The 53,685-nt window shown below is 70.1% G+C and carries 47 protein-coding genes, 1 tRNA gene and 1 riboswitch; of the genes, 29 read left to right on the top strand and 19 right to left on the bottom strand.

Annotated elements, in window-relative coordinates; translation table 11 throughout:
* Nucleotides 1–19: 19 nt before the first annotated feature.
* On the top strand, nucleotides 20–976 hold the full coding sequence (locus tag ACWGST_RS10525; RefSeq protein WP_452046613.1) for a carbohydrate ABC transporter permease: 957 nt from the start codon (nucleotides 20–22) through the stop codon (nucleotides 974–976).
* A complete protein-coding gene (locus tag ACWGST_RS10530) occupies nucleotides 973–1,881 on the top strand; it encodes a carbohydrate ABC transporter permease (RefSeq protein ID WP_452046614.1) in 909 nt (302 codons plus the stop codon). Before ACWGST_RS10525 ends, ACWGST_RS10530 begins: the two co-directional genes overlap by 4 nt.
* 65 nt (nucleotides 1,882–1,946) lie before the next feature.
* On the opposite strand, the gene ACWGST_RS10535 is transcribed toward ACWGST_RS10530, so the two are convergent.
* A complete protein-coding gene (locus ACWGST_RS10535; RefSeq protein ID WP_452046615.1) occupies nucleotides 1,947–3,680 on the bottom strand; it encodes a glycoside hydrolase family 35 protein in 1,734 nt (577 codons plus the stop codon).
* Between the two features lie 169 nt (nucleotides 3,681–3,849).
* Here ACWGST_RS10535 and ACWGST_RS10540 point away from each other — a divergent pair, with 169 nt between their 5' ends.
* From ACWGST_RS10540 to ACWGST_RS10570, 7 genes are all read left to right on the top strand, one after another.
* Complete coding sequence (locus ACWGST_RS10540) at nucleotides 3,850–4,872, top strand: LacI family DNA-binding transcriptional regulator (protein WP_452046616.1); 1,023 nt, start codon at nucleotides 3,850–3,852, stop codon at nucleotides 4,870–4,872.
* A 122-nt stretch (nucleotides 4,873–4,994) separates the two neighbouring features.
* Nucleotides 4,995–5,075: riboswitch (ZMP/ZTP riboswitch) on the top strand.
* Nucleotides 5,076–5,143: 68 nt separating this feature from the next.
* Nucleotides 5,144–6,418 (top strand): serine hydroxymethyltransferase, encoded by a 1,275-nt coding sequence (gene glyA / locus ACWGST_RS10545; RefSeq protein ID WP_452046617.1) that lies wholly within the window; start codon nucleotides 5,144–5,146, stop codon nucleotides 6,416–6,418.
* A 122-nt stretch (nucleotides 6,419–6,540) separates the two neighbouring features.
* Nucleotides 6,541–7,425, top strand: coding sequence for a bifunctional methylenetetrahydrofolate dehydrogenase/methenyltetrahydrofolate cyclohydrolase (locus ACWGST_RS10550; RefSeq protein ID WP_452046618.1), 885 nt, complete (start codon nucleotides 6,541–6,543; stop codon nucleotides 7,423–7,425).
* A 71-nt stretch (nucleotides 7,426–7,496) separates the two neighbouring features.
* Nucleotides 7,497–8,795 carry a cytidylyltransferase domain-containing protein gene (locus ACWGST_RS10555; RefSeq protein WP_452046619.1) on the top strand — a complete coding sequence of 433 codons (1,299 nt, stop codon included), beginning with the start codon at nucleotides 7,497–7,499 and terminating at the stop codon, nucleotides 8,793–8,795.
* An 11-nt stretch (nucleotides 8,796–8,806) separates the two neighbouring features.
* Complete coding sequence (locus ACWGST_RS10560) at nucleotides 8,807–9,682, top strand: N-acetylneuraminate synthase family protein (protein ID WP_452046620.1); 876 nt, start codon at nucleotides 8,807–8,809, stop codon at nucleotides 9,680–9,682.
* Nucleotides 9,679–11,070 carry a DUF6716 putative glycosyltransferase gene (locus ACWGST_RS10565; RefSeq protein WP_452046621.1) on the top strand — a complete coding sequence of 464 codons (1,392 nt, stop codon included), beginning with the start codon at nucleotides 9,679–9,681 and terminating at the stop codon, nucleotides 11,068–11,070. Before ACWGST_RS10560 ends, ACWGST_RS10565 begins: the two co-directional genes overlap by 4 nt.
* Before the next feature lie 205 nt (nucleotides 11,071–11,275).
* Nucleotides 11,276–12,358 carry a type I restriction endonuclease gene (locus tag ACWGST_RS10570; RefSeq protein ID WP_452046622.1) on the top strand — a complete coding sequence of 361 codons (1,083 nt, stop codon included), beginning with the start codon at nucleotides 11,276–11,278 and terminating at the stop codon, nucleotides 12,356–12,358.
* A gap of 54 nt (nucleotides 12,359–12,412) precedes the next feature.
* Here ACWGST_RS10570 and ACWGST_RS10575 read toward each other — a convergent pair whose 3' ends face one another.
* Both ACWGST_RS10575 and ACWGST_RS10580 read right to left on the bottom strand, forming a co-directional pair.
* A complete protein-coding gene (locus ACWGST_RS10575; protein ID WP_452046623.1) occupies nucleotides 12,413–12,943 on the bottom strand; it encodes a gamma carbonic anhydrase family protein in 531 nt (176 codons plus the stop codon).
* A gap of 10 nt (nucleotides 12,944–12,953) precedes the next feature.
* Complete coding sequence (locus tag ACWGST_RS10580; protein ID WP_452046624.1) at nucleotides 12,954–14,252, bottom strand: APC family permease; 1,299 nt, start codon at nucleotides 14,250–14,252, stop codon at nucleotides 12,954–12,956.
* A 109-nt stretch (nucleotides 14,253–14,361) separates the two neighbouring features.
* On the opposite strand from ACWGST_RS10580, the gene ACWGST_RS10585 reads away from it, so the two are divergent.
* Nucleotides 14,362–14,853 (top strand): YbaK/EbsC family protein, encoded by a 492-nt coding sequence (locus ACWGST_RS10585; protein ID WP_452046625.1) that lies wholly within the window; start codon nucleotides 14,362–14,364, stop codon nucleotides 14,851–14,853.
* A gap of 51 nt (nucleotides 14,854–14,904) precedes the next feature.
* Here ACWGST_RS10585 and galK read toward each other — a convergent pair whose 3' ends face one another.
* Together galK and galT are read right to left on the bottom strand one after the other, a co-directional pair.
* Nucleotides 14,905–16,074 carry a galactokinase gene (galK, locus tag ACWGST_RS10590; RefSeq protein ID WP_452046626.1) on the bottom strand — a complete coding sequence of 390 codons (1,170 nt, stop codon included), beginning with the start codon at nucleotides 16,072–16,074 and terminating at the stop codon, nucleotides 14,905–14,907.
* Nucleotides 16,071–17,177, bottom strand: a complete 1,107-nt coding sequence (galT, locus tag ACWGST_RS10595; protein WP_452046658.1) for a galactose-1-phosphate uridylyltransferase — start codon at nucleotides 17,175–17,177, stop codon at nucleotides 16,071–16,073. Before galT ends, galK begins: the two co-directional genes overlap by 4 nt.
* 141 nt (nucleotides 17,178–17,318) lie before the next feature.
* Here galT and ACWGST_RS10600 point away from each other — a divergent pair, with 141 nt between their 5' ends.
* Together ACWGST_RS10600 and ACWGST_RS10605 are read left to right on the top strand one after the other, a co-directional pair.
* Complete coding sequence (locus ACWGST_RS10600; protein WP_452046627.1) at nucleotides 17,319–18,191, top strand: DeoR/GlpR family DNA-binding transcription regulator; 873 nt, start codon at nucleotides 17,319–17,321, stop codon at nucleotides 18,189–18,191.
* A complete protein-coding gene (locus ACWGST_RS10605; RefSeq protein WP_452046628.1) occupies nucleotides 18,188–19,120 on the top strand; it encodes an aldose 1-epimerase family protein in 933 nt (310 codons plus the stop codon). Before ACWGST_RS10600 ends, ACWGST_RS10605 begins: the two co-directional genes overlap by 4 nt.
* Nucleotides 19,121–19,138: 18 nt before the next feature.
* On the opposite strand, the gene ACWGST_RS10610 is transcribed toward ACWGST_RS10605, so the two are convergent.
* Together ACWGST_RS10610 and ACWGST_RS10615 are read right to left on the bottom strand one after the other, a co-directional pair.
* Nucleotides 19,139–20,317 carry a MarP family serine protease gene (locus tag ACWGST_RS10610; protein ID WP_452046629.1) on the bottom strand — a complete coding sequence of 393 codons (1,179 nt, stop codon included), beginning with the start codon at nucleotides 20,315–20,317 and terminating at the stop codon, nucleotides 19,139–19,141.
* A 155-nt stretch (nucleotides 20,318–20,472) separates the two neighbouring features.
* Complete coding sequence (locus tag ACWGST_RS10615; protein ID WP_452046630.1) at nucleotides 20,473–21,141, bottom strand: fasciclin domain-containing protein; 669 nt, start codon at nucleotides 21,139–21,141, stop codon at nucleotides 20,473–20,475.
* Between the two features lie 154 nt (nucleotides 21,142–21,295).
* On the opposite strand from ACWGST_RS10615, the gene ACWGST_RS10620 reads away from it, so the two are divergent.
* The 5 genes from ACWGST_RS10620 (at nucleotide 21,296) to ACWGST_RS10640 (ending at nucleotide 25,998) form a co-directional block, all read left to right on the top strand.
* Entirely contained in the window at nucleotides 21,296–23,008 is a 1,713-nt protein-coding gene (locus ACWGST_RS10620; protein ID WP_452046631.1) for a cytochrome c biogenesis protein CcdA, read from the top strand.
* 65 nt (nucleotides 23,009–23,073) lie between these two features.
* Entirely contained in the window at nucleotides 23,074–23,670 is a 597-nt protein-coding gene (gene sigK / locus ACWGST_RS10625; RefSeq protein WP_452046659.1) for an ECF RNA polymerase sigma factor SigK, read from the top strand.
* On the top strand, nucleotides 23,667–24,485 hold the full coding sequence (locus ACWGST_RS10630) for an anti-sigma factor (protein WP_452046632.1): 819 nt from the start codon (nucleotides 23,667–23,669) through the stop codon (nucleotides 24,483–24,485). Before sigK ends, ACWGST_RS10630 begins: the two co-directional genes overlap by 4 nt.
* Nucleotides 24,486–24,584: 99 nt before the next feature.
* Nucleotides 24,585–25,634 (top strand): LLM class F420-dependent oxidoreductase, encoded by a 1,050-nt coding sequence (locus ACWGST_RS10635; RefSeq protein ID WP_452046633.1) that lies wholly within the window; start codon nucleotides 24,585–24,587, stop codon nucleotides 25,632–25,634.
* Nucleotides 25,635–25,815: 181 nt separating this feature from the next.
* A complete protein-coding gene (locus ACWGST_RS10640; RefSeq protein WP_452046634.1) occupies nucleotides 25,816–25,998 on the top strand; it encodes a YegP family protein in 183 nt (60 codons plus the stop codon).
* Between the two features lie 81 nt (nucleotides 25,999–26,079).
* On the opposite strand, the gene ACWGST_RS10645 is transcribed toward ACWGST_RS10640, so the two are convergent.
* Nucleotides 26,080–27,261 (bottom strand): hypothetical protein, encoded by a 1,182-nt coding sequence (locus tag ACWGST_RS10645; protein ID WP_452046635.1) that lies wholly within the window; start codon nucleotides 27,259–27,261, stop codon nucleotides 26,080–26,082.
* 145 nt (nucleotides 27,262–27,406) lie between these two features.
* Between ACWGST_RS10645 and ACWGST_RS10650 the strand changes: the two genes are divergently transcribed.
* Nucleotides 27,407–28,780, top strand: coding sequence for a histidine kinase (locus ACWGST_RS10650; protein WP_452046636.1), 1,374 nt, complete (start codon nucleotides 27,407–27,409; stop codon nucleotides 28,778–28,780).
* Complete coding sequence (locus ACWGST_RS10655; RefSeq protein ID WP_452046637.1) at nucleotides 28,773–29,438, top strand: response regulator; 666 nt, start codon at nucleotides 28,773–28,775, stop codon at nucleotides 29,436–29,438. The genes ACWGST_RS10650 and ACWGST_RS10655 overlap by 8 nt, the downstream gene beginning before the upstream one ends.
* 88 nt (nucleotides 29,439–29,526) lie before the next feature.
* Here ACWGST_RS10655 and ACWGST_RS10660 read toward each other — a convergent pair.
* Nucleotides 29,527–29,598, bottom strand: a tRNA-Lys gene (locus tag ACWGST_RS10660).
* Between the two features lie 6 nt (nucleotides 29,599–29,604).
* On the opposite strand from ACWGST_RS10660, the gene ACWGST_RS10665 reads away from it, so the two are divergent.
* From ACWGST_RS10665 to ACWGST_RS10675, 3 genes are all read left to right on the top strand, one after another.
* Entirely contained in the window at nucleotides 29,605–30,075 is a 471-nt protein-coding gene (locus ACWGST_RS10665) for a hypothetical protein (RefSeq protein WP_452046638.1), read from the top strand.
* A gap of 91 nt (nucleotides 30,076–30,166) precedes the next feature.
* The gene (locus ACWGST_RS10670) at nucleotides 30,167–30,805 is read left to right on the top strand and encodes a DNA-directed RNA polymerase subunit beta (protein WP_452046639.1); all 639 of its coding nucleotides are present in this window, start codon (nucleotides 30,167–30,169) and stop codon (nucleotides 30,803–30,805) included.
* Nucleotides 30,806–31,062: 257 nt separating this feature from the next.
* Entirely contained in the window at nucleotides 31,063–31,950 is an 888-nt protein-coding gene (locus ACWGST_RS10675) for an aminodeoxychorismate lyase (RefSeq protein ID WP_452046640.1), read from the top strand.
* Nucleotides 31,951–31,968: 18 nt separating this feature from the next.
* On the opposite strand, the gene pstB is transcribed toward ACWGST_RS10675, so the two are convergent.
* From pstB to ACWGST_RS10710, 7 genes are all read right to left on the bottom strand, one after another.
* Nucleotides 31,969–32,748, bottom strand: a complete 780-nt coding sequence (gene pstB, locus ACWGST_RS10680) for a phosphate ABC transporter ATP-binding protein PstB (protein ID WP_452046641.1) — start codon at nucleotides 32,746–32,748, stop codon at nucleotides 31,969–31,971.
* A 23-nt stretch (nucleotides 32,749–32,771) separates the two neighbouring features.
* Nucleotides 32,772–33,866, bottom strand: coding sequence for a phosphate ABC transporter permease PstA (pstA, locus tag ACWGST_RS10685; protein ID WP_452046642.1), 1,095 nt, complete (start codon nucleotides 33,864–33,866; stop codon nucleotides 32,772–32,774).
* Nucleotides 33,866–34,822 (bottom strand): phosphate ABC transporter permease subunit PstC, encoded by a 957-nt coding sequence (pstC, locus tag ACWGST_RS10690; RefSeq protein WP_452046643.1) that lies wholly within the window; start codon nucleotides 34,820–34,822, stop codon nucleotides 33,866–33,868. The genes pstA and pstC overlap by 1 nt, the downstream gene beginning before the upstream one ends.
* Before the next feature lie 126 nt (nucleotides 34,823–34,948).
* A complete protein-coding gene (locus ACWGST_RS10695; RefSeq protein WP_452046644.1) occupies nucleotides 34,949–36,040 on the bottom strand; it encodes a phosphate ABC transporter substrate-binding protein PstS in 1,092 nt (363 codons plus the stop codon).
* A 265-nt stretch (nucleotides 36,041–36,305) separates the two neighbouring features.
* Entirely contained in the window at nucleotides 36,306–37,241 is a 936-nt protein-coding gene (locus ACWGST_RS10700; RefSeq protein WP_452046645.1) for an NUDIX hydrolase, read from the bottom strand.
* A complete protein-coding gene (locus tag ACWGST_RS10705; protein ID WP_452046646.1) occupies nucleotides 37,238–39,433 on the bottom strand; it encodes an RNA degradosome polyphosphate kinase in 2,196 nt (731 codons plus the stop codon). Before ACWGST_RS10705 ends, ACWGST_RS10700 begins: the two co-directional genes overlap by 4 nt.
* A 45-nt stretch (nucleotides 39,434–39,478) precedes the next feature.
* Nucleotides 39,479–40,165, bottom strand: coding sequence for a response regulator transcription factor (locus ACWGST_RS10710; RefSeq protein WP_452046647.1), 687 nt, complete (start codon nucleotides 40,163–40,165; stop codon nucleotides 39,479–39,481).
* Nucleotides 40,166–40,263: 98 nt separating this feature from the next.
* Between ACWGST_RS10710 and ACWGST_RS10715 the strand changes: the two genes are divergently transcribed.
* From ACWGST_RS10715 to ygfZ, 3 genes are all read left to right on the top strand, one after another.
* Nucleotides 40,264–40,575, top strand: coding sequence for a hypothetical protein (locus tag ACWGST_RS10715; protein ID WP_452046648.1), 312 nt, complete (start codon nucleotides 40,264–40,266; stop codon nucleotides 40,573–40,575).
* A 155-nt stretch (nucleotides 40,576–40,730) separates the two neighbouring features.
* The gene (locus ACWGST_RS10720; RefSeq protein ID WP_452046649.1) at nucleotides 40,731–41,339 is read left to right on the top strand and encodes an FABP family protein; all 609 of its coding nucleotides are present in this window, start codon (nucleotides 40,731–40,733) and stop codon (nucleotides 41,337–41,339) included.
* A complete protein-coding gene (gene ygfZ, locus ACWGST_RS10725) occupies nucleotides 41,339–42,499 on the top strand; it encodes a CAF17-like 4Fe-4S cluster assembly/insertion protein YgfZ (RefSeq protein ID WP_452046650.1) in 1,161 nt (386 codons plus the stop codon). The genes ACWGST_RS10720 and ygfZ overlap by 1 nt, the downstream gene beginning before the upstream one ends.
* 108 nt (nucleotides 42,500–42,607) lie before the next feature.
* On the opposite strand, the gene ACWGST_RS10730 is transcribed toward ygfZ, so the two are convergent.
* The gene (locus tag ACWGST_RS10730; protein WP_452046651.1) at nucleotides 42,608–48,640 is read right to left on the bottom strand and encodes a ThuA domain-containing protein; all 6,033 of its coding nucleotides are present in this window, start codon (nucleotides 48,638–48,640) and stop codon (nucleotides 42,608–42,610) included.
* A gap of 274 nt (nucleotides 48,641–48,914) precedes the next feature.
* On the opposite strand from ACWGST_RS10730, the gene ACWGST_RS10735 reads away from it, so the two are divergent.
* On the top strand, nucleotides 48,915–49,661 hold the full coding sequence (locus ACWGST_RS10735; protein ID WP_452046652.1) for a phosphoglyceromutase: 747 nt from the start codon (nucleotides 48,915–48,917) through the stop codon (nucleotides 49,659–49,661).
* 88 nt (nucleotides 49,662–49,749) lie between these two features.
* On the opposite strand, the gene phoU is transcribed toward ACWGST_RS10735, so the two are convergent.
* Entirely contained in the window at nucleotides 49,750–50,409 is a 660-nt protein-coding gene (phoU, locus tag ACWGST_RS10740) for a phosphate signaling complex protein PhoU (protein ID WP_452046653.1), read from the bottom strand.
* Nucleotides 50,410–50,613: 204 nt separating this feature from the next.
* Between phoU and ACWGST_RS10745 the strand changes: the two genes are divergently transcribed.
* On the top strand, nucleotides 50,614–51,810 hold the full coding sequence (locus ACWGST_RS10745) for a sensor histidine kinase (RefSeq protein ID WP_452046654.1): 1,197 nt from the start codon (nucleotides 50,614–50,616) through the stop codon (nucleotides 51,808–51,810).
* Nucleotides 51,807–52,487 (top strand): response regulator, encoded by a 681-nt coding sequence (locus ACWGST_RS10750; RefSeq protein WP_452046655.1) that lies wholly within the window; start codon nucleotides 51,807–51,809, stop codon nucleotides 52,485–52,487. The genes ACWGST_RS10745 and ACWGST_RS10750 overlap by 4 nt, the downstream gene beginning before the upstream one ends.
* A gap of 62 nt (nucleotides 52,488–52,549) precedes the next feature.
* Here ACWGST_RS10750 and ACWGST_RS10755 read toward each other — a convergent pair whose 3' ends face one another.
* Entirely contained in the window at nucleotides 52,550–53,032 is a 483-nt protein-coding gene (locus tag ACWGST_RS10755) for a hypothetical protein (RefSeq protein WP_452046656.1), read from the bottom strand.
* Nucleotides 53,033–53,189: 157 nt separating this feature from the next.
* Here ACWGST_RS10755 and ACWGST_RS10760 point away from each other — a divergent pair, with 157 nt between their 5' ends.
* Nucleotides 53,190–53,672 carry a CarD family transcriptional regulator gene (locus tag ACWGST_RS10760; protein ID WP_452046657.1) on the top strand — a complete coding sequence of 161 codons (483 nt, stop codon included), beginning with the start codon at nucleotides 53,190–53,192 and terminating at the stop codon, nucleotides 53,670–53,672.
* Nucleotides 53,673–53,685 lie beyond the last annotated feature (13 nt).

A 53,685-nucleotide genomic window follows, 5' to 3' on the forward strand; every position in this document is an offset into this window, starting at 1 on the left:
AACGGAGAGACCGACAACAATGACCGCATCCACCACGTCCCCGGCCGAGAGCGGGGGGACGACGACGAAGCGCAACCGGGGCGCTCGCCATCAGGCGCTGACCGGATGGATGTTCATGGCGCCGTTCTCCGTGCTGTTCATCGTCGTCTTCCTCGTGCCGATCATCGTGTCCGTGCGCTCGTCGATGTTCGCGGAGGTGCCGGGGGGCGACGGTCTCTACGGCGGCGGCGAACTCGTCGACACCTTCGTCGGCTTCGACAACTTCGCGACCGCGATCGGCAGCGAGACCTTCTGGGCGGGCATGGGACGAGTGCTGCTGTACGCCCTCTTCCAGATCCCCGTGATGACGATCGCCGCGCTCGGACTCGCTCTGCTGCTCGACACCTTCATCGTGCGCCGGCCCGGCTTCTTCCGGCTCGCGTTCTTCCTGCCGTTCGCGATCCCCGGCGTCATCGCCGCGATGATCTGGCTCTACCTCTACACCCCCGAGGTCTCGCCGTTCATGTCCTTCCTCCCCGAGGGGACGAACTTCATGGCGCCGGGCACGATCCTCGCGTCCATGGCGAACATGACCACGTGGACCTACACCGGCTACAACATGCTCATCTTCCTCGCCGCGCTGCAGACCATCCCGAGGGACCTGTACGAGGCTGCCCGACTCGACGGTGCCACGAGCTGGCAGATCGCGACGCGCATCAAGATCCCACTCGTGCGCGGCGCGGCGCTCCTCGCGGTGCTGCTGTCGATCATCGGCACCATCCAGCTGTTCAACGAACCGGTGATCATGGAGAGCGCGAATCCCTGGATGGGCAAGGCCTACACCCCGATGATGCTGACGTACAACTCGATGATGGGCGCGGTCTCGCCGTCGGGTACCGGTATGGCCTCGGCCTACTCATTGCTGATGGCGGTCGTCGCGGGAGTGCTCGCGATCGTCTACGCGCTGCTGCAGCGCCGGAAGGGAGACTCGGCATGACGAGCGCCACCGTGATCGAGACGTCGAAGCGCCGCGCGCGCAGGGCCACCGCCGAGCTCCCGCCGAAGTCGGAGCTGCCGGGCCCCCTGGCCCGCGTCGCGGGCATCGCGGTGCTCGTCGTGGCGACGATCTACTTCATCGCACCCGTGCTGTGGGTCATGATCGCTTCGACGAAGAGCAACCGCGACCTCACCTCGTCATTCGGGTTCTGGTTCGCCGAGTGGAACCTGCCGGCGAACTACGACAGCCTCATGACGTGGACTCAGGGCCTGTTCTGGCAATGGGTCGGCAACTCGATCTTCTACTCGGTCAGCGCGGGAGTCATCGGCACGCTCTTCGCCGTGATGGCGGGGTACGCGGTCGCCAAGTTCGTGTTCCCCGGCAAGACGATCGCGGTCGGGCTCATCATGGCGGGCCTCCTCCTTCCCGTGGCGCTCCTGACCGTGCCGCTCTACCTCGAGTTCCACGCGCTCGGTCTCGTGAACACCCCGTGGGCGATCATCATCCCGTCGGCGGTCTCGCCGTTCGGCGTGTTCCTCGGCATCGTCTACGCGCAGGACGCGGTGCCGACGGAGCTCCTCGAGGCCGCGCGCATCGACGGCGCCGGCGAGCTCCGCATCTTCTTCACGATCGTGATGCGGCTCCTGGCGCCCGCGATGGTGACGATCTTCCTGTTCATCTTCGTGGCGACCTGGAACAACTTCCTGTTGCCGTTGATGATGGTCTCCTCGGCGGAGCTGAAGCCGGTGACGCTCGGCCTCTTCGGCATGATGAGCTACTTCGCCCCGGCGAAGGGCGCGGTCATGCTCGGCGCCCTGCTCGGCGTCATTCCGCTCATCATCCTGTTCTTCAGCCTGCAGCGCTTCTGGCGCTCGGGCCTGGCCGCCGGTGCGGTCAAGGGCTAGCCCCGCGACATCCGACCACGAAGTAGGGCCCGCGGCACGCCGCGGGCCCTACTCGTCTCGCTCGCTCAGGAGCCGATGAACTCCTCGACCGGGCCGAGCTCGGGCGCGTCGCGCACCTCGACCGTGCTGCCGAGCTGCTCGAGGTCGAGCACGCGCACCGTGTTGCGTCCGGCGCGCCACAGCGGCGCGGGGGCGTACAGGGTCACCTGCGGGCCGACGCTCCAGTAGCGGCCGAGCAGGAACCCGTTCAGCCAGACGAACCCCTTGACCCCGCCCGGGAACGCGAGCCAGGCATCGGCGGGCTCGGCGATGTCGAGCTGTGCGACGGCGAACCCGTCGGAACCAGGGGCACCGGCGGGCTGAGGGGTACCCATCGGGATGACGCGGTGCGTCCAGCCGTGCACGTAGCGTGGGCCGAGCAGCACACCGTCGAGGATGCCCTTGTGCTCGCCGATCTTCGGGCCGTAGTTGATGCGGCCGACGTTCTCGACGATGAGCGTGATGGCGACCGGTCGGCCCGAGACCGGGAGCACCGTGCTCGTCTCGCCGTCGCGCTCGAGCGTTGCGACGCGGGCGCCGTCGACGAAGACGGTCGCGCGGTCGTGCAGGCCGCGAACGGCCAGCACGTTCTCACCCGCCTCGACGGTCGCGGTCGCCTCGTATGCGACGAGCCCCTCGGCGACGCCGATCTCCTCGAAGGTCGCGGGGGCCGGTCGCGGGGCGCTCGCCGCGAGGGCTGCGACCGATCCGATGAGGGATGCCTCGGGCACGAGTGTCGTCGTCTGCGGCGGCTGGAAGCGTGGCGCAGCGGGCAGCTCGGGCAGCGGTCCGTCGTGGAAGGGCGCGAAGGACGCGCGGAGCGCCTCGAACTTCGCACCCACACGACCGTCTTCGGCGATGGGCGCGTCGGAGTCGTAGCTCGTGGCGGTCGGCTGGATCACGCCGTCCCAGTTGGCGCCGTTCCACAGGCCGAAGTTCGTGCCGCCGTGCGCCATGTAGAGGCTGACGGAGCCGCCGGCGGCGAGGAGCTCGTCGACGGTGCCGACCATGCTCTCGGCGCTGCGGACGTGATGCCGTTCGCCCCAATGGTCGAACCATCCGCCCCACAGCTCGCTGCAGAGGAGCGGCGTGTTCGGGGGCAGCAGGTCCACGGCCGTCGGCACGCCGGTGCCGAAGGTGAAGCTCGGCATTGCGCCCTCGACCGAGCCGTGCTCGTGCATGCCCGCGGTGATGCCGTCGGCGGTCGTGAGGAGCTCGACGATGCCGGCGCTGCGGAGCAGGTCGCGCTGATGGAGGAGATGTTCCATGTCGGAACCGAACGATCCGTACTCGTTCTCGACCTGCACCGCGACGATCGGGCCGCCATGCACGGCCTGCAGCGGCGCCAGGCGGGGGAGGAGCTCGGCGTACCAGCGCTCGACCGCGGCACGGTAGACGGGGTCGCTGGTGCGCACGGTCCGCGTGCGGCCGGTCAGCCAGCTCGGGAGACCGCCGTTCGACCACTCCGCACAGATGTACGGGCTCGGACGCACGTATGCATCGAGACCGATCTCGCCCGCGAGGCGGATGAACCGCTCGACGTCGCGCCATCCCTCGAACAACGGCTCGCCCTCGATCTCCTCGTGGAAGTTCCAGGCGATGTAGGTGTCGACGGTGTTCGCCCCCATCGCCGCGAGGCGACGGAGTCGGTCCTCCCACTGCTCGGGGTGTACGCGGAAGTAGTGCACGGCTCCAGCGAGCATGCGGTGCGGGCGACCGTTGCGGAGCAACACGCTGTCGCGGTATGTGAGCGCAGCCATCGAATCAACGTCGGCTCGAGTGTCGGTCGCGGTCATCACGCGGCCTCCCTTGAATTGCGGGCATTATTACCCGGTCTCAGAAAATGTTTGCGTTCACATTATCGCGCAAACTCGGCGCCACGGAGCCCCATTCCGCCGCAGTGGAGTGAACGCTCACTACGATGGGTTCATGCCACGTCGTTCAGCAGCGGAGCGCGCGCCGAATCAGGTCGATGTCGCGCGCGTCGCCGGTGTGTCGACCCAGACGGTGTCCCGAGTGCTCGCTGGCCATCCGAACGTTCGTCCCGAGACGGCGCATCGCGTCATGGCCGCGGTCGACGCCGTCGGATACCGGCTGCACGCTGCGGCGGCCTCGCTCGCCTCCGGTCGCACCCGCATGCTCGGCGTCATCCTCGTCTCCACCGCCCGTTACTCGACGAGCGCCATCCTCCTCGGCGTCGAATCGGTCGCCGCCGAAGAGGGATACGCGGTGACGACGGCGAGTGTGGCCCAGCACTCCGCTCCGGCGAGCTTCCTCGAGGCGTTCGATCGCCTCGAGGGCCAGGGCGCCGAGGGCATCGTGATCCTCGCGCCGGTCGGCTTCCTGGCCGAGGCCCTGGGCTCGCGCACCGAGCGCACTCCCACCGTGGGGCATCGTCAGGCCGACGGCGTCGGCGCCGACGCGCTCGTCGATCAGCGGGCGATCGCCAGAGCCGCCACCGAACACTTGCTCGAACTCGGGCATCGCACCGTCTGGCATGTCTCGGGCGATGAGTTCTGGCAGGAGTCCAACGCGCGCCGCGAAGAGTGGGAGCGAGTGCTCCGCGAGCACGGCGTCACGCCGCCGCCGGTGATCCCGGCCGATTGGTCGCCCGAGTCGGGCTACCGCGCAGGGCGCACGATCGCCGCGATTCCCGATGTCACCGCGGTGTTCGTGTCGAGCGATGAGATGGCCTTCGGCGTCATCCGTGCCCTGCACGAGGCCGGACGCACGGTGCCCGATGACGTCTCGGTCGTGAGCGTCGACGACATCGCGCTCGCGGCGTATGCGGCGCCAGCCCTCACGACGGTGCGCCAGCCCTTCGAGGACGTGGGCCGGGCGACCGCCAAGCGCGTGATCGAGATGATCGAGCAGCGCGAGCCCGTCGCGACCGAGCCGCTCCGCCCCGAGCTCGTCGTTCGCGCCTCGACCGCGCCGCCGCGCGACGCGTAGCCGCCCCCATCTCTCCCGAGCGCGGCACGGCGAGCGGATGCCGGTGAGCTCGGACCACGTGGCACGTTTCACCGCCGAGCTGCAGTGCCGTCGTGGGCGCTCCGTCGCATCCGTTGCTAAGCTTCGAGGGTCGCGACTGGCGTTGAGATGGATACCATCGGGGAGCGACTGGCACGGATCGACCGCACGCCTGGGCCGGTACGCACACCTCGGCGCTGGCGCGTGCGAGGCAGCACCCCCCTGCAGTCCGTCCGTCATGAAGGAGCCAGTCTTGGCCGAGTCCGTTTTCAATGCACCGCTTTCCGAAGTCGACCCTGAGATCGCCGAAGTCCTCGAGCTCGAACTCGGTCGCCAGCGCGACTACCTCGAGATGATCGCGAGCGAGAACTTCGTTCCCGTCTCGGTGCTGCAGTCGCAGGGCAGTGTGCTGACCAACAAGTACGCCGAGGGCTACCCCGGCCGCCGTTACTACGGCGGCTGCGAGTACGTCGACGTCGCCGAGTCGCTCGCGATCGAGCGGGCGAAGTCGCTCTTCGGCGCCGAGTACGCCAACGTGCAGCCCCACTCGGGCGCCACCGCCAACGCCGCGGTGCTCTCCGCGATCGCCACGCCCGGCGACACGATCCTCGGCCTCGAGCTCGCGCACGGCGGCCACCTCACGCACGGCATGAAGCTGAACTTCTCGGGCAAGCTCTACAACGCCGTCTCGTACGGCGTCGACCCCGAGACGTTCCTCGTCGACATGAACGTCGTGCGCGACAAGGCCCTCGAGCACAAGCCGCAGGTCATCATCGCGGGCTGGAGCGCGTACCCCCGCCAGCTCGACTTCGCCGCGTTCCGCGCGATCGCCGACGAGGTCGGCGCGAAGCTCTGGGTCGACATGGCGCACTTCGCCGGCCTCGTCGCCGCGGGCCTGCACCCGAACCCCGTGCCGTTCGCCGACGTCGTCTCGTCGACCGTGCACAAGACGATCGGCGGCCCGCGCTCGGGCTTCATCGTCGCTCGCGACATGGAGCTCGCGAAGAAGCTCAACTCCAACGTGTTCCCGGGCCAGCAGGGCGGACCGCTCATGCACGTGATCGCGGCGAAGGCCACGGCGTTCAAGATCGCGGCCTCCGAAGAGTTCAAGAACCGCCAGGAGCGCACGATTCGCGGCGCGCAGATCCTCGCGGCCCGGCTCACGTCCGACGACTCGCGCGCCGCGGGCATCGACGTGCTGACGGGCGGCACCGACGTGCACCTCGTGCTCGCCGACCTGCGCAACTCGAAGATCGACGGCCAGCAGGCCGAAGACCTCCTGCACGAGGCGCTCATCACCGTGAACCGCAACGCGGTGCCGTTCGACCCGCGCCCGCCGATGGTGACCTCGGGCCTGCGCATCGGCACGCCCGCGCTCGCGACCCGCGGCTTCGGCGACGCCGAATTCACCGAGGTCGCCGACATCATCGCGCTGGCACTCCAGGGCGAAGCGGATGTCGCGGCGCTCCGCTCCCGCGTCGAAGCCCTCACGGCGGCGTTCCCGCTCTACCCGGGCCTCGCCCAGTAGTCACGAAGCACCACCGAGGACGCAATGCAGGAAGATCCGGGCCGACACCCGGCGCGCGAGCAGCTCAGCCCGGCGTGTCGGCCCATTCCTCCTGCATTGCGCTCGGAAGGCAGGAGAGAACCATGACCGCGATCACGTTGGACGGGGTCGCCACGGCGGCAGCCGTCAAGTCCGAGCTCGCCTCGCGCATCCAACTGCTGAAGGCGCACGGCGTGGTGCCGGGGCTCGGCACGCTCCTCGTGGGCGACGACCCGGGTTCTCGGTCGTACGTCGCGGGCAAGCACCGCGACTGCGCCGAAGTGGGCATCGAGTCGATCCGCATCGACCTGCCCGCCTCGGCCACCACGGCCGACGTGCGCGCGGCGATCAGGGATCTCAACGCGGCATCCGACGTCACCGGCTACATCGTGCAGCTGCCGCTGCCGGCGGGCCACGACGAGAACGCGATGCTCGAGCTCATCGACCCCGACAAGGACGCCGACGGCCTGCACCCGACGAACCTCGGTCGGCTCGTGCTCGGCATCGAGGGCGAGCTGCAGTCGCCGCTGCCGTGCACGCCGGCGGGCATCGTCGAGATGCTGCGCCGCTACGACGTGCCGATCCGCGGGCGTCACGTCACGGTGATCGGTCGCGGCCTCACCGTCGGCCGCCCGCTCGGGCTGCTGTTCACCCGCAAGGGGCTCGACGCGACGGTGACGCTCACGCACTCGCGCACCGAAGATCTCGCTGCCGAGGTGCGCCGCGCCGACATCGTCGTGGCCGCCGTGGGCGTGCCGCACCTCGTGCAGGCCGACTGGATCAAGCCCGGCGCCGCCGTGCTCGACGTCGGCATCACGCGCGTGCAAGATGAAGACACGGGCAAGGGCAGGCTCACCGGCGATGTCGACCCCGGTGTCGCGGAGGTCGCCGGGCACCTGTCGCCGAACCCCGGCGGTGTCGGCCCCATGACCCGCGCGATGCTGCTCGCCAACGTCGTCAAGGCCGCGGAGCAGCGCCTGCACGGGTAGTCGACCTGCCGGTCGCCCGGCGTTCACCACGCGTGCACCGGGCGGTCGCATTGCGCGCGTAGCTTCGCGCCATGGCCAGGGTCGAAACCGTCGCAGAATTCCGAGCATCGGATGCCGCGGCCGCACGTGCGACCGCGATCATTCCGGCTCGGGGCGGGTCGGTGGGCCTGCCCGGCAAGAATCTCGCCCGGGTCGGCGGGGTGGCCCTCATCGCCAGGGCGGTTCGCGCCGCGCTCGCCGCCGAGCGCATCGACCGCGTCGTCGTCTCGACCGACGACCACGGGATCGCGGAGGCCGCGCGCGCTGCAGGGGCTGAGATCGTCGAGCGGCCGTCTGAGCTCTCGGGGCCGACGGCATCGAGCGAGTCGGCGCTGCTGCACGCCCTCGACGCGCTCGAACCGCTCGGTGCGCTCGACCGCGCGGCCGGGCAGAGTGAAGCCCTGCCGATCACGGTGTTCATCCAGGCGACCTCGCCGTTCATCGACCCGGCCGATCTCGACGCCGCGATCGCTCGCGTCGCCGCGGGCGAGCGCGATGTCGTCTTCTCGGCTGCGCCGACCCACGTGTTCCTCTGGCGCGACGAGGCCTCGGGCTCCGCCGTCGGGGTGAACCACTCGTCGACCGGCAGGCTCCGTCGTCAGGACAGAGCGCCCGAGCACCTCGAGACCGGTGCGTTCTACGTCGTCGACACCGAGGGGTTCCGGTCGGCCGGGCACCGCTTCTTCGGGCGTATCGGCATCCAGCCGGTCGACGCCGACCACGCCATCGAGATCGACGACCTCGCCGACCTCGAGCGGGCGAGAGCACTCGCGCCCCGCATCGATCGCGCGCTCGCGGCATCCGCTCGGCTGCAGATCGACGTCGACGCCCTCGTGACCGACTTCGACGGCGTGCACACCGACGACACCGTCATGGTCGACCAGCTCGGGCGCGAGTCGGTGCGGGTGAGCCGCAGCGACGGCGCCGGCATCGCGCGGCTCCGCGCGGCCGGCATTCCGGTGCTGGTCCTGTCGGCCGAGCAGAACCCGGTCGTCGGGCGACGCGCCGAGAAGCTCGGCGTCGAGTGCGCACAGGGGGTGGCGGAGAAGGGCGCGGTGCTGCGCGAGTGGGCCGAACGCCGAGGCATCCGTCTCGATCGCATCGCCTACCTCGGCAACGACCGCGGCGACCTGCCCGCCCTCGAGCTCGTCGGCTGGCCCGTCGCCGTGCCGGATGCCGCGCCCGAGGCGCTCGCCGCAGCGCGCCACGTGCTCTCCCGCACGGGCGGCCGCGGAGCCGTGCGCGAACTGGCCGAACTGATCCTCGCCGCGCGCGACTCCGCCGTGGCACCCGCGAACCCCGATCCCGCGCCATCGCGCGATCCTGAATGAGGGAGCACCACATGTCCGTGCGCATCGGCCGATCGGTCGTCGGCAGCGAATACCCGGTCTACGTCATCGGTGAGATCGGCCTGAACCACAACGGCGACGTCGAGATCGCCAAGCGTCTCATCGACGTCGCGGTCGAGGCGGGTGCCCAGGCCGTGAAATTCCAGAAGCGCACCCCCGAGATCGCAACCCCCGAGCACATGCGCGACGTGCCGCGGGAGACGCCGTGGGGCACGATGACGTATCTCGACTACCGGCGGCGCGTGGAGTTCGGCGAGCCCGAGTACCTCGAGATCGCCACCTACGCGCTGCGCGCCGGCATCGACTGGTTCGCGTCCCCGTGGGACGTGCCGTCGGTCGAGTTCCTCGAGGGGCTCGACGTCGTCGCGCACAAGGTCGCGTCGGCGTCGGTCACCGACCTGGAACTGCTCGACGCGATCGCCCGCACGGGCAAGCCCGTGATCCTCTCGACGGGCATGTCGACCCTCGACGAGATCGACCGTGCGGTCGAGGTGCTCGGCACCGATCGCCTCGTCATCATGCACGCGACCTCGAGCTACCCGATGCCGGCCGAGGAGGCGAACCTCCGCACGATCGGCACCCTCCGCAGTCGCTACCCGGGCGTGCCGATCGGCTACTCCGGGCACGAGCGCGGCCTGCAGATCTCGCTCGCCGCGGTGACCCTCGGTGCCGTGGCCGTCGAGCGGCACATCACACTCGACCGGGCGATGTGGGGCTCCGACCAGGCCGCCTCGCTCGAGCCGACGGGCTTCGAGCACCTCGTGCGCGACATCCGCGTGATCGGCGAGGCGATGGGCGACGGTGTGAAGCGCGTGTTCCCGGGCGAAGAGGCGCCGCGGGCGAAGCTGCGGCGGGTTCCCGCGCTGTGAGTCGCGCCCCTCACGCGGGCGGCGCAGGCCCCGAGGGTGGCGCAGGCGGCGCGCTCGCCGACGATGCCGCCGGCGGGCAAGTTGCCAACGGTCGACGGCTCCTCGTGATCGCCGATTCCGACTCCTACGTGAAATGGGGCGCGGCGTTCGCCTCCCGGCTGCCCGACGGGTGGAGTGCAGAGCTCGTCGTGCTGCAGACCCCCGTGCACCCGAGTGCGCGGCAGCTGCGCGCGGCGCTCGCGGGCAGCGCGTTCACGGTCGAGACGGTGCCCACGATCGGTTTCGGCGAGCTGCCCGTGCATCTCGCCCGCAGCCGCCCCGACGCCGTGCTCCTCGCGCTCCGCGGCCCGCTCGTACGAGTCGTCGCGCCCATCGTCGCGGGTGGGCCGGGCCGCCCGGTGCTCGTGAGCGGGTTTCCCGGACTCACGATTCCGGCCGAACGCAAGGCGATCGTCTACCGCGAGCAGGTCGACCTCATCGTGCTGCACAGCCGGCGCGAGATCCGTGCGTTCCGCGCCAATGCCGTCGAGCTCGGCGTCGCGGTCGAGTTCGGTCTCGCGACCCTCGCCTTCTTGCCCGACGGTCGGGCAGCGGATGCCGCGGCGCCCGAACCGCGCTCCGACCTCGTCTTCGCGGCGCAGGCCAAGGTTCCCGCCGACCGCGAGGATCGCGTTCGGCTGCTCGGCTGGCTCGCCGACGCCGCTCGCCGGCACCCCTCGCGGCGGGTCGTCGTCAAGGTGCGGGCGAGGCGCGGTGAGGCGCAGACGCACGCCGAGGCCTTCGACTACGCCGAGCTGCTCGACGACCCCGACGTGCGCCGGACGCTCGGCGGCTCGCTGCCGCCGAATCTCGTCGTCGAAGACGGCCCGATGGCCGATCACCTCGCACTGGCCGCCGGGCTCGTGACGGTCAGTTCGACGGCGGCGCTCGAAGCCGTGGCTGCCGAATTGCCGACCCTGCTGATCGACGAGTTCGGCGTGACGCCGAAGCTCATCAACACGGTCTTCGAGGGCAGCGGGCTGTTCGGCGGGGCCGATGCCCTCGCCCGCTGGGAACTCAGGCAGCCCGCCGAGGGCTGGCTCGCCGACAACTACTTCCACGGTCGCGAGCACGACGACTGGGGCGAGCACCTCGAGTCGCTCCTCGATCGCCGGGCCGCCCGCGCGCTCGCGCCGCGTGTGCGGGTGCACAACCTCTCGGGCGGCGCGCTGCGCCGTGCCTTCGAGCGAAAGCGCATGCTCGGCGAACACGACCGCTCGATCACGGGGGCCGCCGCGATGATCGTGGCGATCCCGGCCCGATGGATCGTGCGCCGCGTTCGCCGCGTGCGTGCACGCCTGCGTGGAGCAGGGCGAGTCGCTCCGGGTACCGCGATCGTCGATGTCTGATCGACTTTCGGCGCGCCCTGCGTCCGTCGTGCTCCAACCCATCTGTGCCGTGAGCTGCGAAGCCGCAGCGCAGCCGTCACCAAGTTCGGCTCGGGCCGGAGCCTGACGTGACCCGAAATGGGGGTAGAGCACGGTCGGCATGGTTCGGTCCCCGTCGGGGACGACCCCGATAAGGTGCCACAGACTCCGATCTGAAAGGCAAAGAATGGACTTTGCAGATTCCCTAACTGCTCTGGCGCAGAAGGTCCAGAATCAACGCGACGCGATTCTCACCGAGGAGGCGACCAAGAACGCCTTCGTCATGCCGTTCATCTCGAATGTGCTGGGCTATGACGTGTTCGACCCGCTCGAGGTCGTGCCTGAGTACACGGCCGATGTGGGCATCAAGAGAGGCGAGAAGATCGACTACGCGGTCATGCGTGACGGCGAAGTTCAGCTGCTCATCGAGTGCAAGAGTTCTACTGCCTCGTTGAAGTTCGAGCACACGTCGCAGCTCTTCCGATACTTTGGCGTCACCAACGCACGCATCGCCGTGCTCACCAATGGGCAGGTCTACCACTTCTTCACTGATCTCGATGCCCCCAACAGAATGGATGAGAAGCCGTTCCTCGTGTTGGATCTGCTGGACATCGACGAGATGCTCATTCCAGAGCTCAAGAAGCTCACCAAGGATGCCTTCGACCTGGAGTCGGTCATCAATGCTGCGGGGGAACTCAAGTACATCGGCCAGCTGAAGCGTGCAATCGCCGAGCAGTTCCGTACCCCGGGCGAGGACTGGGCGAAGTTCTTCATTTCGAAGGTCTACGACGGTTCGATCACTCAGCGCGTGCGAGAGCAATTCGCGCCGCTGGTGGCGAAGGCATCCGCGCAGTTCCTGAACGACCAGGTCAACGATCGGCTGAAGGCCGCACTCCAAGGTGGTGGGTATTCTGCAGACGGTGCGACGACTCTGACGAGCGAGGAAGTCGTCCACGACGATCTTGACCGCGACACCGAGATTGAGACAACCCTCGAAGAGCTGGAGGCCTACCAGATCGTGAAGGCGATCGCCTGTAGCGAGGTCAAGCCGCAACGGGTGTCGCAACGAGACTCGAAGTCGTACTTCGCGATTCTGCTCGACGATAACAACCGCAAACCCATCGCCCGTCTCCACTTCAACTCACGGAAGCAGAAATACCTCGGCTTGATGGACGCCGACAAGGTCGAGACGCGGCACCCGATCGATGGCGCAGAGGACATCTACCAATTCGCCGAACAGATCCGTGAAGCTGTGGCGCGCTACCGGTAGCGCCTATCCAGGTTCGTAGACCACGGCGCAGGGAAATCGGGGTCGTGAAACCGCTCAGCGCCCCGAGTGCTCCTGGACGTGCGTCAGGTACGAGGCGGCGTTGCGCTGGATGCCCGCCCGCTCGTCGTCGCTGAGCTCGCGTCGCACCTTCGCGGGAACCCCCGCGACGAGCGAGCCCGGCGGCACGACCGTGCCCTCGAGCACGACGGCGCCCGCGGCGACGAGTGAGCCCGCCCCGATGACGGCGCCGTTCAGCACGGTCGCGCTCATGCCGATGAGGCTGTGGTCTTCGATCGTGCAGCCGTGCAGCACGGCGCCGTGCCCGACCGAGACGCCGCTGCCGACGGTGAGCGGGTAGCCCGCGTCGACGTGGCACACGACGGTGTCTTGCAGGTTCGAGTCTTCGCCGATGCTGATCGGCTCGGCCTCTGCGCGCAGCACCGCGTTGTACCAGACGCTCGAGCGGGCGGCGAGGCGCACATCGCCGACGATGACGGCTCCGGCGGCGACGAACGCCGTCTCGTCGAGCACGGGTGCGGCGATGCCGGCGAGGGTCACGATGCGGGCCGAGGGATCTGCAGACATGCGGCCAAGCCTACGCGCGCCCGGGCCGCCCGGGCCGACGGCGCCGGGCGCGCACCGCCCGGGACACCAGCCGATACGCCGCCCCGATCGCGAGCACCGCGACCCCTGCTCCGATCGACACGGGCGGAAGGGTCGCGACGAGCACGAGGCATCCGACCGCCCCTGCTGCCGAGAGCGCTCGTGGAACGCGACGTTCCGGCCGAGGCTGTGTGATCGCCGCGAGGTTCGCCACGAGGTAGTAGAGCAGCACGCCGAACGACGAGAAGCCGATCGCGCCGCGCAGATCGACGGTTGCGACGAGCACGACGACGGCGAGGGCGACGGCGATCTCGGCGACGTGCGGCACCCGGAACCGCGGATGCACCCGGGCGAGCGGGCGCGGCAGTTCGTCGTCGCGCGCCATCGCGAGGGCCGTGCGTCCGATGCCCGCCAACAGCGCGAGCAGCGCGCCGAGCGCCGCGACGGCGGCGCCGACGCGCACGACGGGGGCGGCCCACAGCCAGCCTGCGGCATCGACGACGTCGACGAGCGGGGCGATGGATGTCGCGAGCCCATCCGGCCCGAGGGCGCCGAGTGCCGCCGCGCCGACGGCGGCGTACACGAGCACCGCGATGCCGAGGGCGATGCCGATCGCGCGGGGGATCGTGCGCGAGGGGTCGCGCACCTCTTCGCCGAGCGTCGCGATGCGGGCGTAGCCGGCGAACGCGAAGAACAGCAGCCCGGCCGACTGCAGCACGCCGAGCCAGCCCGGGTCGAGCAACCCGGCGTCGACGGGCGCCGGCGCCGCAGCACCGGCCGACGCGTCGAACCACGCCGTCGCCCCGGCCGCCACGACGAGCGCGAGCACGGCGAGCACGCCGATCACGATGACCGTCGCCACTCGGGCGGTGCGCGTGATGCCGCGCAGGTTCACGACGGCGATCGCGACGACGGCGACGACGGCGAGCGGCCGTTGCCAGTCGGGCGGGGCGAGGTAGGCGGCGAACGTCATCGCCATGGCGGCGCAGCTCGCGGTCTTGCCGATGACGAAGCTCCACCCTGCGAGAAAGCCGGGCCAGTCGCCGAGGCGCTCGCGGCCGTATCGGTAGGCGCCGCCCGACTCGGGGTACCGGGAGGCGAGCTGCGCCGTCGAACTCGCGTTCGCGAAGGCGACGAACGCCGCGATCGCGAGTCCGATCATGAGGCCGGCCCCTGCCGCCTGCGCTGCCGGCGCGAACACCGCGAAGACGCCCGCGCCGACCATCGCGGCGAGGCCGATCGCGACCGCCTGGCGCAGCCCGAGGCTGCGGGCGAGGGAGGGCTGGTGCACGCTCGCACACTATTGCATTCCGGTGACGGCGTGCCCCTCGTACCGCCCGGCGCCGTCGCCGAAGTCGATGTCGGTCATCCCGGCTGCGCCGCTCGCTAGGATCTACGGCATGTCATCGCCCACGCACCCCGCCGTCGACCGTGTCACCGAGGCCCTCGCCGGGCACGGCCTCAGCCCTGAGATCGTCTGGTTCGACGATGCCGTCACGACCGCCCCGCTGGCTGCCGAAGCGCTCGGCGTCGAGGTCGCCCAGATCGCGAACTCCCTCGTGTTCACGATCGACGACGAGCCGATCCTGGTGCTCACCTCGGGTTCGCACCGGGTCGACACCGAGTGGCTCGGGCAGCAGCTCGGCGGCGTCATCCGCCGTGCCTCGAAAGAGATGGTGAAGGATGCGACCGGTCAGGTGATCGGCGGCGTGGCACCGCTGGGCCACCCTTCGCAGGTGCGCACGATCGTCGACGTGCAGCTCGCCGACTACCCCGTCGTGTGGGCGGCCGCCGGCCATGCGAAGTCGGTGTTCCCGACCTCGTTCGACGAGCTCGTGCGCATCACGGGCGGCACGCCGAGCGCGGTCGAGCCGGGCACGGCCGTCGCGTAGCGATCAGCAAGCGCCGAGCCCCCGCCCCAGGCGCAGCGCTCACCGCCCGTTTCAGGTGTCGCGCCGTGCCCCCGCGTCGGCCTGCACGGTGAAGATCGTCGGCTCGAGGTAGCCGCGCTCGGCGAACGCCGCGAGCACCTCGCGGGTCACGACGGGCACGAGCGCGTCGACCATGAGCGCGATCGCCGCCCCGCCGAAGCCGCCGCCCGTCATGCGCGCGCCGATCGCACCGGTCGCCTGCGCGGTCTCGACGGCGAGGTCGAGCTGGGGCACAGAGATCTCGAAGTCGTCGCGCATCGAGACGTGCGAGGCGTCGAGGAACGGCCCGATCGCGCCGGGCCCGTGCTCGCGCAGGGTTCGCACGGTGTCGAGCACGCGCTGGTTCTCGGTGACCACGTGCCGCACGCGGCGAAAGGTCTCGTCATCGAGCAGCGAGGCGGCGCGATCGAGATCGTCGACGCGGATGTCGCGGAGCGACTCGACGCCGAGCGCCGCTGCGCCGGCCTCGCACGAGGCACGGCGCGCCGCATACCCGCCGGTCGAGTGGGCATGCTCGACGCGAGTGTCGATGACGAGCACCGAGAGTCCGTCGGCGCGGAAGCCGAGCGGGATCACCTCGGCGTCGAGGCTGCGGCAATCGAGGAAGACACCGGCGTCGGCTTCGCCGAGCAGCGACGCCGACTGATCCATGATGCCCGTCGGGGCGCCGACGGCGCGGTTCTCGGCGAGGCGGCCGACCTTCGCGAGCGTCGGCCGGTCGAGACCGAGGCCCCAGTGCTCGTCGAGGGCGAGGGCGACGGCGCACTCGATCGCGGCCGACGACGAGAGACCCGCACCGATCGGCACCTCGGAGGCGACGTAGAGGTCGACGCCCCGCACGTGCGCGAGGTCGGTGCCGAACTGGCCGAGCGCCCAGGCGACGCCGAGCGGGTAGGCGGCCCAGTCGCTCACGGCGTCGGGCGTGAGCTCGTCGAGGTGGATCGTCACGGCCTCGGGCGAGAAGGCCGAGGCGACGCGGATGACGCGGTCGTCACGATCCCCGAGGGCGACGGCGGTGCGGCGGTCGATGGCGAACGGGAACACGAAGCCGTCGTTGTAGTCGGTGTGCTCGCCGATGAGGTTGACCCGCCCCGGCGCCGACCAGACGCCCGCGGGGCGCCGGCCGTACCATTCCGCGAAGCCGTGCTCGGCAGTCGCGGTCACCCGTGTCGTCGCATTCATACTGCAGCCCTTCCGATCGCGGCGCGCAGCGCCTCTGCCTGGGATTCGGGGGTGACATCGCCGATCCATGCTCCCATCGCCGCCTCCGAACCGGCGAGGAACTTCAGCTTGTCGGCGGCCCGTCGCGGGCTCGTGAGCTGCAGCATGAGCCGAACGTCACCCCGACGCTCGTGCACGGGCGCCTGGTGCCACGCCGCGATGTAGGGCGTGGGGGTGTCGTAGAGCAGGTCGACGCCGCGCAGCAGCCGCAGGTAGAGCGAGGCGAGTTCGTCGCGCTCGTCGAGCGTCGTCTCGGCGAGGTCGGGCACGTGACGGTGGGGGAGCAGGTGCACCTCGATCGGCCACCTCGCGGCGAACGGCACGAACGCCGTCCAGTGCTCGCCGGCGAGCACGACGCGGGGGCCGCCGCGCTCGCGTTCGAGCAGATCGGCGAAGAGCGTCGGCCCGTAGTCGTCGATCGAAGCGAGGAGGCGCTCGGTGCGGGGCGTCACGTAGGGGTACGAGTAGATCTGGCCGTGCGGGTGGCCGAGGGTCACGCCGATCGCCTCGCCGCGGTTCTCGAACGGGAACACCTGCTGCACGCCCGGCAGCGCCGAGAGGGCCGCGGTGCGCTGCGCCCACGCCTCGATCACGGTGCGGGCGCGCGAGAGCGTCTGCGTGCCGAACGACCCCTCGTGCTCGGGGCTGAAGCAGACGACCTCGCAGCGGCCGATCGAGGGCAGGGTGCGCTCGAGGCCGACCCGGCGGAGCGATGCGAGGGCGTCGGAGCCGGAGGCATCCGCTTCGCCCAGTGCGGGGCCGAACGACGGCGAGCGGTTCTCGAAGACCGCCACGTCGTAGACGCTCGGGATCTCGGACGGGTTGCCGGGGCGCTGCGGGGCGAGCGGGTCGAGGTCGGCCGGCGGCAGGAACACGCGGTTCTGGCGTGCGGCGGCGATCGAGATCCACTCGCCGGTGAGGGCGTCCTGGCGCATCCAGGCGTTCGTCGGCCGTGGGTCGAGCACTCGCTCGTCGGCCGCTCGCTCGGCCGGCAGGGTGGAGTCGGCATCATCGAAGTAGATGAGCTCGCGGCCGTCGGCCAGCAGCGTCGAGGTCACGGTGATGCGAGGGTCGACAGGGGCAGCGGATGCCGCGCCGGCGACGTCGTTCGTGTCGGTCACGCGCCACACCCTACGCTTCTTTCGTTTCGCAAACAAACCGGTTTCGTATTGCAAAGTCGGCCACGAGGGCGGATGATTCGGGGTATGACCATCGACCCCGGGGCCGCGACGGCCGCGACGGCCGTGGGGGCTGCAGGGGCGCCCCTCGATGCCCCGCGACGGCGTGAACTCGCGCTCGCCCTCGTCGCCGAACGCGGCTTCGTGCGCGTCGCCGAGCTCTCGCGGGCGTTCGGGGTCACGACCGTCACGGCGCGAGCCGACCTCGACGCACTCGAACGGCAGGGCGGCATCCGGCGGGTGCACGGCGGCGCGGTGCCGCTCTCGTCGCCGCTCGCGGCGGAGCGCCCCGAACGCGAACCGAGCTTCGAAGAGGCGCTCGAGGCATCCGTCGAACCGAAACGGCTGATCGGCGAGGCCGCGGCCGCGCTCGTGCGAAGCGGCCAGAGCATCATCCTCGACGTCGGCACCACGACCCTGCAGATCGCGCGTGCGCTGCGGGCCCGCACCGACCTCGACGACCTCGTCGTGTTCACGAACGGCCTCTCGATCGCGCTCGAGCTCGAACCCGAGATCCCGCGGTTCACGGTCGTCGTCACAGGCGGCACGCTGCGGCCGAAGCAGCACTCGCTCGTGCACCCCCTCGCCGGCTCGATGCTCGACGAGGTGCACGTCGACCTCGCCTTCATCGGCTGCAACGGGGTCGACGCCGTGCACGGCGTCACGAACGCGAACCTGCCCGAGGCCTCGGTCAAGGCGCTCATGATGCGAGCGGCGGCCCGATCGATCGTCGTCGCCGACGCGGCCAAGCTGGGCGAGGTGCATCTCGGGCGAATCGCCCCGGTCGACGCATTCGACGCACTCGTGACGGATGTCGCTGCGCCGTCGCCGATCGTCGCCGAACTGCTCGACGCGGGGCTCGCAGTGCACCTTGCGCGAGACTCTAGAGTGGATCCATGACCCTTCCCACGGGCGAGCAGTTCGCCCTCGAGACGTCGACGTCGAGCGGCGAGATCCGCGCCACGATCACCGCCGTCGCAGCCGGCATCCGCACCCTCAGCATCAACGGCATCGACCTCGTGCCGCCGTTCGCCGAAGACCAGACGCCGCCCATGGGGGCCGGCATCGTGCTCGTCCCGTGGCCCAACCGCATCCGTGACGGCCGTTGGAGCCACGACGGCGTCGACCACCAGCTGGCGATCTCGGAGCCCGCGAAGAACAACGCCATCCACGGGCTGCTGCGCAACACCGAATACCGCGAGATCGCCCGCGAACGCGACTCGGTGACCCTCTCGGCCAACGTCTACCCGCAGCTCGGCTACCCGTACCTGCTCGGCACGGCCGTGCACTACGAACTCGTCTCGGACGGGCTGAAGGTCACGCACTACGTCGAGAACCTCGGCGCCGACCCGGCCCCCGTCGCGATCGGCACGCACCCCTACCTGAAGATCGGCGGCGTGCCGACGGCCGACCTCGAACTGCGCCTCGACGCCGCAAGCCACATCGAGGTCGACGAGCGGCTGCTGCCGACCGGCGAGGTGCCCGTCGACGGCACCGAATGGGACTTCCGCGAGGGGCGCCGCGTCGGCGACGTCTCGCTCGACGACGCCTTCGGCGAGATCGCGAGCGAAGACGGCCAGGTGCTGCACACCCTCACCGCTCCCGACGGGCGCAGCGTCTCGATCTGGGCAGACTCGGGCTTCGAGTACGTGCAGGTCTACACCTCGCGCCGTTTCCCCGGCGAAGACGGCGACGTCGCGATCGCGATAGAGCCCATGACGGCGCCGGCCGAGGCCTTCAACTCGGGCCGCGGTCTGCGCTGGCTCGACCCGGGCGAAGAGTGGCAGATCTCGTGGGGCATCCGCTTCGAGGGCTTCGCGGCGGAGTAGCGCGACGATCGGTCGTGCTCAGGGCGCCACGCACGAGCCCGAGCCGACGCTCGCGTCGAGCCCCGGCGCGGCATCCGCGAGCGGTGCGAGCGTCGCGACGGGAATCGCGAAGCCGACGTTGTCGACCGACTCCGACTTCGCGAAGACCACCGCGGCGACCTCGCCGTCGCCCGTGAGCACGGGGCCGCCCGAGTTGCCGTGGTCGACGTCGGCGGCGAGCGTGACGATGTCGCGCGTCGAGGTGCTGCCGCCCGACTGGATCGTCAGTGGCCCGCTCGCCATGACGTTCGCGGGGCGCAGTTCGAGCGGACCGCCGAAGGGGTACCCGGCCACGGCGACCTCTTGCCCGATGGCGGGCGTCGCGAGCGCGAGCGGCGGGGTCGCGAGCCCGTCGACGGCGATGAGCGCGAGGTCGTTCGCCTCGTCGAAGGCGACGACGCGGCCGGGCGTCGCCGGTTGGCCGGGCGCCTCGACGATCGGTTCGGTGACTCCCGCGACGACGTGCGCGTTGGTCACGATGCGGTCGGGCGCGACGACGAAGCCGCTGCCCGAGAGGGTCGAGCCGCACTGGAAGGCACTGCCGGTGACCCGAACGACGGATGCCGCGGCGCGCGCGAGCTCGGCATCGTCGACGTCGAACGTCGGCAGAGCGGGGCTCTCGGTCGGGCCGCCGAGCACATCGACGAGCCACGGCAGCCCCTCGCCGAGGGTGGCCGTGCGGATCTGGGCGAGCAGCGTGCGGGTGGGCGCCGGGGTGACGGCGTCGAGTCCCTGCAGCACGCGCGAGCCGGCGATCGCGGGCGAGACCACGGGCACGCCCATCGCCGAGACGCCCGAGGCGACGAGGGCCACGACGAACGCCGTGACGAGCAGGTTGCCCACGGCTCCGAGCGTGCGGTCGAGCACGCCGAGCTTGACCGCCCGCGCACCGCGGCGCAGCGCACGACCGATCACCGCGCCGAGCCAGGTGCCGGCGCCGAGCAGCACGAGAGCCGCCGCGATCGCCGCTGGCGCCCGCCACTCGGGCCACGGCACGAGGCCGGCGACCCACGGCATCACGAAGAACGCGGCGACGCCCGCCGCCACGAGGCCCACGAGCCCCGCGGCGGTGCGCAGCAGCCCGGCGCGCCAGCCGTTCACGACCGCCCCGATGAAGACGAGCACGAGGGCGACGTCGAGCACGATGCTCCAGACCACGGGGCTCCTTTCGAGGCCGGGGGAACTCCAGCCTGCGGCATCCGTCTTCGAGAGTGCTGAAGGCGCGCAGACCGTGACGCGGGGAACGCTGCGATGCAGACCGAGAACGGCCCCGTCGTCGGGTCGACGGAGCCGTTCGGTCGTGCGCGGCGCTCCTACATCGTCGGCATCAGCACCGAGTCGATGAGATAGACCGTCGCGTTCGCGGTGTGCACGCCGCCGCAGACGACCGCGGCGTCGTTGACCTTCAGTTCGTCGCCGGAGCCCGTCACCTCGACCGTGCCGCCCTCGACGGTCGTCTGCGTTCCGACGACCTCGTCGGGCGAGAGCTGACCGGGCACCACGTGGTACGTGAGGATCTTCGAGAGGGTCGCCGAATCGGTCTTCAGCGATTCGATCGTCGCGGCGTCGATCTTGGCGAAGGCATCGTCGACCGGCGCGAAGACGGTGAACTCATCGCCGTTCAGCGTGCCGACGAGGTCGACCTCGGGGTTCAGCTGGCCGGAAACCGCGGCGACGAGCGTTGTCAGCAGCGGGTTGTTCGAGGCGGCGACGGCGACGGGGTCGGTGGACATCCCGACGACGGAACCCGGGCCTTCCGGCACGGCGTCGGCGTAGGCGGCGCAGCCCGGGCCGACGAGATCGGCAGCGGGGTCAGCCGTCATGGCCTCTTCGCTCGGCTGACTCTCCTCCGACGACATCGCCGGCTCGTCGCTTTCGGCGGCGCTGCCGCCCATGCTGCAGCCGGCGAGCCCGAGCGCGGCGACAGCCGTGATCGAGAACGCGGCGAGGGCGGTGCGGGTGCTGCGGTTCGTGGAACGCATCGGTCGACTCCTTCGTGATTGGCGACCGCGGAGCGGGTCGTTGCGAGGGGTTCGGCACCCGCGGCAGATCGGATTGGTCGGCCATGCCGCTGCCCCGACCAATCGGATCCGGCCTCCGCGCCGAACCACCGGCGACCCGAGAAAGCAGGACCCCGTGATCACCCTCGCCCTCATCGGCCTCCTCGGAGGCCTCATCACCGGCATCTCGCCCTGCATCCTCCCGGTGCTGCCGGTCATCTTCCTCTCGGGCGGGGCGCAAAGCGCGAGAGGCACGGCGGATGCCCCGGCGGCCGGTCGCTGGCGGCCGTACCTCGTCATCGCGGGGCTCGTGGTGAGCTTCAGCGTCTTCACGCTCGTCGGTTCGCTCCTGCTCGCCCTGCTCGGGCTGCCGCAGGACGTCCTGCGCTGGGCGGGCATCGTCGTGCTGGTGCTCATCGGCATCGGCCTCATCGTGCCTCGCTTCGAAGAGCTGCTCGAGAAGCCGTTCTCGTGGATCCCGAGGAAGGACGTCGGCACCGAGCAGGGAGGGTTCCCGCTCGGCCTCGCCCTCGGCGCCGTCTACGTGCCGTGCGCGGGGCCGGTGCTCGCGGCGATCACAGTCGCGGGGTCGACCGGCCGCATCGGGGTCGAGACCGTCGTGCTGACCGTGTCGTTCGCCGTGGGCGCCGCGTTTCCGCTCCTCGTCTTCGCCCTCGCAGGGCGACGGGTCGCCGAACGGGTCAGGACCTTCCGCACGCATCAGCGCGGCATCCGCATCACGGGCGGCGTCGTGATGCTCGCGCTCGCCACAGGGCTGGTCTTCAATCTTCCCCAACTGCTGCAGCGGCTCGTGCCCGACTACACGAGCGCGTTCCAGCAGGAGCTCGCCGATTCCGAGGAGGTCACGCGTGCGCTCGACCTCGGCGGACTCGTGAACGACGAGAACGACGAGCTCGACCAGTGCACGAACGGTGCCGCCGACCTCGAGTCGTGCGGCACCGCACCGTCGATCAGGGGCATCGACCAGTGGTTCAACACCGACGGCGGGGCGGCGGTCGACCTCGCCGAGCTCCGCGGCCGAGTCGTGCTCGTCGACTTCTGGGCGTACTCGTGCATCAACTGCCAGCGCTCCATCCCGCACGTCGTCGCCTGGGACGGCGCCTACCGCGACGCCGGACTCTCCGTCGTCGGCATCCACTCGCCCGAGTACGCCTTCGAGAAGGAGCCGCGCAACGTCGCGGCGGGCATCGCCGGCTTCGGCATCGACTACCCCGTCGGCCTCGACAACTCGCTCGCGACGTGGACGAACTATCGCAACCGCTACTGGCCGGCGCACTACCTGATCGACGCCGACGGGGTCGTGCGCCACATCTCCTTCGGCGAGGGCAACTACGCCGCGACCGAGGGCCTCATCCGCGAACTGCTGCAGGACGCCGACGCCGACGTCGTGCTGCCGCCCGTCACCGAGCAGGCCGACGACACCCCCGAGGCCGGTTCCACGACGCCCGAGAGCTTCCTCGGCACGACGAAGCAAGTGAACTTCGCCGGCGGCGAGCCGTATCGCCGGGCGACGACGGACTTCGTCTTCCCGAAGCGACTCGCTGCCGACTCATTCGCCCTCGACGGCGCGTGGGCGCTCGACACGCAGTCGATCGCCCCGTCGACGGGCGACGCGCGCGTGCGGCTCGACTACACCGCGCGCGAGGTGCGGATGGTGCTCGGCGGCGAGGGCACGATCGTCGTCGACGACAGCGGGCAGCGACGCGAGATCGCCGTGAGCGGCGTGCCGAGGTCGTACGAGCTCGTGAAGACGGATGCCGCGGCATCCGGAATCATCACCGTCACCGTGAGCCCCGGTGTCGACGCCTACTCCTTCACATTCGGATGAACCATGTCGTCGCACCGCAGCGCGCGGTCGTCGTGGCCCGCACGGCGACCGGCACCCGATCTGGCATGCTGGGGCGCGTGGCCGACCGCGACAGTGATCTCACTGCGCCGGTGCCCGATCCGACCGCGGAACAACTGCTCACGCGCGTCGGCACGGGCGACCGGGACGCCTTCGGCGCGCTCTACGACCAGACGTCGGCGCGGGTCTTCGGCCTCGTGCGCCGGCTCGTGGTCGACCCGGCGCAGGCCGAGGAGGTGACGCAGGACGTGTACCTCGAGATCTGGCAGACCGCCCCGAGATTCGACGCGGCCCGCGGCAGCGCCCTCGCCTGGATGTTCACCCTCGCGCATCGACGTGCGGTCGACCGCATCCGGGCGTCCCAGGCGGCGCGCGATCGCGACCTCCGCATCGGCGTGCGCGACCTCGACGTGCCTGTCGACACGGTCGCCGAAGCGGTCGAGATCAGGGTGGAGCACGAACGGGTGGTCGACGCGCTCGATGCACTCAGCGAACTGCAACGCGAGTGTGTTTCGCTGGCCTACTACGGCGGGCTCACGCAGACTGAGATCGCCGACCGCCTCGAGGTGCCGCTCGGCACGGTCAAGACCCGATTGCGAGACGGGATGATCAGATTGCGAACCGCATTGGGGGTGACGACATGAGCGAGTCGAACGAGCCGCGTGACGAGCACGACGGAATTCGCGACGAGTCCGCGCCCGACGAGCTCGACGCGCTCCGCGACGCCGTCGCCGCGTACGCGCTCGACGCGGTCGACGCCGACGAGCGGGAGGCCGTCGAGCGTGCGCTCGCCGACGACCCCGAGTTGCGGGGCGACGCCGACGGATTCGCCGAGACGGCGGCCCTGCTCGCCGGCGCGGCCGCGCCCATCGAACCGCCGCCCGACCTGAAGTCCCGGATCATGGCGCAGCTCGACGGCCTGCCGCAGCAGCTTCCGGACGCTCCGGTGCCCGCGGCGCCCGCTCCACCGCGCGAACCCGGCCCGGCCGAGCGCGCTGCGAAGCGTCGCTGGTTCCAGCGTCCGGGGGCGATCATCGCGGCGGCTGCGGCATCCGTCGTGCTCATCGCCGGGGCGATCATCGGAATCGGATGGGCCGGACCCAATGGCTGGGGCGCGCAGCGCGAGATGGCGGCGATCGCCGAGGCGCCCGACGTGGAGTCGTCGACGCACGAACTCGAGGGCGGCGGCGCCGTCACGCTCTACTGGTCGGCCGAGCAGGGCCGCTCCGGAGTCGTCGTCGAGGGGCTGCCCGATGTCGGCGCCGACTCGACCTACGAGCTCTGGTACATCGACGACGCGGGCGCGCAGTCGGCGGGCACCTTCGACGTGCAGGGCGACGAGACCTGGCGTGTGCTCGACGGCGACTTCGCACCGGGTGTCGCCGTCGGCGTCACCGTCGAGCCCGCGGGCGGTTCGCCGCAACCCACGACCGAACCGATCGTCGTCATCCCCACGTAGTCGACCTGCGACAACGGATGCCGCAGCGCCCGGGCCTCTCGGTTAGGGTCTGAATGCCCGCACGCTTCGGCCGGGCCCAGCACACGATGAGGAGTCCGGATGCGCGTCGGCATGTTCCTGAATTACGCAGGCGGGTTCCGCGAGGTCGCGGGCGAGGTCGTCGAGCTCGAACAAGCCGGCGTCGACCTCATCGCCGTGCCCGAGGCGTACTCGTTCGACGCCGTGAGCCAGCTCGGCTTCCTCGCGGCCCGCACGTCGACCATCACGCTGGCCTCCGGCATCCTGCAGCTCTACACGCGCACGCCGACGCTCACGGCGATGACGGCCGCGGGCCTCGACTACGTCTCGGACGGCCGGTTCGAGCTCGGCATCGGGGCATCCGGCCCGCAGGTCATCGAGGGCTTCCACGGCGTGCCCTACGACGCGCCGCTCGGCCGTACGCGCGAACTCGTCGACATCTGCCGCATGGTCTGGCGCCGCGAACCGGTCGTGCACGACGGTCGCCGCTACAGGATCCCGCTGCCCGCGGGGGAGGGCACGGGGCTCGGCAAGCCGCTGAAGCTCATCAACCACCCCGTGCGCGAGCGCATCCCGATCACGATCGCCTCGCTCGGCCAGAAGTCGGTCGAGCAGACGGCCGAGATCGCCGACGGCTGGCTGCCCATGTTCTTCCACCCCGAGCGGGCGGCCGGCGTGTGGGGCGACGCGCTCGCCGCTGGTGCCGCCAAGCGCGCCCCCGAGCTCGCCCCGCTCGACGTCTTCGCGAGCCCGGCACTCGCGATCACCGAAGACCCGCAGCTCGAGGCGCTCGCGCTCGCCGCAACGAAGCCGCAACTCGCCCTGTACGTCGGCGGCATGGGTGCGCGCGGCAAGAACTTCTACAACGACCTCATCGCGAGCTACGGCTTCGAGGCCGACGCCGCGCGCATCCAAGACCTCTACCTCGAGGGACGCAAAGACGAGGCGGTCGCCGCGGTGCCCGACGAACTCGTGCGGGCCATCTCGCTCATCGGGCCGGCCGGCCGCGTCGCCGAGCGCGTTGCCGCCTTCGCAGAGGCCGGCGTCACGACGCTCGCGGTCACGCCGCTCGGCCGAAGCTCGGCCGAGCGCGTCGCGCTCATGAGCGGGCTGCGCGCGATCGTCGGCTGAACGCCGGCCATGCGGCATCCGCTCGGCCGACTCGACGAGCAGCGGGCGAGCGGATGCCGCGTGGCCGAACTTCACTCCGCGAACTCGCGCCAGACTCTGGCGCCGGGCCGACGACGGGTCTAGCGTGGGGAATGTGCTCGCGATGACGCGGACGCAAGGGGACACCTGGGGAGGAGCCGTCATGGCGGGAACGTTCGAACTCTACGAGGACGCGGGCGGGCAGTACAGGTTCCGGCTGAAGGCCGGCAACGGCCAGACGATCGCCGCCTCCGAGGCCTACACGACGAAGGCAGCCGCGAAGAACGGCATCGAGTCGGTGCGCACCAATGCTCCCGACGCCGACCTCGTCGACCTGACCGAGTAGTTCGAGCGTCCGCCGAGACGGTGCCCGGCAACGCCGGCACCATCGGCTTTCGTTCGCGCCTTCGGCTCGTCGTCGCAACGGTCATCGAACCCGGTCTTCTGCGGGCGTCTGGTGCGAGCGCCAGGCGGTGTACGCCCAGACGGCGAGTGCCAGCATCGGACCCCAGTACCAGAGCGGCAGCACGAGCGAGACGAGCAGCCCGTTCATCGGTGCGCTCGGGTCGCCGACGGTCGTCACGAGCGTGGGACCGGCGGCGATGCAGAGCACTCCGGCCGCGGTGAAGCCCGGCACCGCGGCTGCGAGCACCGGTACCGGGCGCCCGCCGATGAACGGCATCCAGCTCGGGAACACGCGGCCCCACGGCAGGATCAGCCCGAGGGTCAGGATGCTCGCGGCGATCGCACCCGATCCGAGCATGAGGCCGGTTGCGAGCATCGCCGGCGGGAGGTCGACCGCCTCGGGCGCGAAGAGCGGCCACGGCGTGAGCCAGCTCGCGCGAGCGATCGCGTAGGGCAGCGGCCCGAGGGCCGCGAGAATCGTGAGCATCCGGCGATGACGAACGAGCCCGTTCTCGAACCGGCGACCGGCCGGAGTGCCGCGCAGGGCGACGATCGCCAATGCGATCCAGCAGGCGGTCGCGGCCACCGAGACGACGGCCACGAGCAGGTCGGGAAGATCGGCAGCGAGGGCGCCGCCGAATCCCACGACGAATTCCGCGACGCCGTCGAGGGTGAGACCGGCGAGCGAGACGGATGCCGCGGCCAGCACGATGAGCCCGGCGAGCAGGGCGATGCCGAGCCGAGGCGCCCGCACGAGCATCACGGCGATGCAGACGACGCCGGCGACGACCGACGCCAGTCCGAAGAGATACCCCGCGTATGCGATGACCGACATGCTGCCGAGCGCGAAGCCGAGTGCGACGGCGATGGCCGCGGCTCCGATGCCGATCAGGCGCGGGCGGGCGGTGACCGACCCGTCGGGCAGCAGCGCGAGGGTCAGCAGCATCCCGCATGCTCCCGCTGCGACGGCGATCGCGGCGACCGAGGTCGCGCCGAACAGCGCGCCGGCGAGGCTCAGCGTGTCGGCGGCGGCGAACGGGTTCAGCGCCGGCGCGAACAGCCAGACCAGCCCGAGACCGGCGATCCCGGCCGAGCCGATGAGGGCGAGCACGGCGAGGGCACGGGTCGTGCGTGCCGTGCTCGACGAGTCGTGCGGCCGGGTGGGGTCCGTTCCGGTGGCGGCGGTTCGTGCGGTGTCGGTCATGGTCGGCTTCTCCTCGGTGCGAACGGTGTGAGCGAGCGACGCGATCGGTGCGGCTCCCGGCCGATGCTCGCAGTGCCCGCGAACCGCCGCCTCACCCGATCGGGTGACCCGATTGCGGCGGGCCGCCGATAGCGTGGGTCGCGATATGGATGCCGCGTCCGCCCCTGCAACCCCTCCTCCGCCCGGTGCGCTGGGTGCGCCTGCCGCGCCTGCCGCGCCGACGCTCGCGGACTGGGCGTGGGCGGCGGCCGGCACTGCGGCCCTGCTGCCGCTGACGATCGTCGAGCTCTCTCGCCGAGTGGTCACCCCGCAGGGTGTCGCCTGGGCCGTCGTCGTCGTGGCCCTCTTCCTCGTGCTGCACACCACGGTCGCGCTGCGCCGCCGGGCCCCGCGAGGGGCGCTCATCGCGGCATCCGTCGTCATGCTGGCTCTCACGCTCGCGAGCCTGCCGGGCGCCCCGACCGTCGCCGTGCTGCTGCCCAGCAGCCTTGTCTACCTGGTGCTCGTCTTCACGGCCGCCGCGAGCGACGACCGCTGGGCCGACGGCCTCGCCCTCGTCTTCGGCACCGCGGGCGCCGCGATGATGACCGCCGTCGCGATCGCACACGGTTCGATGACGCGCGCCGCGGTGCAACCCGAACCCGGGGTGCTGATCGCGCTCGCGGGGTTCCTCGTCGCCTCGATCGGCGCCGCATGGGCGCTCGGCCGCTATCGGCGCGAGTCGCGCCGCAAGCGCGCCGCGCAGGAACTCGGGCGGGCGCAGGCCGCCGAACTCGCCGTGCAGCGCGAGCGCGAGGTGATCGCCGACGAGCGTCGCCGCATCGGGCGAGAGCTGCACGACGTCATCTCGCACTCGCTCGCGGTCATGGTCGCCCAGGCCGAGGCGGCGCGCGTGCTCCAGAGCCGCGCCGAGGGCGCGGTCGATCCGCGGGCGCGCGTCGCGGTCGAACAGGTCGTCGCCACCGGGCGCGCCGCGATGAACGACATGCGGGGGCTGCTCACGGTGCTCGCCGAGCCCGAGCCCGAGCCCGAGCCCGCGCCCGCGCTCGAATCCGAGCCGCACCGCGGCGTCGCGCCCGACCCGGCAGCGCTCACGCCGAGCCCTGGACTCGCCGACCTCGCCGAGCTCGCCCAGCGCGCTTCGGGCCCGGATCGCTCGGTCGACATCGACTCGACGGGAGTGTCCGGCATCGTCAGCCCGGGCACCGAGCTGACGGCGTACCGCGTGGCGCAGGAGTCGCTCACGAACACGCTGAAGCACTCGCGCCCCCCGACGCGCAGCGAGGTGCGACTCGACTGGACGCCCGATGCGCTCGTGCTGACCGTCACCGACGACGGCACCCCATCGGCCGACCGCCACCCTGGCGTGGGGCGCGGCCTGCGCGGTATGCGCGATCGCGTCGAGCAGATCGGCGGCCGGTTCGAGAGCGGGCCTCGCGACGACGCCGACGGCTGGCAGACCCGCGCGGTCCTTCCGCTCGAGCCGTGCCAGACCTCGGACGGGGCACGAGATGGCTGACGCGTCCGCGCACATCCGGGTGGCCGTCGCCGACGACCAGGAGCTCATCCGATCGGCCGTCGCAGTCATGATCGAAGCGCAACCCGACCTCGAACTCGTGGCCGAGGCATCCGACGGCGCCGAACTGCTGTCTGCGGTGCGGGCGCATCGCCTCGATGTCGTGCTGATGGACATCAGGATGCCGCGGCTCGACGGCATCGAGGCGACGCGCCTCATGACGCTCGAGCACCCGCGCACCAGGGTGCTCGTGTTGACGACCTACGACCTCGACGAGTACGTGTTCGCGGCGGTGCGCGCCGGGGCCAGCGGCTTTCTCACGAAGGACGCGTCGAGTGAGGAACTGGCCGCCGCGATCCGCGCCGTGCACCGTGGCGACGCCGTGCTGGCCCCCCGCGCGACGGCGAGCATCGTCGACTTCGTCGCGCGCGCGCCGCAGCCGCGGGACGCGGAATCGATGCTCGCACCGCTCACGGCCCGTGAACGCGAGGTGCTGGGCGAACTGCTGACCGGCGCCGCCAACGATGCGATCGCCGAGCGGCTCTACATGACCGTCAACACCGTGAAGACCCACGTGGCGTCGATCCTCGCGAAGCTCGGGCTGCCGGACCGCGTGCACGTCGTCATCTGGGCGTACGAGCAAGGGCTCGTGTCGTGGTGACGGCGGAGGATCGTCAGTGGTCGAAGATAGCTTCGAATCATGAGGTCATCATGATTGGCGAAGACGTATGCAAATTCGATTGCTGTCGTGCCCCCGGGGAATTCCGACATCCCGACCCGCGGATTAAAAGTCCGCTGCTCTGCCTCTGAGCTACGGGGGCTGATTCATGACGCAGAAGCGTTGCTATTGCTGCAAGCAGTCTAGGGCACTCGAAGAATTCAATCGACTTCGCTCCTCCAGAGACGGGCACACGCCGCTCTGCAAGGAGTGCAATCGGCTGAAGGCTCGCGAGTACTATGCCCGCAATCGCGAGGCCCATGTGCGCGTCATCATGGCACGCAAGGTCGTTCAGCGGCAGCTGGCCATCGACGCAGTCGGCGCATACTTGCTCGCCCACCCGTGTGTCGACTGCGGAGAGCGTGATGTACGCGTGCTCGACTTCGACCATCGCGACGGCAGCAGCAAGTCCGCGGAAGTGATGCGACTGGCGCAGAACGGCTACTCGGTCGCGCGCGTGATGGTGGAGATCGCAGAGTGCGACGTGCGCTGCCGCAACTGCCACGCGAAGGTCACCTACGAGCGAATGGGCGACAACTGGCGCTCTGCGCTCATGCGTCGCGCTGTTGACGAGGTCTGACCGGCGTCGGCATCCCAGAGGCATGGCGCCCCTTCGGCATCAGGCACGTGGTTCGGACGGCTCCCGGCGAAGGCGGGTAGTCTGTGCGGCGATGGCTTCCGACTTCTCCCGCCCCACCAAGTTTCCGCCGCGCATGTTCGAGGCGTTCCAGGGCGCCGAAGACCCCGCGCACCTGAGCCGGGTCGCCCACGACACCGCCGCGGCGCTGCTCTCGCGGGTGCAGGCCGACCCCGACCCCGAGGTCGTCGCCCGCCTCGTCGCCTTCACCGACGAGCACGGCATCGACGCGATCGCCGAGCTCTGGTCGCGGGCCTCGGCGAGGAGCCTGCCGGGCGCGCTCTGGCGCGTGTACCTGTTGCGCGCGCTCATCCGCCAAGATCCGCGCAGTATGAGCCTCGCGTTCCAGCGCGGGTCGGAGGTGTCGCACACGATCGACCAGGTCGTCGCCGGCGCCGCGGCGCCCGCCGGCCCCGACGAGGTGCTCGAGCTCGCCGACCGCATTCTGCACGGGCTGTTCACGGGCGACTTCGCCGTCGCCCTCGAACGGGCCGCGGCGTTCGCGCGCGTCGCGGCGGTCGGCTCGGCGAGCCTCGCCGACGATGCCGACGCCGTCGACTCGGTGCACCCCGATCGCCCGGCCAAGCTCACGACCCGCGCGTACCGGCTCGCCGAACTCGCCGAGGAACTCGCCTCGTGCGCGCGCCTCTGGCGACGCGACGCACTCGACTGAGCGGCGGCGGCCCCGGCCTCGACCGCGGCCGCGACGCCCGCCGTGACCCCGCGCGCTCGCCCCGCGGGAATGAACGCCCGCCCGGTGTCGTTTAGACTTGACGTGGCCGGCCGCAGTAACCCCGGGCTCCAATATTCGCCGCTCCGAGCGGCCTCGCGCCGAGAGGCGTTCTGCGGCCGGCCATTTCTCATCTCATTCCCGAGCGAGTGGATGCCTCGGCGCGGCGTGAGCACGCGGCATCCGCGTAGCATCGAAGCATGCCTGCGACCGTGACCCTGCTCATCGAACCCGCCCCCGCCGACGCGCAGGGCCTCGACCTCGCATCGACGCTGCGCGAAGTCGACGCCGCCGCCCCGGCGCTGCGCGTCGGCGAGCTGTCGACCCAGCGCGGCGACGGCGTCTTCGAGACCATCGGCGTCGTCGACGGCCATGCGCAGGAGACCGGCCCCCACCTCGAGCGGCTGCGCAACTCGGCGCTCATCTGCGAACTGCCCGAACCCAACCTGGCGCAGTGGCGGGCGGCGATCGACCGGGCCGTCGCGGCGCTGCCCGATCGGGGCGAATGGGCGCTCAAGCTCGTGCTGAGCCGCGGCGTCGAGCACGGCCCCGCCCCGACCGCGTGGCTGCACGCCTCGCCCGCGGCCGACTTCAGCGCGGTGCGCGAGCGCGGCGTCACGGCCGTCACGCTCGACCGCGGGTACGCGCACGACGCCGCGGCGCGCGCGCCGTGGCTGCTGCTCGGCGCGAAGACCCTCAGCTACGCCACGAACATGGCGGCCCTGCGCGAGGCGCACCGCCGCGGCGCCGACGACACGATCTTCGTCTCTTCAGACGGCTACGTCATGGAGGGGCCGACGTCGAGCGTCATCCTTCGGCACGGCGAGGTGTTCTCGACGCCCGCGCCGTCGGGAGCGATCCTGCACGGCACGACGCAGCAGAGCCTCTTCGAGCACCTCGCCGCGACCGGCCGCGCGACCGAGTACCGCGACATCCCGACCGCCGAGCTCGGCACGGCCGACGCCATCTGGCTCGTGTCGAGCGTGCGCCTGGCCGTCGGGGTGACCCGCCTCGACGGGGCATCCGTCGCCTACGACCGCGACGCCACGCGCGCGTTCAACCAGTACCTGCTGAGCCCGCGCGACTGACGCGAGGCCGTGTGCGGGTTACCCGAAGCGGCCCGACACGTAGTCTTCGGTCGCCTGCACCGACGGGTTCGAGAAGATCGTCGTGGTGTCGTCGTATTCGATGAGGTTGCCGGGCTTGCCCGTGCCCGCGATGTTGAAGAACGCGGTCCTGTCGCTGACGCGCGACGCCTGCTGCATGTTGTGCGTCACGATCACGATCGTGTACTTCTGCTTCAGCTCTTCGATGAGGTCTTCGATCGCGAGGGTCGAGATCGGGTCGAGCGCCGAGCACGGCTCGTCCATGAGGATCACCTCGGGGGAGACGGCGATCGCGCGCGCGATGCAGAGGCGCTGCTGCTGGCCGCCCGAGAGGCCGGAGCCGGGGCGGTCGAGACGGTCTTTCACCTCGTTCCAGAGGTTCGCGCCGCGCAGCGACTTCTCGACGAGTTCTTCGGCGTCGGGCTTCGAGATGCGCTTGTTGTTGAGCTTCACGCCCGCGAGCACGTTCTCTTTGATCGACATCGTCGGAAACGGGTTCGGCCGCTGGAAGACCATGCCGACCTGGCGGCGCACGAGCACCGGGTCGACGTCGGGGTCGTAGAGGTTGTTGCCGTCGATGAGCACCTCGCCCTCGACGCGGGCGCCGGGGATGACCTCGTGCATGCGGTTCAGCGTGCGGAGGAAGGTCGACTTGCCGCAGCCCGACGGGCCGATGAACGCGGTCACGCTGCGGGGCTCGATCGCGAGGTTCACACCCTCGACGGCGAGGAACTTCGAGTAGTAGACGTTGAGGTCGCGGACCTCGATGCGCTTGGACACGGGCTTCCTAACTGGGGGTCGGCTCAGCGGCCGAACTTCGGGGCGAAGAATCGGGCCACGAGCCTCGCGAGGAGGTTCAGCAGCATGACGATGACGATGAGGGTGAGTGCGGCGGCCCACGCGCGGTCGAGGTAGGCCTGGGGCGGGTTGCCCTGGTTCGCGTACTGCGTGTACACGAACACGGGCAGCGACTGCATGCGGTCGGCGAAGAGGTTGTAGTTCATGCTCGCGGTGAAGCCGGCGGCGATGAGCAGGGGCGCCGTCTCACCGATGACGCGGGCGACCGAGAGCATGATGCCCGTCGTGATCCCCGCGATCGAGGTCGGCAGCACGACCTTGACGATCGTCAGCCACTTCGGCACACCGAGCGCGAAGGCCGCCTCGCGGAGCTCGTTCGGCACGAGCCGCAGCATCTCCTCGCTCGAGCGCACGACCACGGGGATCATGAGGAGCGACAGCGCGACCGCGCCCGCGATGCCGGTGCGGGTGCCCGGGCCGAGGAAGATCGCGAACAGCGAGTATGCGAAGAGGCCGGCGACGATCGACGGGATGCCGGTCATGACGTCGACGAGGAAGGTGATGCCGCGCGCGAGCCGGCCGCGCCCGTATTCGACGAGGTAGATCGAGGTCATCAGTCCGATCGGGATCGAGATGACCGCCGCCGCGCCCGTCATCAGCAGGGTGCCGATGATCGCGTGCAGGGCGCCGCCGCCCTCGCCGGTGACGTTGCGCATCGACATCGAGAAGAAGTCGGCGTCGAATCGTGCCGCGCCGAGGCTCACGACCGTGATCGCGAGCGAGACGAGCGGGATCATCGCGAGCACGAAGGCGCCCGTGACGAGCGCCGTGACGAGGCGGTCCATCGCGCGGCGCCGGCCCTCGACGAGGGTCGAGAACAACCAGATCGCGGGAATGTAGAGCAGCGCGCCGACGAAGAGCGATCCGCCCCAGTCGAAGCCCGCGCCCGAACCGATCGCGACGACGCCGAAGACCGCGGCGGCGACGGCGATCGCCGCGACGAGAATGACCCAGGGCGCCGACGTCGGCAGGCGGCCGGCGGTGAGCGAGTTGGCGATGGGGGCGGATGTCTCGGGCGCCCGAGTGGTCTGGAGGGTCATCAGTTGGCTCCCGAGAATTCCTTGCGGCGACTGACGATCCAGCGCGCGAAGGCGTTGACCGCGAAGGTCACGACGAAGAGGATGAGGCCCGTGGCGATCAGCACGTTGACGTTCAGTCCGTATGCCTCGGGGAAGCTGAGCGCGATGTTCGCCGCGATCGTGTTGGGGTTGACCGAGGTCAGCAGCTGGAACGAGATCACCGGCGAGGCCGAGAGCACCATCGCGACGGCCATCGTCTCGCCGAGCGCGCGGCCGAGACCGAGCACCGACGCCGAGACGATGCCCGAGCGGCCGAACGGCAGCACGGCCGTGCGGATCATCTCCCAGCGGGTGGCGCCGAGGGCCAGCGCCGCCTCTTCGTGCAGCACCGGCGTCTGCAGGAAGATCTCGCGGCAGATGGCGGTCATGATCGGCAGCACCATGACGGCCAGCACGAGGGCCGCCGTCAGGATCGTGCGACCCGTGGCCGACGGCGTGCCGCTGAAGAGCGGGATCCAGCCGAGGTTCTCGTTGAGCCAGCCGTAGGCGCCCACGAGCGCCGGGGCGAACACGCCGATGCCCCAGAGGCCGAAGACGACCGAGGGCACCGCGGCGAGCAGGTCGACGATGTAGCCGAGCACCGACGCGAGCCGGCGCGGCGCGTAGTGCGAGATGAAGAGCGCGATGCCGATCGAGATCGGCAGGGCGACGACGAGTGCGAGCGCGGCGGCCCAGATCGTGCCGAAGACGAGCGGACCGACGTAGTCCCAGAAGTTCGTCTTGAGAATCGAGGCGTCTTCGCTCGTGGCGACCACCGCGGGGATGCTCTGCACGATGAGGAAGACCGCCACCGCTGCGAGGGTGACGAGGATCATCGTTCCGGCGAACACCGCTGAGCGCGAGAAGACGAGGTCGCCGATGCGGAGCTTCGCCCTGATCGGGGCCGGGGCCGGTGCTGGTGCCGGTGCGGTCGTCATCTGGTGGGATCCTCGGGTTCGTGTCGGGTTCGTGTCGGGGGTTCGGAGGTGTCGGGGGGGTGGTTGTTCTCGAAACGCGTTCATGCCCGACCCCGACCGAAATCGACGGGGTCGGGCACGAAGCTGCTACTGGATCGAGTCGATCGCAGCCGTGATCTTCTCGCGGAGCGTGTCCGAGATCGGCGCCGAGCCGGCGTCGGCCGCCGCGACGTCCTGGCCCTCAGGGCTCGCGATGTAGCCGAGGTAGCCCTTGACGAGGTCGACGTTCGCCGGGTCCTCGTACTGGCCGCACGCGATGAGGTAGCTCACGAGCACGATCGGGTAGACGCCGGCCTCTTCCGAGGTGCGGTCGATTTCGATGGCGAGGTCGCCCTCGGCGCGGCCCTCGGCGAACGGCGAGTGGTCGACGATCGCAGCGGCGGCCTCGGGGGAGTACGGCACGAACTCGTCGCCGACCTTGATCGAGACGGTGCCGAGGTCACCGGCGCGCGAGGCGTCGGCGTAGCCGATGGTGCCGTTGCCGTTGCTCACGGCGTCGACGAGGCCCGAGGTGCCCTGAGCGGCTTCGCCACCCTCGAACGGCCAGACGCCGTCGGCTTCCCAGCTCCAGACATCAGCAGCAGCGGCGCCGAGGTACTCGGTGAAGTTCTCGGTGGTGCCCGAGTCGTCCGAGCGGTGCACGGGCGTGATGGCGAGATCGGGGAGCGTCGCGTCGGGGTTCGTCGCGGCGATCGCCGGGTCGTTCCAGTTCGTGATCGTGCCGGCGAAGATGCCCGCGACCGTCGCCGCGTCGAGGTCGAGCGAGTCGACGCCCTCGAGGTTGAAGATCACGGCGATGGGCGAGATGTAGAGCGGGAGCTCGACGATGCTCGAGTCGGGGGCGCACTTCTTGAAGCCGCCCGCGGCGAGCTCCTCGTCTTTGAACGCACGGTCGGAGCCGGCGAAGTCGCTGGCGCCCTCGAGGAAGGTCTCGCGACCGGCACCCGAGCCGGACGGGTCGTAGTCGACGGTGACGTCGGGGTTCGCGGTCTGGAAACCGGCGATCCACGACTGCTGGGCGGCATCCTGCGAGGACGCCCCCGCGCCGACGAGGTTGCCCGAGAGCGTCGATGCCGACTCCGACGGAGCTGCGCCGCCTTCGTTCGTCGCACAGGAGCTGAGCGCGATCGCCGCGGTGACGGCGATGACGGCGGGCACGCCGAGACGCTTGAAGTTCACGTGAATTCCCTTCCGGGGTTCGATTGCAGGGTGTGGGCCGGTGCCGACCCGCCTGCGACGCTACGGAGTGCGTCTTACGAGCATCCGTTACGACGGTAAACAGCAGGTGAACGACCGCTGTCGCACTGGAATGTGTTGCGCGTTCAGGGGATTTCAGCGACACGCCTCTTGTGGGGCCGAGCGTGCCGGTGTGTTGCTGAAATCCCCTGAACGGGAAACGTCACTTCGACCCGAGGAGGACGGCCGGCCGATTGTGGGGGAGGTCTCAGGCGCGCGGTGCGTGCGTCTCGATCGCGATGATGCCCGAACCGGGGCTCGTCGCCGAGAGGTGCACGACGCTGAATGCGCCGGTCTCGAGCCCCGCGGCATCCGTCACATAGGAACCGAGCGGAGTGGCGGTGGCAAGCGCGACCTCGCGCATGATCTCGGGCAGCACCGGTCCGTGACTGCAGATGATGGCGCTCTTGCCGGCGCGCACCCGCTTGCCGACGACCCGCCGCACCTCGTCGTCGCCCGCCTCCCAGGCGTCTTGGCTGATGCCGGCGTCGCGCTTGATCTCGAGGCCGGCGGCCGCGGCGAGCGGGGTGACCGTCGTCACGCAGCGCACGGCCGGACTCGACACGATGCGCTTGGGCGCCCACGCGCCGAGGGTCGCGACGAGCCCCGCCGCCTGGTCGACGCCGCGCTCGGTGAGCGGCCGGGACGCATCGTCACCGGGCCAGCTCGAGCGGCCGACGGCCTTGCCGTGACGCACGACGGCGAGCGCGAACGTCGAGGTGATGCCCTGGTCGAGCAGCTTCGCGAAGGCGTCGAGGATCTCGACGTCGGGTTCGTAGCTCAGGTAGCTCCGCGCGCGCTTGACGGTCACCCACTCGAGCGCCGCCACTTCGGCGTTGGGCTTGAAGGTCGAGCGCTGCACGGCCCGATCGCTCACCTCGGCCGCCCAGTAGTGCACGATCTTCTCGCGCCCGCTCGGCAGCGGGTACCGCGAGACGCCGAGCGGCACGCCGAGGGCGACCTGGAGCCCGGTCTCCTCTTCGATCTCGCGCACGGCGGTCTGCGGCAGCGATTCGCCGGGGTCGACCTTGCCCTTGGGGATCGTGACGTCGCCGTAGACCGTGCGGTGGATGACCAGCACGTGCACCTTGCCGTCGATGAGGCGCCAGCAGACGGCCCCCGCGGCGTAGATCGCCGTCGTCACCGCCTGGACCCTGATCGCGGGCGCTGCCCCGAGCGGGTGCGCTGGCCGATCTGCTGCATGAGCCTATTCTGCATGTCGTCGAGTGGATGCCCGGCGTCGTCGACCGCGTGCCGCACCCATTCGCCCGAGCCGTCGAGCCACCACGAGCTCGTCGTGTCGGCCATCGCGAGGTCGAAGAGCGCGTCGATCTCGGCCAGATGGGCGGGGTCGGCGAGCCGCACGAGCGCTTCGACCCGTCGGTCGAGGTTGCGGTGCATCATGTCGGCCGAGCCGATGTAGACCTGCGGGTCGCCGTCGCCGACGAACGAGAACACGCGCGAGTGCTCGAGGTAGCGCCCGAGAATGGAGCGCACCGTGATGTTCTCGCTGAGCCCCGGGATCCCGGGGCGGAGGCTGCAGATGCCGCGCACCCACACCTCGACGGGTACGCCGGCGTTCGACGCGCGGTACAGCGCGTCGATGATGGCCTCGTCGACGATCGAGTTCACCTTGATGCGGATGCCGCATGGCTTGCCGGCCTCGGCATTGGCGATCTCGCCCGCGATGAGCTTCAAGAGCCCCTTTCGCAAGTGCAGCGGCGCGACGAGCAGGCGTTTGAACTTCTTCTCGATGGCGTAGCCCGAGAGCTCGTTGAAGAGCCGGGTGAGGTCTTTGCCGACCTGGTCGTCGGCGGTGAGCAGACCGAGGTCTTCGTAGATGCGACTCGTCTTGGGGTTGTAGTTGCCCGTGCCGATGTGGCTGTAGTGGCGCAGGCCCCCTTTCTCCTGTCTGATCACGAGGGCGAGCTTGCAGTGCGTCTTCAGCCCCACGAGGCCGTAGACGACGTGCACGCCGGCCTTCTCGAGCTTGCGCGCCCACGAGATGTTGGCCTGCTCGTCGAAGCGCGCCTTGATCTCGACGAGGGCGAGCACCTGCTTGCCCGACTCGGCGGCATCGATGAGCGCCTCGACGATGGGGCTGTCGCCCGAGGTGCGGTAGAGGGTCTGCTTGATCGCGAGCACGTCGGGGTCGGCCGCGGCCTGCTCGAGGAAGGCCTGCACGCTCGTGGCGAACGACTCGTAGGGGTGGTGCAGCAGCACGTCTTGACGCGAGATCGCCGTGAACACGTCGGCCCGAATGTTCGAGTCGCTCGGCTGCAGTTGCAGCGCGGTCGTCGGCACGTGGGTCGGGTAATGCAGTTCGGGGCGGTCGAGTCGCGAGAGGTCGAACAGGCCGCCGAGGTCGAGCGGCGCGGGCAGGCGGAACACCTCCTGCTCGGTGACGTCGAGCTCGCGCACGAGGAGCCCGAGCGTCACCTCGTCCATGTCGTCGGTGATCTCGAGGCGGATGGGCGGCCCGAACCGGCGGCGCAGCAGCTCTTTCTCGAGCGCCTTGATCAGGTTCTCGGTCTCGTCCTCTTCGATCTCGACGTCTTCGTTGCGCGTGACGCGGAACACGTGGTGCTCCACGATCTCCATGCCGGGGAAGAGGTCGCCGAGGTGGTTGGCGATGAGGTCTTCGAGGGCGACGTACCTGGCGTTCTCGATGGACTCGCCGGGGTCGACGCGCACGAACCGCGGCAGCATCTGCGGCACCTTGACGCGCGCGAACTCCTGGCGGCCGGTGCGGCTGTTGCGCACGCGCACCGAGAGATTCAGCGACAGACCCGAGATGTAGGGGAACGGGTGGGCGGGGTCGACGGCGAGCGGCATCAGCACGGGGAAGATCTGCTTCGAGAAGTAGTCGCGCAGATGCTCGTGCTCGACGTCGCCGAGCTCGCCCCAGGTGATGATGCGGATGCCGGACTCCGCGAGCGTGGGCTTCACGAGCCGCTGGTAGGCGGCCGCGTGCCGCTCCTGCAGCTCGTGCGCCTTGGCCGAGATGTCGCTCAGCACGTCGAGCGGCGAGCGGCCGACGTTCGAGGGCACCGCGAGACCGGTGACGATGCGGCGCTTCAGACCGGCGACGCGCACCATGAAGAACTCGTCGAGGTTCGAGGCGAAGATCGCGAGGAAGTTCGCCCGTTCGAGCACGGGCACCCTGGGGTCTTCGGCGAGCTCGAGCACGCGCTGGTTGAACGCGAGCCAGCTGAGCTCGCGGTCGAGATAGCGTTCGGCGGCGAGTTCGGGGGCGCCCTCGAGGTCGAACGGCTCGAAGTCGTCGTCGAAGTCGCTCGACGTGCGGTCGTCGTCGATGGCGCTGTCGGCGGTCATCCCCTCATCATGCCATCGAGGTGTTGCGGGCAGGTGAGGCGCAGCTCAACGGGCGGTGACGGGGGCGCCTTCGTCGTCTTCGTGCACGTTGAAGCGGTAGCCGACGTTGCGCACCGTGCCGATGAGGCCGTCGAGCTCACCGAGCTTGGCGCGCAGCCGCCGCACGTGCACGTCGACGGTGCGGGTGCCGCCGAAGTAGTCGTAGCCCCACACCTCGCTCAGCAGCTGCTCTCGTGTGAAGACGCGTGACGGGTGCGCCGCGAGGAAGCGCAGCAGCTCGAACTCCTTGTAGGTGAGGTCGAGCGTGCGGCCGTGCACCTTCGCCGAGTAGTTCGCCTCGTCGATCACGACGCCCGAGGTCTGGATGCGCTCGCTCGGCTGCGACGACTGCGATCTGCCGATCGCGAGCCGGATGCGCGCGTCGAGCTCGGCCGGGCCCGCGTGTTCGAGCACGACGTCGTCGATGCCCCAATCCGGTGTGACGGCGGCCAGTCCGCCCTCGGTGACGATCAGCACGAGCGGCACCGAGAGGCCGGTGGTGCGGAGGATCTGCGAGAGCGCCTTCGCGCCCGCGAGGTTCGTGCGGGCGTCGAGGAAGACGAGATCGGAATCGGGCGCTCTGACCAGCTGCTCGGGCGAAGCGGGGATGACCCGGATTCGGTGAGACAGGAGTGACAGTGCCGGGAGGACGTCGTCGTCGGCGGCCGGCGAGAGGATCAGCAGCTGGGCCACGACAGTACCCCTTCGGTGGTCGAGGGCCTCCAGTAGTAAGGTGCGGTCAATACTACGGGACGCCTCGAGGCGCTCTGCGACACGAACGGGGAGACGATTTGGACGAGACCGACACGACGAGCGGATGGCTCGGCATCGCGTTCGTCTGGGCGATCGCGCTCATCGGGGCCGTCGTGGTCGTGGCGCTCGCCTACGCCGGAAACGGCGTCTGGTTCGGCGACACCTCGTCGCTCGGCGTCTACGGTGCGCTCGGCGTCGTGCTCGCGGCATCCGTCGTCGGGGCGCTCGTCGTGCAGCTGGCCACGCGACGCCCGGTGGGGTTCGTCGTGCGCGTCAGCCGCAGCATCACGGGTGCTGCGGCGATCGTCGCGATCGCCGCCGTCGCGGTCGCGCCCGTCGCGATGGCCTGAACGGGATAGACTCGGAGCATGTCTGAGCTGCTCGCCCTCGAACTCCTCTTCATCGGCCTGCTCGGTCTCGCGAGTCTCGCGATCGCGTGGATCAGCGGTGTCGTCGTCTACAAGCTCTTCAAGGGCCAGCGCTAAAGCGCCGGTGACGTGTGGCGATGATCGAGCTGCCCGTCGACCTTCCGGCCGAGCTCGTGCCGCTCTCGTGGCTGCTCGGCGTCTGGGAGGGCTCGGGCGTCATCGACTACAAGATCGGCGACGACTCGATCACCCACGAGTTCGGCCAGCGCGTCAGCTTCAGCCACGACGGCCTGCCGCACCTGAACTACACCTCGTACACCTGGCTGTTCCCCGCCGAAGAGGGTGGTGAACCGACGCCGCTCGTCACCGAGACCGGCCACTGGCGGCTCGCCCGCCCGCTCGGCGACGGCGACCAGGGCCCCGGCATGCTGCCGGCCGTCGGCGAGCCGCGCTTCGCCGACGCCGAATCGGTCGAGTCGCTGCGCAATGCGGAGGGCGGCTTCGACATCGAGGTCTCGCTCGTGCATCCCGGCGGTGTCAGCGAGCTCTACCTCGGGCAGGTCTCGGGGCCGAGGGTCGACCTCGCGACCGATGCCGTCATGCGCGGCAGCGGCGCGAAGGAGTACGCGGCGGCCACCCGCCTCTACGGCCTCGTCGACGGCCACCTGCTCTGGGCGTGGGACATCGCCGCCCTCGGACAAGACCTGCGCACCCACGCGTCGGCCCGACTCGCGAAGGTCGACTGATGACCGCTTCTCCGTTCCTCTCACTCCCCGGTGCCGTTGCGGCAGAGGGCGTCGACGAGGGTGTCGCCGGCCACTACGGCAACCCCATCGTCGAGCAGCGCCACCTCGAACGCGGCACCGCGATCGTCGACCTCTCGAACCGCGGCATCGTGACCGTGACCGGGCCCGACCGATTGTCGTGGCTGCACTCCATGGCCAGCCAGGCCGTCGCGCGACTGCAACCGGGCGAGGGCGCGGAGGCGCTGCTGTTGGATGCCTCGGGGCGGGTCGAGCACGCCGTGCACCTGATCGACGACGGCGAGACCACCTGGCTCGTCGTCGAGGGCCACGAGGCGCCCGCGCTCGCCGCGTTCCTCGACCGCATGCGGTTCATGCTGCGGGTCGAGGTCGCCGATGCGAGCGGCGAGGTCGCCGTGCTCGGCGCGATGGCGACGGCGGCGCTCGATGCCGCGGCGCCCGCGTTCGCCCCGACGGGCGTGCCGCTCGACTGGGCCGACCCGTGGGCCCACCCGCGCCCCGGATCGCACCAGTACGCCCACGACGCCGGCCACCCGGCATCCGACTGGCACTGGATCGAGCGCATCGTGCCCCGCGCCGCGCTCGCCGACGCCGCGGCCGCCGTGCGCGCCGGCCGGGTCGACGCGGCCGGTTCGCTCGCCGCCGAGGCGCTACGGGTCGCCGCCTGGCGCCCGCGCCTCGCGACCGAGGTCGACGATCGCACGATTCCGCACGAGCTCGACTGGCTGCGCAGCGCCGTCGACCTCGGCAAGGGCTGCTACAAGGGCCAGGAGACGGTCGCGAAGGTGCTGAACCTCGGCCGCCCGCCGCGGCGGCTCGTGCTGCTGCACCTCGATGGCAGCGACACCGTGCTGCCCGCGCCGGGCGACGAGGTCGTCGGCGAGAGGGTGCGCCCCGCTGCGGCAGCCGGCGAAGAGCCCGAGCGCAAGGTCGTGGGCCGCATCACGACGGCGGCCATGCACCACGAGCTCGGGCCGGTCGCGCTCGCGGTCGTCAAGCGCGCCGTGCCCGCAGATCTTCCGCTCATCGTGTTGAGCCACGGCATCGAGGTCGCCGCTGCGCAGGTCGAGATCGTGCCGGCCGACGCGGGCGCGGCCGTCGAGGTGCCGAGACTGCCGCGCCTCGGCGTGCACAAGGGCTGACACCGGCTCGGATGTCTCGTGGCCCGGGCTGCCCGCCCGATGACACGCCCGTGACACGCCGATGGCCCGGCATCGTGAGATGCCGGGCCACCGGGTACCGGTCGACTGCTACTTGCAGTTGGACTTGGCGAATGCCGCCTCCTGACTGACCTCGTGGGCGGTGGTGCCGTCCCAGTGGGAGGCCGTGACCGTCGCCGTGCCCTTCTTCATCTTCTTCACACCCGTGTCGAAGAGGTGGTGCACCGCGGCACCGGGCGCGACCTTCTCGATCGTGTGGGTGCCCCACTCGGTCGTGAGGGTGATGTCGGCCCAGACGGTGCCCGTGTTGACCGCGTAGACCGCGACCTGGGCGGTGCCGCTCAGGCACTGCGAGGCGGCCGTGGTCATGATCGTCACTTCGATCGGACCGGGCTCTCCCACCGTGACCGTCGCGGCCTGGTCGGCCTCGACCGAGCCGGCGACGTCGGTCGAGCGGTACTCGACCGTGTGGTCGCCCGCACCGGTCACGACGAGCGGTTCGGTGTACGCCGCCCACTCGCCGCCGTCGAGGCGGTACTCGGTCGCCGCGACTCCCGAGGTGTCGTCGACCGCGTCGAGCGTGACGCGCATGCCGCCCTCGACGTCTTCGACCGTCGCGGTGGTGGTCGGCGCCACCGTGTCGACCTTCGCGGTCGCGGAGACCTCGGCCTCCACGTTGCCTGCGACGTCGGTCGAGCGGAACGCGATCGCGATCTCGCCCTCACCGGTCACCGCGACCGCACCGTCGTACGCGATCCACTCGCCGCCGTCGATCGAGTACTCGGTCGACGCGACTCCGGAGCCGTCGGCGTCGCTCGCGGTGAGCGTGAAGGTCGGTGCCGTGCGGAACCAGCCTTCGTCGCCGTCGGGCGCCGTGGGAGCCCACTCGAGGCTCGTCGTCGGCGCCGTGGTGTCGACCTGGGGCGTCTCGAGGTGGAAGTAGTCGAACTCCACCACCACGGGCTGCTCCTGCTGCGGACCGATCGCCATCAGGCCGAGGCCGCGCAGCGGCTGGTCGAAGGTGATCGCGGTGTCGCCGAGCGGCGTCCAGTTGACGCCGCCGTCGCTGACCTCGGCGGTGTAGTCGTTTCCGGTCTTCGTGACCCGGACGTACCAGTACCCGCTCTCGGTCGTGTCGGCGATGTTGACGTTGCGGCTGCCGTAGCCCGCACCGTTCTTCTCGGCCGCCATTTCGGCGCGCAGGTCGAGCGCGGTGCCCGGCCCGTTGTAGGCGACGATGTCGGCCTTGACGTAGTTGTCGTCGTCGGCCCACATCATGAGGCCCGCCAGCTGGTAGCGGTGCAGCAACGGCGCCTTGAACTTCGTCTCGGCCACCCAGTCGCCCTCGGGCGCTTCGGTGAGGATGAAGTTGCGCGGCGACAGCGGGTTGTTGCCGTTGATGTCGCCAGGCTGCGTCGTGACCTTCAGGTGACCGTCGGCGACGGCCGCGTGGTTGGAGTCGTACCGCACACTCTGCGACCAGCGGCAGCCGTCGAGCGCGGCGCCGTCGAACTCGTCGCTGGGTGCGACGGCCTCTCCGGCAGCGGGCTCGGGGCTGAAGTGGAACCAGTCGACCTTCGCCGTGACCGGCGTCGTACCGAGGTCGCCACCGGCCATGATGCCGATCTTCGCGTTCGGCTTGAGCTGCAGCTGGCCGCCGAGGGTGCTCCAGACCTCACCGTCGGCCGAGTAGGCCCCCGTCAGCACGGTGCCGTCGCTCACGAGCTTCAGCTGGATCGTCGTCGGGAACCCGGAGGGCAGCACCGGAGCGGACGGCGTCGTACGCGCGCCGGCCGTCTCACTCTGGAACTCGACCATGCGAGTGCCGTTCTGGTGACGCACGAAGGCGAGCTTGTTGTACTCGTCGTCGTTCTGGTGCACCACGAGCCCGGCCCACTGCCAGTGCGAGTTGTGCTCCAGCGTGATCTTCGTCGTCGCCTCCCACGCACCGGCGGGCAGCGGCTTGCCTGCGAAGCTCACGGGGCCGATCGAGGCCTCGTTGATGTCGCCGTTGGTGACGGGGACGTTCAGCACCCCGTCGCCCTGGGTGATCGGCTTCGCCGCGTCTTCGCGAATCGACCAGAACGGCGAGAGCGCCGGTGCGTCGAACTCGTCGGAGAGCGGAGCCGCCGTGCACATCAGCGGTTCGAGCGGCAGCGTGGGCTCCGGAGCCTGCGGATCGGTGTCGATCGCGAAGTCCGCGAAGTCGACCGTACCCGCGCCCGAGGCGTGCGAGACCATGAACATGCCCACGTCCTGGGTGGCGGCGGCGCCGGCCAGGTTGACCGTGCCTCCGACCTGGGTCCACGTGGTGCCGTTCTTCGACTGGTACGCCGTGTAGTCGTCGCCGCTGCGCTTGAGCTTGACCCACACGGGGTAGCTCGTGCTGCCGCCCGACACCGAGGTGTTCAGCTGGCCGTTGCCGTCGGGATCGGCGAGGAACTCGATGCCGCCGCTCGGCCGGATGCCGACCATCGCGTACCCGGGCGAGGTGCCCGGCTGCGTCATGTCGTTGCGCACGATGATGCCGGCCTTGGCCGAACCGTTCGTGTTCTGCTGCGCTTCGACCTTGACCACGGCTTCCCAGTTGTCGTCGCCGCCCGCGGGTGCGAACAGCGTCGAGTACTCGTCGGTGCCCTGCCAGGTGTCGTCGCCCGCGCCCGTGATGCGGAACCGGCCGTCGCCGATGCGCTCGAAGGTGCCGTCGGCGTTCGTGAAGGGCACGAGAGCGCCGAAGAGCTCGCCGACCTGGGCCTGCACGACGCGAGACGTGGTGGACTTGCCTGCCGTGTTGGTCGCGACGGCGGTGAGCTTGTAGAGCCCCTCGTCCGGTGCGGCCCAGGCGGCGGCGTACGGTGCGGTGTCGTCGACGCCGATGGAGGTTCCATCGACGAAGAACTCGACCTGCTTCACGTCGCCTGCGGCATCGGCCGTGACGGTGACGTCCTGTCCGGGCTCCAGCTCGACGTCCTGCTCGGGTGCGGTGATCGCAACCGTCGGCGACGCCACCGGGGACATGCCCTGGCCGATCGCCTCGAGGAAGTTGAGCTTGATCTCGCCGCCGCGGAAGACGACGTAGAGGTCCATCGTCTCAGCGGGGAACGCGCTCACGTCGACGCGCACGTCGGTGAACCGCATCGATCCGGTCGCCGGCACCTCGGTCGTCGCGAGGAGCTCGCCGTCGGCGGCTCCCTTGCGGAGCTCGATGCTGGTTCCGGCCGAGACCGCGGAGACGCGGATCGCGAGCTCGTCGATCCGGTGGAAGTTCACCGGGTCGAAGTGCGCCCATGCGCCGTCGCCGCCGACGATCACCTTGTCGCTCGCGATGCCCTCGACGTCGCGGCTCGGCGTCGTCGTCATGGCGTTCGCGCTGTCGAAGAACTCCGCCTGCTTCCGCTTCGGGAAGACGAGCGAGGTCTCGGAGCCCGTGAGCGGGTTGGCACCGGCTTCGCCGCCGCCGTCCGTGTAGCGGGCGTCGACCGCGAAGAAGATGTCCTCGTCGGCAGCGTGCCCGCCGAGGGTCGTCTCCGTGGTGCCCGTGAATCCGCTCAGCGGAGTCAGCGGGTGCGCGTGGTCGTCGTGTCCGAGCGCGGGCTGGATGATGACGTCGTCGCCGTTCACCGTGCCGTCTTCGGGGTCGGTGACCGAGACGTCCCACGAGAGGTCGTCTCCGAAGTCGAAGAACGCACCGTTCGGCGGAAGCGTGAACGAGACGGCCGGGCGGGTGTTGCCCACCGTGATCGGCACGGTCGTCGTCGCGGTCTTGCCGTCGGGGTCGGTGACGGTCAGTCGAGCGTCGAACACGCCGTCGGTCTCGTACGTGTGGGTCGTCGTCGCGGTCGTGGCATCCACGGTTCCGTCGTCTTCGAAGTCCCACGCGAACGTGAGTGCCGCGTTCTCGGGGTCGGTCGATGCGGTGCCGTCGAACGTCACGGTGAGCGGCGCGGGGCCGGAATCCACATCGCTCGTGGCCTTGGCGATCGGCGAACGCGAGCCCGAGATGTAGTCGATGCGGTGCAGTCCCGAGTTGGGGTTGTCGCGACCGAAGCCGCCGCCCCAGTCGAGCACGTAGAGCGACCCGTCGGGGCCGAACCGCGAGTCGATCGGAGCGAGGAACTGTTCTTGCGGCAGGAACGCGTTGACCTTCTCGACGGCGTGGTCGCCGCCGGTCGCGCCGTCCTTCAGCTGGATCGAGTACATCTTGTTGCGCGCCCACTCGTAGAAGAAGGGCTTGCCGTCGTAGGAGGCCGGGAACTTCGTGTCGGACTCGAGTTCGGGGTCGTAGTTGTAGACCGGTCCGCCCATGGGGGCGAGACCGCCGCCCTGGGGGATGATCCCGGGCACCGACGAGCGCTTGTAGCCGTACGACATGTCAGCGGCACGCACCGGCGGCAGCTCGGTCAGACCGGTGTTGCGGGGCGAGTCGTTGATCGGCGCGTCGCAGTCGAAGTAGTCGCCGACCGTCACCGGGTTCGTCGTGTAGTCGACGTTCCGGAACGGTTCGTTGTCGCCCATGCAGAGCGGCCAGCCGTAGTTGCCGGGACTCGTGATGTAGTTCCATTCGGCGATGCCGGCCGGGCCACGGGTGGCCGGCGCGTCGGAGCCGTTGTCGGGCGAGTAGTCGGCGAGGCTGATGGCGCCGTTCGACTGGTCGACCGAGAAACGGAACGGGTTGCGGAACCCCATGGCGTAGATCTCGGGCAGGGTCTTGTCCGCCGTGTCCAGCGCCTCGTCGAAGAGGTTGCCCTCGGGGATGGTGTAACCGGGGCTGTCGGCATTCGGCGTGACGCGGAGGAGCTTGCCGCGCAGGTCGTTCGTGTTCGCCGAGGTCTCGCGAGCATCGTGGAACGTGCCCGGACGTGTCGACAGCGGCGCGTAGCCGCCCGACGGCTCGGAGTGCGGGTTCACGTCGTCGCCGATGCTGATGAACAGGTTGCCCTGTGCATCGAAGTCGAGACCGCCACCGGTGTGGCCGGGCTCATCGGGCAGGCGACGCGCCGGGAACTCGATGATGAGCTCTTCGGACGCGGGGTCGATCGTGCCGTTGACCATCGTGAATCGCGAGACGCGGCTGAAGAAGCTCGACGGATCGGAGTTGTCGGCCGCGTTGGGCGAACGGTAGAGGTAGAGTCGCCCGTTCTCGGTGAAGTCGTTGTCGAGGGCGATGCCGAGCAGGCCGTCTTCACCACCCGAGTAGACGTCGAGCTTCAGAGCGGTCGTGACCGCGTTCGTGTTGGGGTCCCAGACGCGGACCTCTCCGCGCACGAGCTCGGTGTAGAACACGCGGCCGTCTTCGGCGACGTCCATCGCGAAGGGAGCCGAGGTGTTCTGGTCGAGCGAGACCTTCTCGAAGTTGTCCCAGACGGTGCCGCCGCAGTCGCCCTCTTCGAGGCCGGCCGCGTACTTCACCCCGCCGACGATGTGCTGCATGAACTTCGGCTCCGAGTAGTGCGAGCCGTAGTGGCCCATGGCCGTGGTCCACGTGCGACCGCCGTCATACGGCTTGCACCACGAGATGGGGTGGTCGTAGCCCATCTTGTTGCCGCCGGCGTCGTAGGTCGACTCGTCCATCGACGCGAGCACGTGTGCGGTGCCGCGCACGTTGTTCGAGAAGTTGTACCATTCGTCGCCGCGCTCCCAACGCGTCGACTCGAAGTGCTCCGTCGAGGGGTGCGTGTCGTCTTCGATGCGCACGGTTCCGGCCTGGCCCGGGTCGCTGCCGGTCGCGGCGTGTCCGGGCATGAGCGAGCCGACGAGGTTGTCCCACCACGTGTAGTTGCCGCGCATGTCGGTGGCGTTGTGGATCGCCACGATGCCGCCGCCCGCCTGCTGGTAGCGCTCGAGCGCCGCCTTCTGATCGGCGTTCCACGGGTCGCCCGACGCCTGGAACATGATGATCGCGTCGAAGCCCGCGAGATCGGTGTCGTTGAAGATCGTCGAGTCCTCGGTGTGCGTCACCTCCATGCCCTCGGCCTCGAGGGCCGCGGTGATGAGCGGTGTGCCCTTGTCGATCGCGTCGGTGTGACGGTACTGCGTCGTCTTCGTGAAGATGAGGATGTGCGACCCGCCGTCATGAGCCTGCGCCGGGGTCGCCACCCCCATCATGACTCCGACGGTGAGCAACGCCGTGAGTATCACAGCGACCAGCCGCCCGGCGGCCGGTTGTAAACGGGTGAGCATGAGACCTCCATCGATTCCGAATGGCCGGCCCGCGCTCGAACGGTCGAGCGACAGTGCGCGTCCGATCCCGAACCTAGGGGTGACTTATGGCGTTGGTCAAGCGAAAGTTGTCATAATGCCGACAGATTTTGTCGGTACGTCGATCATGATTCCGTCGAGAAGCCCGCACAACAGTCGGCGATCGGCCGACGGATGCCTCGCCGCTAGGCTTGATCGCATGCCACACACCCTCGTGCTGCTTCGCCACGGCAACAGCGAATGGAACCAGAAGAACCTGTTCACCGGTTGGGTCGACGTGCGGCTCAGCGAACTCGGCACGGCCGAGGCGGCACGCGCGGGCGAACTGCTCGTCGAGTCGGGTCTGCTGCCCGACGTGCTGCACACCTCGGTGCTCACGCGCGCGATCCAGACGGCGAACATCGCCCTCGACGTCGCCGATCGCGCGTGGATCGACGTGCGCCGCTCCTGGCGTCTCAACGAGCGCCACTACGGTGCCCTGCAGGGCCTCGACAAGGCCGAGACGCTCGAGAAGTACGGCCCCGAGCAGTTCCAGCTCTGGCGCCGCTCGTTCGACGTGCCGCCGCCCGTGCTGGCCGACGACGCCGAGTACTCGCAGGTCGGCGACCCGCGCTATGCGAACCTGGCCGACGACGAACTGCCGCGCACCGAGTGCCTGAAAGACGTCATCGCGCGCATGCTGCCGTACTGGCACGAGGGCATCGTGCCCGATCTCGCGGCCGGCAAGACGGTGCTCGTGACCGCGCACGGCAATTCGCTGCGCGCACTCGTCAAGCACCTCGACGGCATCGGCGACGACGAGATCGCCGAACTCAACATCCCGACCGGCATCCCGCTCGTCTACCGCCTCGGCGACGACTTCATGCCGCTCGGCCCGGGCGAGTACCTCGACCCCGAGGCGGCAGCCGCCGGCGCGGCCGCGGTGGCGGCGCAGGGCAAGAAATAGCGCAGGCCCCCCACGAGCGACGAAGGCCCGGCGGATGTCGCATCCGCCGGGCCTTCCCGCACGCTCCGGCCAGAGGCCGGCGCACGTGTCAGAGCGCCGACTTCTCCGGGTCCCAGTCACCCGTCGCGAGGTACTGCACCTTCTTGGCGATCGACACCGCGTGGTCGGCGAATCGCTCGTGGTATCGGCTCGCGAGGGTTGCGTCGACCGTGTCGACGGCCTCGCCCTTCCACGTCTCGCCGAGCACCTTGTCGAAGACCCGCAGGTGCAGGGCGTCGATCTTGTCGTCCTCGTTCCGGATCTCCTCGGCGAGGTGCACGTCTTCGGTGCGCAGCAGTTCGACGAGCCGCCGCGCGATCTCGACATCGAGCCGGCCCATCTCGGCGAAGGTCGGCCGCAGCGACTTCGGCACGACCTTGTCCGGGAAGCGGTAGCGGGCGAGCTGGGCGATGTGGGTCGACATGTCGCCCATGCGCTCGAGCGAGGCGCTGATGCGCAGCGCGCTCACGACGATGCGGAGGTCGCGCGCGACCGGCTGCTGCCTGGCGAGGATCGTGATCGCGAGTTCGTCGAGCGCGACCGTCTGCTGGTCGATGTGGTCGTCGTCGGCGATCACCTCTTCGGCGAGGCTCACGTTGGACTCGTTGAACGCCCGCGTCGCCTTGTCGATCGAGTCGGCCACGAGTGCGGCGAGCTCGACGAGCCGCTCCTGCACCTCGCGCAGTTCCTGCTGGAACACCTCACGCATGTCTTCGGATCCTTGTCTGCTCTGTCGAGCTCTGTACTGCCGCGGCCCGTGCCGGGCGCGGAAGTGCCCGGGCGATCCGGCCCTCGGGGCATCCTCCCCGCGCAAGATGAACAACAGGTGCCGGGATTCTGAACACTCCCTAACGTACCGCCGCACAGCGGGACAACGGCCGATCGAGCCCGAGCGGCTGGTTAGTCTGGTGCCATGGACTCCACCTGGTCGGTGCTCACCGCGCTGGCCTTCGGCATCTTCCTCGGCGCCGCATTCATGATCGTGCTGCACATGGCCGAGCGCCGCGGCTCGAGCGCGGCGAAGGTCGTCGCACCGACGATCCCCGACGGGGTCGATCAGGTGCTCGAGGTGCTGGAGTCCGCGGGCATCGTGCTCGACCCCTCGAACAACGTGCTCCGGGCCTCGCCCGGCGCGCTCGCGATGGGTCTCGTGCGGCAGCAGACCCTCGTGCATCCCGAGCTGCTCGAGCTCGCGGCATCCGTTCGCCGTGGCGGCGAGCCCCTCGTCGACGAGGTGACCATCGCGCGCGGGCCGTTCGGCGACTCGACCCTGCGCCTGCACGTGCGCGTCGCCCGGCTCGGCACCCGCTTCGTACTGCTGCTGGCCGAGGACCGCACCGAGGCGCATCGCCTCGACGAGGTGCGCCGCGACTTCGTCGCCAACATCAGTCACGAGCTGAAGACGCCGATCGCCTCGGTCAGCCTGCTCGCCGAAGCGCTCGACCAGGCCGCCGACGAACCCGAGCAGGTGCGCCGTTTCGCGGGCCGGCTCTCGGTCGAGGCCGCCCGGCTCGCGCACATCACGAGCGAGGTGATCGAGCTCTCGCGGCTGCAGGCCCGCGATGCACTGCGGCCCGACCGGCTCGTGCGCGTCGACCAGGTCGTCGCCGCGGCCGTCGACCAGAACCGGGTCGTCGCCGGCGGCAAGCAGGTCGAGGTCGCCGTGCGTGCCGGCGCGAAGGCCCAGGTGTACGGCGACCGGGCGCTTCTCGTCGTCGCGGTGCACAACCTCATCGCCAACGCGATCGCGTACTCGAACCCGGGCGGCCGGGTCGGCGTCGGCGTCAAGGTCGACGGCGATGTCGTCGAGATCGCGGTCACCGACCAGGGCATCGGCATCGAGGCCGACGAGCTCGAGCGCGTCTTCGAGCGGTTCTACCGGGTCGACCAGGCGCGATCGCGCAACACCGGCGGCACGGGGCTCGGCCTCAGCATCGTCAAGCACACCGTGCAGAACCACGGCGGCGACGTGCGCGTGTGGTCGCAGCCCGGCCGCGGGTCGACCTTCATGATCCGCCTGCCGCTCGCCGAGCCCGCCGCGGAACCCGCCGAGCCCACGGCATCATCGGCCGCGACATCCGCGGCCACCGAACGAGGAGACCGCCCGTGACCCGCATCCTGCTCGTCGAAGACGAGATCGCACTGAGCGACCCCCTGAGCTTCCTGCTCGAGCGCGAGGGGTACGAGGTGGAGGTCGCCGACGACGGCCCGTCGGCCGTCGAGGCGTTCGACCGGGCGGGCGCCGACCTCGTGCTGCTCGACCTCATGCTGCCCGGGCTCCCGGGCACCGAGGTGTGCCGCGAGATCCGCAGCCGTTCGACCGTGCCGATCATCATGCTCACGGCGAAGGACTCGGAGATCGACATCGTCGTGGGCCTCGAGCTCGGCGCCGACGACTACGTCACGAAGCCGTACTCGACGCGCGAGCTGCTCGCGCGCATCCGGGCGGTGCTGCGCCGGCGCATCGAGATCGAGGACTTCGACGAGGCCGTCATCGAGGGCGGCCGCGTGCGCATGGACGTCGACCGGCACACGGTCGAGGTCGACGGCGTGCCCGTGCCGATGCCGCTCAAGGAGTTCGAGCTGCTCGAACTGCTCATGCGCAACCCCGGCCGCGTGCTCACTCGAGGCCAGCTGATCGACCGCGTCTGGGGCTCCGACTACTTCGGCGACACGAAGACGCTCGACGTGCACATCAAGCGCATCCGCGGCAAGATCGAGGTCGCGCCGTCGGAGCCGGTGCAACTCGTCACCGTGCGCGGACTCGGGTATCGCTTCGAGGCCTGAGGCGGCACGCGAAACGGGTGGGATGCCGAAGCCTCCCACCCGTTCAGGTCTGTTCGCCGAGGCTACGGAACGAGGTGCTCGTACTCGGGAAGCCGGCCGTCGAGCACCGGGATGAGCTTCTCGACGCCCTCGGCCCCCGAGTACTGGAAGTACATCGTCAGGAATGCGCCGGGAAGTGTGTCGATGTCTTCGAGCACGATGGGCTCGACGAGGTCGGTGCCCTCGACCTCGTCGACGCCGAACACGACCTGGGAGCCGGCTTCGACGTCGATGGTCTGGGTGTCGCCGCCGCCGGCGCCGAACTGCACGTCGAGCGAGCGGTCTTCGGTGCCGCGGTTGACGATCGTCATGACGAGCGTGCCGTCGACGCCGTCGTCCGACACGACGAGCACGTTTCGGAGGTCGAGGTCGCCGACGTCGAGCGAGACGCCGTCGCTGGCGTCGTAGTGCTCGGTCGTCGCCTGGTAGGTGACCATCGAGCAGCCGCTCGCGCCGAGCGCGATGCCGAGGGCAAGAGCAGCGGATGCCGCGAGACGCGCCTTCACAGAACCTCCAAGTGCGTGGTGCGCGCGAGCAGGGGCCCGGGCGCGAAGCGATCGGAACCGAGCATATCGTACGGGGGCCGTGCGGCTCGAGAGGGGGCGGAACCTTAGCATGATCCCGAATGTGATATCCTGATAGTTGCCGAAAGGACATCTATTCATGCTTTTTGAGGTTGGCGAAACCGTCGTTTACCCCCACCACGGTGCCGCGACGATCATCGAAGTCAAAGACCGCGTCATCAAGGGCGAGACCAAGAAATACCTCAAGCTGAACGTCACGCAGGGAGACCTCGTCATCGAGGTGCCCGCTGAGAACGTCGACCTGGTCGGCGTCCGCGACGTCATCGGCAAAGAGGGCCTCGACAAGGTCTTCGAGGTGCTCCGGGCCCCCTTCACCGAGGAGCCGACCAACTGGTCGCGCCGCTACAAGGCGAACCTCGAGAAGCTCGCATCGGGCGATGTGATCAAGGTCTCCGAGGTCGTGCGCGACCTGTGGCGCCGCGATCAGGATCGCGGTCTCTCCGCGGGTGAGAAGCGCATGCTCGCCAAGGCGCGCCAGATTCTCATCTCCGAACTCGCGCTCGCAGAGAAGACCGACGAAGAGGCGGCCTCGACCGTGCTCGACGAGGTCCTCGCCTCCTGACGCAGGCGTATCA

This window comes from Agromyces sp. NPDC055520 (genome assembly GCF_053619715.1).

What these genes read in the sequence shown, in the direction of transcription:
- ACWGST_RS10665 (WP_452046638.1), top strand. Translation starts at nt 29,605, where the DNA reads ATGACGCAGAAGCGTTGCTATTGCTGCAAGCAGTCTAGGGCACTCGAA.
- ACWGST_RS10525 (WP_452046613.1), top strand. Translation starts at nt 20, where the DNA reads ATGACCGCATCCACCACGTCCCCGGCCGAGAGCGGGGGGACGACGACG.
- ACWGST_RS10670 (WP_452046639.1), top strand. Translation starts at nt 30,167, where the DNA reads ATGGCTTCCGACTTCTCCCGCCCCACCAAGTTTCCGCCGCGCATGTTC.
- ACWGST_RS10555 (WP_452046619.1), top strand. Translation starts at nt 7,497, where the DNA reads ATGGCCAGGGTCGAAACCGTCGCAGAATTCCGAGCATCGGATGCCGCG.
- ACWGST_RS10585 (WP_452046625.1), top strand. Translation starts at nt 14,362, where the DNA reads ATGTCATCGCCCACGCACCCCGCCGTCGACCGTGTCACCGAGGCCCTC.
- ACWGST_RS10720 (WP_452046649.1), top strand. Translation starts at nt 40,731, where the DNA reads ATGATCGAGCTGCCCGTCGACCTTCCGGCCGAGCTCGTGCCGCTCTCG.
- ACWGST_RS10550 (WP_452046618.1), top strand. Translation starts at nt 6,541, where the DNA reads ATGACCGCGATCACGTTGGACGGGGTCGCCACGGCGGCAGCCGTCAAG.
- ACWGST_RS10605 (WP_452046628.1), top strand. Translation starts at nt 18,188, where the DNA reads ATGACCCTTCCCACGGGCGAGCAGTTCGCCCTCGAGACGTCGACGTCG.
- pstA (WP_452046642.1), bottom strand. Translation starts at nt 33,866, where the DNA reads ATGACCCTCCAGACCACTCGGGCGCCCGAGACATCCGCCCCCATCGCC.
- ACWGST_RS10560 (WP_452046620.1), top strand. Translation starts at nt 8,807, where the DNA reads ATGTCCGTGCGCATCGGCCGATCGGTCGTCGGCAGCGAATACCCGGTC.
- ACWGST_RS10735 (WP_452046652.1), top strand. Translation starts at nt 48,915, where the DNA reads ATGCCACACACCCTCGTGCTGCTTCGCCACGGCAACAGCGAATGGAAC.
- ACWGST_RS10540 (WP_452046616.1), top strand. Translation starts at nt 3,850, where the DNA reads ATGCCACGTCGTTCAGCAGCGGAGCGCGCGCCGAATCAGGTCGATGTC.
- ACWGST_RS10655 (WP_452046637.1), top strand. Translation starts at nt 28,773, where the DNA reads ATGGCTGACGCGTCCGCGCACATCCGGGTGGCCGTCGCCGACGACCAG.
- ACWGST_RS10675 (WP_452046640.1), top strand. Translation starts at nt 31,063, where the DNA reads ATGCCTGCGACCGTGACCCTGCTCATCGAACCCGCCCCCGCCGACGCG.
- ACWGST_RS10650 (WP_452046636.1), top strand. Translation starts at nt 27,407, where the DNA reads ATGGATGCCGCGTCCGCCCCTGCAACCCCTCCTCCGCCCGGTGCGCTG.
- ACWGST_RS10630 (WP_452046632.1), top strand. Translation starts at nt 23,667, where the DNA reads ATGAGCGAGTCGAACGAGCCGCGTGACGAGCACGACGGAATTCGCGAC.
- ACWGST_RS10530 (WP_452046614.1), top strand. Translation starts at nt 973, where the DNA reads ATGACGAGCGCCACCGTGATCGAGACGTCGAAGCGCCGCGCGCGCAGG.
- sigK (WP_452046659.1), top strand. Translation starts at nt 23,074, where the DNA reads ATGCTGGGGCGCGTGGCCGACCGCGACAGTGATCTCACTGCGCCGGTG.
- ACWGST_RS10615 (WP_452046630.1), bottom strand. Translation starts at nt 21,141, where the DNA reads ATGCGTTCCACGAACCGCAGCACCCGCACCGCCCTCGCCGCGTTCTCG.
- ACWGST_RS10705 (WP_452046646.1), bottom strand. Translation starts at nt 39,433, where the DNA reads ATGACCGCCGACAGCGCCATCGACGACGACCGCACGTCGAGCGACTTC.
- ACWGST_RS10745 (WP_452046654.1), top strand. Translation starts at nt 50,614, where the DNA reads ATGGACTCCACCTGGTCGGTGCTCACCGCGCTGGCCTTCGGCATCTTC.
- ACWGST_RS10635 (WP_452046633.1), top strand. Translation starts at nt 24,585, where the DNA reads ATGCGCGTCGGCATGTTCCTGAATTACGCAGGCGGGTTCCGCGAGGTC.
- ACWGST_RS10645 (WP_452046635.1), bottom strand. Translation starts at nt 27,261, where the DNA reads ATGACCGACACCGCACGAACCGCCGCCACCGGAACGGACCCCACCCGG.
- ACWGST_RS10600 (WP_452046627.1), top strand. Translation starts at nt 17,319, where the DNA reads ATGACCATCGACCCCGGGGCCGCGACGGCCGCGACGGCCGTGGGGGCT.
- ygfZ (WP_452046650.1), top strand. Translation starts at nt 41,339, where the DNA reads ATGACCGCTTCTCCGTTCCTCTCACTCCCCGGTGCCGTTGCGGCAGAG.
- ACWGST_RS10640 (WP_452046634.1), top strand. Translation starts at nt 25,816, where the DNA reads ATGGCGGGAACGTTCGAACTCTACGAGGACGCGGGCGGGCAGTACAGG.
- ACWGST_RS10760 (WP_452046657.1), top strand. Translation starts at nt 53,190, where the DNA reads ATGCTTTTTGAGGTTGGCGAAACCGTCGTTTACCCCCACCACGGTGCC.
- galK (WP_452046626.1), bottom strand. Translation starts at nt 16,074, where the DNA reads ATGAATGCGACGACACGGGTGACCGCGACTGCCGAGCACGGCTTCGCG.
- ACWGST_RS10535 (WP_452046615.1), bottom strand. Translation starts at nt 3,680, where the DNA reads ATGGCTGCGCTCACATACCGCGACAGCGTGTTGCTCCGCAACGGTCGC.
- phoU (WP_452046653.1), bottom strand. Translation starts at nt 50,409, where the DNA reads ATGCGTGAGGTGTTCCAGCAGGAACTGCGCGAGGTGCAGGAGCGGCTC.
- ACWGST_RS10575 (WP_452046623.1), bottom strand. Translation starts at nt 12,943, where the DNA reads ATGTCTGCAGATCCCTCGGCCCGCATCGTGACCCTCGCCGGCATCGCC.
- pstC (WP_452046643.1), bottom strand. Translation starts at nt 34,822, where the DNA reads ATGACGACCGCACCGGCACCAGCACCGGCCCCGGCCCCGATCAGGGCG.
- ACWGST_RS10570 (WP_452046622.1), top strand. Translation starts at nt 11,276, where the DNA reads ATGGACTTTGCAGATTCCCTAACTGCTCTGGCGCAGAAGGTCCAGAAT.